General features: G+C 52.3%; 48 protein-coding genes and 1 riboswitch (2 of these 49 cut by a window edge). Of the genes, 34 read left to right on the forward strand and 14 right to left on the reverse strand.

The window, feature by feature from the left end:
- From NYE74_RS13290 to NYE74_RS13310, 5 genes are all read left to right on the forward strand, one after another.
- Positions 1-1,010, forward strand: the 3' portion of a protein-coding gene (locus NYE74_RS13290; RefSeq protein ID WP_270619347.1) for a sensor histidine kinase. It extends 769 nt beyond the left edge of the window; only the last 1,010 of its 1,779 coding nucleotides appear in the window; its start codon lies beyond the left edge, outside the window; it ends in the stop codon at positions 1,008-1,010.
- A 129-nt stretch (positions 1,011-1,139) separates the two neighbouring features.
- Entirely contained in the window at positions 1,140-2,117 is a 978-nt protein-coding gene (locus tag NYE74_RS13295) for an ABC transporter permease (protein WP_270619346.1), read from the forward strand.
- A 15-nt stretch (positions 2,118-2,132) separates the two neighbouring features.
- Positions 2,133-3,035: a carbohydrate ABC transporter permease gene (locus NYE74_RS13300; RefSeq protein ID WP_270619345.1), complete on the forward strand. Its 903-nt coding sequence runs from the start codon at positions 2,133-2,135 to the stop codon at positions 3,033-3,035.
- A gap of 315 nt (positions 3,036-3,350) precedes the next feature.
- Complete coding sequence (locus NYE74_RS13305; protein WP_340928492.1) at positions 3,351-5,072, forward strand: ABC transporter substrate-binding protein; 1,722 nt, start codon at positions 3,351-3,353, stop codon at positions 5,070-5,072.
- 143 nt (positions 5,073-5,215) lie between these two features.
- The gene (locus NYE74_RS13310; RefSeq protein WP_341004853.1) at positions 5,216-7,837 is read left to right on the forward strand and encodes a glycoside hydrolase family 95 protein; all 2,622 of its coding nucleotides are present in this window, start codon (positions 5,216-5,218) and stop codon (positions 7,835-7,837) included.
- Positions 7,838-8,770: 933 nt separating this feature from the next.
- Here the strand turns inward: NYE74_RS13310 and NYE74_RS13315 are convergent.
- Positions 8,771-9,889 carry an IS110 family transposase gene (locus NYE74_RS13315; RefSeq protein WP_036623922.1) on the reverse strand — a complete coding sequence of 373 codons (1,119 nt, stop codon included), beginning with the start codon at positions 9,887-9,889 and terminating at the stop codon, positions 8,771-8,773.
- A 588-nt stretch (positions 9,890-10,477) separates the two neighbouring features.
- Positions 10,478-11,311: an AraC family transcriptional regulator gene (locus NYE74_RS13320; RefSeq protein ID WP_270619342.1), complete on the reverse strand. Its 834-nt coding sequence runs from the start codon at positions 11,309-11,311 to the stop codon at positions 10,478-10,480.
- Between the two features lie 126 nt (positions 11,312-11,437).
- Between NYE74_RS13320 and NYE74_RS13325 the strand changes: the two genes are divergently transcribed.
- Both NYE74_RS13325 and NYE74_RS13330 read left to right on the forward strand, forming a co-directional pair.
- Entirely contained in the window at positions 11,438-13,465 is a 2,028-nt protein-coding gene (locus tag NYE74_RS13325; protein ID WP_340928490.1) for a beta-galactosidase, read from the forward strand.
- A 69-nt stretch (positions 13,466-13,534) separates the two neighbouring features.
- Positions 13,535-14,494, forward strand: coding sequence for a phosphotransferase family protein (locus NYE74_RS13330; protein ID WP_340928489.1), 960 nt, complete (start codon positions 13,535-13,537; stop codon positions 14,492-14,494).
- Between the two features lie 649 nt (positions 14,495-15,143).
- On the opposite strand, the gene NYE74_RS13335 is transcribed toward NYE74_RS13330, so the two are convergent.
- The 6 genes from NYE74_RS13335 to NYE74_RS13360 all read right to left on the reverse strand — a co-directional run bounded on the left by NYE74_RS13335 (position 15,144) and on the right by NYE74_RS13360 (position 21,907).
- Entirely contained in the window at positions 15,144-16,133 is a 990-nt protein-coding gene (locus tag NYE74_RS13335) for a ketoacyl-ACP synthase III (protein WP_326045671.1), read from the reverse strand.
- Between the two features lie 12 nt (positions 16,134-16,145).
- On the reverse strand, positions 16,146-16,487 hold the full coding sequence (locus tag NYE74_RS13340) for a hypothetical protein (RefSeq protein WP_036621050.1): 342 nt from the start codon (positions 16,485-16,487) through the stop codon (positions 16,146-16,148).
- A 47-nt stretch (positions 16,488-16,534) separates the two neighbouring features.
- Positions 16,535-18,160 carry a thiamine pyrophosphate-binding protein gene (locus NYE74_RS13345; RefSeq protein WP_326045672.1) on the reverse strand — a complete coding sequence of 542 codons (1,626 nt, stop codon included), beginning with the start codon at positions 18,158-18,160 and terminating at the stop codon, positions 16,535-16,537.
- Positions 18,161-18,180: 20 nt separating this feature from the next.
- Complete coding sequence (locus tag NYE74_RS13350; protein ID WP_326047842.1) at positions 18,181-18,615, reverse strand: GAF domain-containing protein; 435 nt, start codon at positions 18,613-18,615, stop codon at positions 18,181-18,183.
- A gap of 18 nt (positions 18,616-18,633) precedes the next feature.
- Positions 18,634-19,899 carry a methyl-accepting chemotaxis protein gene (locus NYE74_RS13355; RefSeq protein WP_326047841.1) on the reverse strand — a complete coding sequence of 422 codons (1,266 nt, stop codon included), beginning with the start codon at positions 19,897-19,899 and terminating at the stop codon, positions 18,634-18,636.
- A gap of 208 nt (positions 19,900-20,107) precedes the next feature.
- A riboswitch (cyclic di-GMP riboswitch) is annotated at positions 20,108-20,197 on the reverse strand.
- A 636-nt stretch (positions 20,198-20,833) separates the two neighbouring features.
- The gene (locus tag NYE74_RS13360; protein ID WP_278739644.1) at positions 20,834-21,907 is read right to left on the reverse strand and encodes a M42 family metallopeptidase; all 1,074 of its coding nucleotides are present in this window, start codon (positions 21,905-21,907) and stop codon (positions 20,834-20,836) included.
- Positions 21,908-22,386: 479 nt separating this feature from the next.
- On the opposite strand from NYE74_RS13360, the gene spoVAC reads away from it, so the two are divergent.
- The 18 genes from spoVAC to NYE74_RS13450 all read left to right on the forward strand — a co-directional run bounded on the left by spoVAC (position 22,387) and on the right by NYE74_RS13450 (position 38,099).
- Complete coding sequence (gene spoVAC / locus NYE74_RS13365; protein ID WP_411828901.1) at positions 22,387-22,887, forward strand: stage V sporulation protein AC; 501 nt, start codon at positions 22,387-22,389, stop codon at positions 22,885-22,887.
- Complete coding sequence (gene spoVAD / locus NYE74_RS13370; RefSeq protein ID WP_341004854.1) at positions 22,887-23,909, forward strand: stage V sporulation protein AD; 1,023 nt, start codon at positions 22,887-22,889, stop codon at positions 23,907-23,909. Before spoVAC ends, spoVAD begins: the two co-directional genes overlap by 1 nt.
- Entirely contained in the window at positions 23,906-24,256 is a 351-nt protein-coding gene (spoVAE, locus tag NYE74_RS13375; protein WP_036621060.1) for a stage V sporulation protein AE, read from the forward strand. Before spoVAD ends, spoVAE begins: the two co-directional genes overlap by 4 nt.
- Before the next feature lie 108 nt (positions 24,257-24,364).
- Complete coding sequence (locus NYE74_RS13380) at positions 24,365-25,321, forward strand: AAA family ATPase (protein ID WP_213511041.1); 957 nt, start codon at positions 24,365-24,367, stop codon at positions 25,319-25,321.
- 2 nt (positions 25,322-25,323) lie between these two features.
- On the forward strand, positions 25,324-26,592 hold the full coding sequence (locus tag NYE74_RS13385) for a DUF58 domain-containing protein (protein ID WP_340928484.1): 1,269 nt from the start codon (positions 25,324-25,326) through the stop codon (positions 26,590-26,592).
- Positions 26,589-28,838 (forward strand): DUF4129 domain-containing transglutaminase family protein, encoded by a 2,250-nt coding sequence (locus NYE74_RS13390; protein ID WP_340928482.1) that lies wholly within the window; start codon positions 26,589-26,591, stop codon positions 28,836-28,838. Before NYE74_RS13385 ends, NYE74_RS13390 begins: the two co-directional genes overlap by 4 nt.
- A 152-nt stretch (positions 28,839-28,990) precedes the next feature.
- Positions 28,991-29,518: a YqeG family HAD IIIA-type phosphatase gene (locus tag NYE74_RS13395; protein ID WP_341004855.1), complete on the forward strand. Its 528-nt coding sequence runs from the start codon at positions 28,991-28,993 to the stop codon at positions 29,516-29,518.
- Positions 29,515-30,642 carry a ribosome biogenesis GTPase YqeH gene (gene yqeH, locus NYE74_RS13400; protein WP_340928478.1) on the forward strand — a complete coding sequence of 376 codons (1,128 nt, stop codon included), beginning with the start codon at positions 29,515-29,517 and terminating at the stop codon, positions 30,640-30,642. The genes NYE74_RS13395 and yqeH overlap by 4 nt, the downstream gene beginning before the upstream one ends.
- Positions 30,643-30,667: 25 nt before the next feature.
- Positions 30,668-31,558: a shikimate dehydrogenase gene (aroE, locus tag NYE74_RS13405; RefSeq protein WP_340928477.1), complete on the forward strand. Its 891-nt coding sequence runs from the start codon at positions 30,668-30,670 to the stop codon at positions 31,556-31,558.
- 7 nt (positions 31,559-31,565) lie between these two features.
- Positions 31,566-31,856: a ribosome assembly RNA-binding protein YhbY gene (yhbY, locus tag NYE74_RS13410; protein ID WP_278739633.1), complete on the forward strand. Its 291-nt coding sequence runs from the start codon at positions 31,566-31,568 to the stop codon at positions 31,854-31,856.
- A 22-nt stretch (positions 31,857-31,878) separates the two neighbouring features.
- On the forward strand, positions 31,879-32,472 hold the full coding sequence (locus NYE74_RS13415) for a nicotinate-nucleotide adenylyltransferase (protein WP_340928474.1): 594 nt from the start codon (positions 31,879-31,881) through the stop codon (positions 32,470-32,472).
- Positions 32,456-33,043, forward strand: coding sequence for a bis(5'-nucleosyl)-tetraphosphatase (symmetrical) YqeK (gene yqeK, locus NYE74_RS13420; protein WP_340928472.1), 588 nt, complete (start codon positions 32,456-32,458; stop codon positions 33,041-33,043). The genes NYE74_RS13415 and yqeK overlap by 17 nt, the downstream gene beginning before the upstream one ends.
- Positions 33,044-33,391: a ribosome silencing factor gene (rsfS, locus tag NYE74_RS13425; RefSeq protein ID WP_036621073.1), complete on the forward strand. Its 348-nt coding sequence runs from the start codon at positions 33,044-33,046 to the stop codon at positions 33,389-33,391.
- Positions 33,388-34,293: a CvfB family protein gene (locus NYE74_RS13430; protein WP_341004856.1), complete on the forward strand. Its 906-nt coding sequence runs from the start codon at positions 33,388-33,390 to the stop codon at positions 34,291-34,293. The genes rsfS and NYE74_RS13430 overlap by 4 nt, the downstream gene beginning before the upstream one ends.
- Before the next feature lie 28 nt (positions 34,294-34,321).
- Positions 34,322-35,095, forward strand: coding sequence for a class I SAM-dependent DNA methyltransferase (locus NYE74_RS13435; protein ID WP_270619335.1), 774 nt, complete (start codon positions 34,322-34,324; stop codon positions 35,093-35,095).
- An 803-nt stretch (positions 35,096-35,898) separates the two neighbouring features.
- A complete protein-coding gene (locus tag NYE74_RS13440; RefSeq protein ID WP_316561736.1) occupies positions 35,899-36,147 on the forward strand; it encodes a hypothetical protein in 249 nt (82 codons plus the stop codon).
- Positions 36,148-36,177: 30 nt separating this feature from the next.
- Complete coding sequence (locus NYE74_RS13445; RefSeq protein ID WP_155621372.1) at positions 36,178-37,071, forward strand: ABC transporter permease subunit; 894 nt, start codon at positions 36,178-36,180, stop codon at positions 37,069-37,071.
- Positions 37,072-37,448: 377 nt separating this feature from the next.
- Complete coding sequence (locus NYE74_RS13450) at positions 37,449-38,099, forward strand: SGNH/GDSL hydrolase family protein (protein WP_036621087.1); 651 nt, start codon at positions 37,449-37,451, stop codon at positions 38,097-38,099.
- A 150-nt stretch (positions 38,100-38,249) separates the two neighbouring features.
- On the opposite strand, the gene NYE74_RS13455 is transcribed toward NYE74_RS13450, so the two are convergent.
- The 3 genes from NYE74_RS13455 to NYE74_RS13465 form a co-directional block, all read right to left on the reverse strand.
- Entirely contained in the window at positions 38,250-40,082 is a 1,833-nt protein-coding gene (locus NYE74_RS13455; RefSeq protein ID WP_316561735.1) for an ABC transporter substrate-binding protein, read from the reverse strand.
- A gap of 42 nt (positions 40,083-40,124) precedes the next feature.
- On the reverse strand, positions 40,125-41,300 hold the full coding sequence (locus tag NYE74_RS13460; protein ID WP_341004857.1) for an ABC transporter permease: 1,176 nt from the start codon (positions 41,298-41,300) through the stop codon (positions 40,125-40,127).
- Positions 41,301-41,502: 202 nt separating this feature from the next.
- Positions 41,503-42,957, reverse strand: coding sequence for an ABC transporter permease (locus tag NYE74_RS13465; RefSeq protein WP_155621369.1), 1,455 nt, complete (start codon positions 42,955-42,957; stop codon positions 41,503-41,505).
- 119 nt (positions 42,958-43,076) lie between these two features.
- On the opposite strand from NYE74_RS13465, the gene NYE74_RS13470 reads away from it, so the two are divergent.
- The 9 genes from NYE74_RS13470 (at position 43,077) to NYE74_RS13510 (ending at position 52,798) form a co-directional block, all read left to right on the forward strand.
- On the forward strand, positions 43,077-44,813 hold the full coding sequence (locus tag NYE74_RS13470) for an ABC transporter ATP-binding protein (protein WP_341004858.1): 1,737 nt from the start codon (positions 43,077-43,079) through the stop codon (positions 44,811-44,813).
- Positions 44,814-45,662: 849 nt separating this feature from the next.
- Positions 45,663-46,166, forward strand: coding sequence for an Rpn family recombination-promoting nuclease/putative transposase (locus NYE74_RS13475; protein ID WP_155621367.1), 504 nt, complete (start codon positions 45,663-45,665; stop codon positions 46,164-46,166).
- A complete protein-coding gene (locus tag NYE74_RS13480) occupies positions 46,163-46,537 on the forward strand; it encodes a hypothetical protein (protein WP_155621366.1) in 375 nt (124 codons plus the stop codon). The genes NYE74_RS13475 and NYE74_RS13480 overlap by 4 nt, the downstream gene beginning before the upstream one ends.
- A 235-nt stretch (positions 46,538-46,772) precedes the next feature.
- Positions 46,773-48,476, forward strand: a complete 1,704-nt coding sequence (locus tag NYE74_RS13485) for a ribonuclease J (protein ID WP_316560717.1) — start codon at positions 46,773-46,775, stop codon at positions 48,474-48,476.
- Between the two features lie 379 nt (positions 48,477-48,855).
- A complete protein-coding gene (locus NYE74_RS13490) occupies positions 48,856-49,911 on the forward strand; it encodes a S8 family serine peptidase (RefSeq protein WP_051985349.1) in 1,056 nt (351 codons plus the stop codon).
- A gap of 19 nt (positions 49,912-49,930) precedes the next feature.
- Positions 49,931-50,734 (forward strand): zinc dependent phospholipase C family protein, encoded by an 804-nt coding sequence (locus tag NYE74_RS13495; RefSeq protein WP_036621091.1) that lies wholly within the window; start codon positions 49,931-49,933, stop codon positions 50,732-50,734.
- 172 nt (positions 50,735-50,906) lie between these two features.
- Complete coding sequence (locus tag NYE74_RS13500; protein WP_036621093.1) at positions 50,907-51,641, forward strand: LytR/AlgR family response regulator transcription factor; 735 nt, start codon at positions 50,907-50,909, stop codon at positions 51,639-51,641.
- Positions 51,642-51,692: 51 nt separating this feature from the next.
- Positions 51,693-52,544: a sensor histidine kinase gene (locus NYE74_RS13505; protein ID WP_082207718.1), complete on the forward strand. Its 852-nt coding sequence runs from the start codon at positions 51,693-51,695 to the stop codon at positions 52,542-52,544.
- A gap of 122 nt (positions 52,545-52,666) precedes the next feature.
- On the forward strand, positions 52,667-52,798 hold the full coding sequence (locus NYE74_RS13510; protein ID WP_255310298.1) for a hypothetical protein: 132 nt from the start codon (positions 52,667-52,669) through the stop codon (positions 52,796-52,798).
- Between the two features lie 82 nt (positions 52,799-52,880).
- Here the strand turns inward: NYE74_RS13510 and NYE74_RS13515 are convergent, their stop codons facing one another.
- The 3 genes from NYE74_RS13515 to NYE74_RS13525 all read right to left on the reverse strand — a co-directional run.
- Positions 52,881-55,391, reverse strand: coding sequence for an ABC transporter permease (locus NYE74_RS13515; protein WP_036627814.1), 2,511 nt, complete (start codon positions 55,389-55,391; stop codon positions 52,881-52,883).
- A gap of 162 nt (positions 55,392-55,553) precedes the next feature.
- Positions 55,554-56,600, reverse strand: coding sequence for a radical SAM/SPASM domain-containing protein (locus NYE74_RS13520; protein WP_036621095.1), 1,047 nt, complete (start codon positions 56,598-56,600; stop codon positions 55,554-55,556).
- A 25-nt stretch (positions 56,601-56,625) separates the two neighbouring features.
- On the reverse strand, positions 56,626-57,671 hold the 3' portion of the coding sequence (locus NYE74_RS13525; protein ID WP_036621097.1) for a radical SAM/SPASM domain-containing protein. It continues 187 nt past the right edge of the window; 1,046 of the gene's 1,233 nt are visible here — the last part of the coding sequence; its start codon lies off the right edge, out of view; its stop codon occupies positions 56,626-56,628.

Genomic DNA, 57,671 nt, shown 5'->3' on the forward strand with positions numbered 1-57,671 from the left:
GGGACGCGCCTTCCTATCTGGTGGTGGATACCTTGATTCCTGATTCCAGTATGAACGGGCTGAAGATCGTTTCCGTGTTCACGACGGAGTCGATCGTCAAAAGCGCCAATGCGGTCAGTCTTTTCGGGTTGGGCATTATTTTGCTCGTCCTGCTGATCGCTCTCGTATTCGTTTATATCGTTTCTTTTTTGACCACAAACCGGATGCTGCGGTTAAGCCGCCATTTAAACCGGCTGGCGCTCGGGGACCTAAATGTCGTATCCCCCATAGACGGGAACGATGAAATCGGGCAGCTGTCGCGCCAATTCAACTACATGGTCGGCAGCATCAACCGGCTGATGCATCAGGTGGTGGAAAAAACGGAGCAAAACAACGCTTTGGAGCTGGCGCAGCGGGAAATCAAGCTGAAAATGATGGCCAGCCAGATCAATCCGCATTTTCTGTTCAATGCGCTGGAATCGATCCGGATGAACGCGCATCTGAAAGGGGACAAAGAGATCGCCAACGTTGTGCGCCTGCTTGGGAAAATGATGCGGAAAAGCCTTGAAGTCGGCCGGGAAAGCGCGCCGCTTAAAGAGGAATTGGAGATGGTGCGCTCCTACCTGGAGGTCCAGAAATTCCGCTACGAGGACCGCTTGAAGTACGAGCTGCGGATCGATCCGGCGGCTGAGGACATCCGGGTGCCGCCGCTCATTATTCAGCCGCTGGTAGAGAATGCCGTCGTTCACGGCGTGGAGGGCAAGGAGGACGGCGTCAACGTGGAGGTTAAGGTGGAAGTGAAAGAAGCGCTGGTGCATGTGACCGTCAAAGACAACGGGATGGGAATGACGGCGGAGCGTCTTGCGGAAGTGAAGCGTTCCATTTCCGCCGCCGAGGAATCGCAGCGGACGCGGATCGGCCTGCGCAATGTCCACCAAAGATTGGTGTTGTCCTATGGAGAGGAGCACGGCCTGCATATCGCCAGCACGCCCGGCTCCGGAACGGAAATCGCTTTTACGATCCCGTCCTGACCGCGATCTTTGGATTTTCGCCGGACGATGTCTAATTTTTATATGGTTTTGTTTGAAATCTGTCGGGTATTACCGTTTTCCCCCTTCACTTATGATAGAACTATAGAAATGAAGGGGGGACTGGAACCTGTGGAAACGCTGTCATCAAAACCTGGAACTAATGTAAGCGTTGCCCCTGAGCCGTTGAAGAAGCGGAGAAAAGGTACCTGGCAGAGTTTAATGCAGCAAAAGTATTTATATTTGATGTCCATGCCGTTTGTCATATGGTTGTTCGTATTTAACTATGTTCCGATCTGGGGCTGGACGATGGCTTTTCAGAACTATAAACCGGCCAAGTCTTTTACTGAACAGAAATGGGTAGGGTTCGATAATTTCGTGGACCTGTTCCAGGACGAAAGGTTCTATCTCGTGCTTAGAAACACGCTGGCCATGAGCGTCATGGGACTGATCGCCAATTTTATTTTCCCGATCGCTTTTGCGGTGCTGCTCAATGAACTGCGGGGCAAACTTTTCAAGCGTACGGTGCAGACGGTTTCCTATTTGCCGCACTTCGTATCCTGGGTCGTCGTGGCCGGGATCATCACGAAAATGCTCTCCATTGACGGAGGGGTTGTCAACGAGCTGCTGATGGCGCTTCATATTACCAACGAGCCGATCCAGTTCATGGCGCAAGGGAAATGGTTTTGGGGGATTGTAACCGCTTCCGACGTATGGAAGGAAACCGGCTGGAACGCCATTATTTATTTGGCGGCGATTACCGGGATCGACAAGGAGCTTTACGAAGCCGCCCGCGTTGACGGGGCCGGGCGTTTCCGGCAAATCTGGAACATCACCCTGCCGGGGATCCGGACGACGATTTCGGTATTGCTGATCATGTCGATCGGCCATCTCATCGGCATCGGCTTTGAAAAGCAGTTTCAGCTCAGCAACTCGCTGGTTACCGATTACTCGGAAGTGCTCGATATATACGCCTTAGAGTACGGCATCAATATCAGCCGCTTCTCGTACGGTACGGCGATCAGCATGTTCACTTCGGTCGTAGGCATCATCCTGCTGCTCGTGGCCAACGGCATTATGAAGAAAACGACGAAAGAAAGCATTATGTAGGGGGAGGGAACATAGATGGCGAGCAGCAAAGCGTTTAACCTCACCAGAGGCGAAAAAGCATTCAATGTATTCAATATCATTCTAATGTCGGTCATTTTGGTCATTACGTTGTACCCTTTCCTGAACGTGCTGGCGATTTCGCTGAACGATTCCACGGATACCGTTCGGGGCGGCATACATATTTGGCCGCGCGAATTTACCTGGAAAAACTACGCAACGATTTTCGGCTATACCAGCTTGATTCAGGGCTTCAAAATTACGATATACCGGACGGTGCTCGGCACCGTGCTAGGGCTGATCAGTTCCTCGATGCTGGCCTACACGCTCAGCCGGCCCGATTTCAAATCGCGTAAATTCGTGTCCACGTTCCTGGCCCTGACGATGTACTTTACCGGCGGCCTGGTGCCGACGTACATGCTGATGCGCCATCTCGAGCTGATCGGGACGTTTTGGATTTATATTTTGCCCACGTTAGTCAGCGCCTTTAACGTATTCGTCATCCGCTCGTTTATCGACGGACTGCCGTACGCGCTGCAGGAATCGGCGAAGCTCGACGGGGCCAACGATTTCACGATTTACTACAAAGTCATCCTGCCGCTGTGCAAGCCTGTTTTGGCGACGATCGCCCTGTTCCTGGCGGTTGGCCAGTGGAACTCGTGGTTTGATACGTATTTGTACAACGGCAGCAAACCGCATTTGACGACGCTGCAATTCGAGCTGATGAAAATACTGCAAAGCACCAACCAAGGCGCGAATATGGCCAACGCCAACGATTTGGCGAATCAAATGGCCCAGGTGTCGCCGGAATCGATTAAAATGGCGATCACCATCGTCGTCACGGTTCCGATTCTGGTGGTCTATCCGTTCCTGCAGCGCTATTTTGTGGACGGGATGACACTGGGAGCGGTTAAAGCCTAAGATGATTGGCTCTCAGCCGGTAGACACAGGTCTATATAGGTTGAACAGAAATACGGAAGCTAGGCAAGAGTGTGAAATGATTCTGAAGAAACTAACAGCTTTCTGGAAGAAAGCTGCATCGGAAGCATATGCTTGGTCGCCTTTGTGACCGGATTTCTACCTTGTATGAATCTACTTAATCAAAGAAATCTGGGGCGGGCAGCGATTGTAAGAACATTTCACACTTCTGCCCTGATCCGTACAATCAATAGTTCAACTAATATAGCCTGTTATACAATATATTTTTTTGAATAAGAATACGGGGGGAAAGAAGATATGAAATGGAAAAGCCCTAAAACCTTCGCGGCGATTTTGCTGGCCGGCACCTTGCTGGTCGGGGGCTGCGGCAGCAACAACGGCGCGTCCGGCAATACGAAGGGCTCCGGGGGAGAAACGGGCAATGATACGAGCCCGGTCACCTTTACCTTCTTCGGCGCTGACGCCAGCCCGAACTGGAACAATATGCAGGACGAAGTGGGGAAAGCGATTACGGAAAAAACCGGCGTGACGATCGAAGCCGAGTTTGACGTGGGCAGCGGCGGCGGCGACAACAAAATCGCTTTGATGGCGGCCAGCGGCGATGTGCCGGACCTGATTTTCGCCAAAGGGAATCTGTCCAAACTGGTGGATGCCGGCTATATTGTGGATATGACCGAACTGATCGATAAACATGCGCCGAACATTAAAAAGATATTCAGCGAAAACATGAACCGTCTGAAATACAGCAACGAAGATCCGGCGATTTATTCGATCCCGACCAACGTGGGCGTGGACCAGCAGTATTTTGACGCCGGCGGCGGGTTTGAAATCCAGCAGCGCGTTCTGAAAGAGCTCGGATACCCGAAGGTGCGCACGGTACAAGACTTTGAAAACGTCCTCAAGCAATATGTGGAAAAAAATCCGACCACGGACGGACAGCCGACGATTCCGCTGACGCTGAACGCCGACGACTGGAGAATCATGATCACCGTGACGAACCCGGCGTTTATCGCCACCGGTGCTCCGGACGACGGCGAGTACTACGTGGATCCGCAAACTTACGAAGCGAAGCTGCACTATAAACGTCCGGAAGAGAAAGAATACTTCCGTTGGCTGAACCATATGTACAACGAAGGTCTGCTCGATAAAGACACGTTTGTGCAAAAAGACGACCAATACAAAGCGAAAATCGCCAGCGGCCGCGTGCTTGGCCTGATCGACCAGGAATGGGGTTACATGGATGCCGAAAACGCGCTGAAATCGGCCGGCAAAGACGAATACACGTACGCCCATTTCCCGGTTACGCTGAGCGAAGAATATAAGGATCACTCCTTCCAATCCGCCGGCGTTGACGGTTACGGCATCAGCATCACGACCGCCTGCAAAGATCCGGTGCGGGCGATTAAATTCATCGACTGGCTGTCTTCCGATGAAGGCCAGGTTCTTGTAAACTGGGGGATTGAAGGCAAACATTACACGGTCGACGAGAATGGCAAACGCGTTATACCGGAAGAGATTACAGATCGTAGAGTAAATGATACGACGAATTTTACAAAACAAACCGGTCTCGGCAATCCGGACGGCTTGTACAAAATTTTTGGCGCCCGCTACGGCGACGGTGTTAAAGATCCTTCCGGCAATTATTATACGACCAACTTCCCGGAACAAATCGTAGAAAACTACACCAAAGCCGAGAAGGAAACGCTGAAAGCTTACAACGCAACCACCTGGAAAGACTTATTCCCGCAAGAGGACGATTTCCCGGCTAAAGAATGGGGCGCTCTGTACAACATGCCGGTTCCGACCGACGGGGATTATCAGGTTATTTTCCAGAAAACGCAGGACATTGTCCGCAAACGGATTCCGGAAGCCATCTTGGCCAAGGAAGCGGACTTCGACAAGGTGTACGACGCATTCCTCGCCGAGTTGGACAAAGCCGGCGCTCAAAAGATGGAAGCCGAATATACCGAACTCGTTAAGAAGAGAGTGGAACTGTTCACCGGCAAAGATTTGCAATAAATTAGGATCACCGGAATTGCCGCAAATATGAAAATTAACGTAAAGGCCCGTATTTTCATCGGGCCTTTTCTGCGGATTTATCGTAGAATTTAGAAGTATACACGTATAGTCAATAATTCAACTTATTATAAAATTGAGAGAAGGTGGCCAAACTGGAACGTTCGGCGGAAGCAGAATGGAAGTTATGGTATAAGCAGCCCGCATCGCGTTGGGAGGAAGCGCTTCCCGTAGGCAACGGGCGAATCGGCGGCATGATCTACGGCGGAGTGAAGCAGGAGCTTATCGCTTTAAACGAAGACACGCTCTGGTCGGGTTTTCCGCGCGACACGCAAAACTACGACGCGCTGCGGCACTTAAAAAAGGCTCGGGAGCTGATATTTTCCGGGAAATATAAAGAGGCCGAGCAGTTGGTTGAAGCCAAAATGGTCGGCACGGGGACCGAAGCGTATCAGCCGCTTGGCAACTTAAAGCTGGACCTGCTGGAGGACGTTCCGGCGGTTTCGGATTACCGGCGGGATTTGGATTTGGACGCGGGGGTGGCGACCGTTTCGTACCGGCTTGGCGGGACGGTCTACACTCGCGAGGTGCTGGTCAGCGCGGAGGACCAAGTGCTTGCGGTACATATTCGCGCCGAAGGAGAGGGGACTATCGACCTTTCGGCATCGCTTGATTCCCCGCAGGTGTTCCAAACGAAAGCGCTCCCGGGGGAAGCGGGAATCGTCATGACAGGGCGCTGCCCCAGCCATATTGCCGACAATTACCGCGGCGACCACCCGCAATCCGTCTTGTATGAAGAGGGATTGGGGATATCCTTTGAAGCGCATGTGCAAGCGCTGACGGAAGGCGGGACCGTCTGGACGGACGAATCCGGCCGGCTGATCGTCCGCGGAGCGCGGGCGGCGACGTTTTTGCTGGCCGCGGCGACTGATTTTGCCGGTTATAAGGTCATGCCCGGAACGGGGATGGAGGAAGGCGAACTTGTCAAAAAATGCGGCACCGTTTTGAAAGCAGCAGCTTCGCTGGGCTATGAGCGGCTGCGGGAAAGACATATCGCGGATCACCGCGGTTTGTTCCGCCGCGTCGAGCTGCGGCTTGGGGACACGGTACCACCGGTGTTGCCTGCCCATGGGCGGCTTGGGAGCGGTGAGCCTTCGAAGCTGTCTGCCGGCGAACGGTCTGGGAGCGGGAAGCCTTCGGAGTTTCCTGCCGGCGAACAGCTTGGGAGCACGGCGCTTTCGGAGTCTCCTGCCGCTGAACGGCTTGGGAGCACGGCGCCTTCGGAGTTTCCTGCGGCTGAACGGCTTGGGAGCACGGCGCCTTCGGAGTTTCCTGCGGCTGAACGGCTTGGGAGCACGGCGCCTTCGCAACTGCCCACCGACGAGCGGCTCGAAGCTTATCGCGATGGAGCGCAGGATCCGGGGCTGGAGGCGCTGTATTTTCAGTACGGCCGTTACTTGCTGATGGCTTGCTCCAGGCCGGGGACGGAGCCGGCCAATTTGCAGGGGATCTGGAATCCGCATATTCAGCCGCCCTGGAACAGCGGGTATACGACCAATATCAACGCGCAAATGAATTATTGGCCGGCGGAGGTGGCCAATTTAAGTGAGTGCCATGAGCCGCTGTTCCGGCTGATCCGGGAGCTGAGCGATACGGGGGCAAGGACAGCGCGGATTCATTACGGCTGCCGGGGATGGACCGCTCACCACAACGTCGACCTGTGGCGCCAATCGACGCCGACGGACGGCCAGGCCAATTGGGCGTTTTGGCCGATGGGCGGCGTATGGCTGTGCCGGCATCTTTGGGAGCATTACGAATTCACGATGGATGATAAGTTTCTGCGGGAGACCGCCTATTCGCTGATGAAAGGTGCGGCGGAATTTTGCCGGGACTGGCTGGTCCCCGGCCCTGACGGGCTGCTGACGACGGCGCCGTCGACCTCACCGGAAAATCAGTTTTTAACGCCGGAGGGCGAAAAGTGCAGTGTATCGGCGGGAACGACGATGGACTTGACGCTAATACGCGAGCTGTTTGCGCATACGGTTCGGGCGGCGGAAATTTTGGGCGTGGATGAGACGTGGCGCCGCGAACTGGTGGAAACGGCGGAGCGCATGGTCGGGCCGCAGGTAGGCCCTGACGGGAGGCTGCAGGAATGGAGCGAAAACTTCGCCGAACCGGAGCCGGGACACCGCCATGTCTCGCATTTGTACGGGCTTTATCCCGGCGATTCGATTACGGTGCGGGATACGCCCGAAATAGCGGAAGCCGTGCGGAAATCGCTTCAGCACCGGATTCAAAACGGCGGCGGCCATACCGGCTGGAGCTGCGCTTGGCTGATCAATCTGTACGCGCGTCTGGGGGACGGAGAAACGGCGCACCGGTTCGTGGAAACGCTGCTGTCCCGTTCGACGTATCCGAACTTGTTTGACGACCATCCGCCGTTCCAGATCGACGGCAATTTCGGCGGGGCGGCGGGAATCGCCGAAATGCTGCTGCAAAGCCATATGAACGGCATCGATTTGCTGCCGGCGCTGCCCAAGGCCTGGGCGTCCGGCCAGGTCCGCGGCTTGCGGGCGCGCGGCGGATTTACCGTCGATATCGTCTGGGAGAGCGGTGGGGTCGCATCGGCCTGCATCACATCGGCTGTCGGCGGATGGTGTACGGTGCGCGGCCTAAACGGGCGGCGCGTTCATCTGCCGGACGGAAGCACGGCCGGGGACGGGGAGCGCTTTTGGACCGAAGCGAATACGCCGTATTTGATTCAATAGGCAGATCCGACTGGTGAAGGCTAGCGGACCTGTACGGCCTTATTTGCCTGAAAAGCCGCCCTTTTTATTTCTAACGGGGGGAGCTTGTTATTTGTGCGAAAAAGACCGCAACCTTACGTATTTGTGCCAAATAAGATCGATGGTGTCCGTTACACTTTGAAAACTGTTGATTTCGCCGAAATAAGGTCACTGCCGTTCGTTAGGATTAGGCTCATCAGAGTAACTTACCAGAGTAAACCATTAGGCTAGTATGAACCGAACTACTGCAAGACTGCAGTTGCTCGGAAAGATCGGAGTATCGTGTCGGAGCATCGTGCGGGAGTATCGTGTCGGAGCATCGTGCGGGAGCATCATGCCGGAGGATCGTGCGGGGGAGACCAGCATTTTTGCAGCATTGCGACTGGCGGAATTCTAACGGTTGTAACAGCCGCTATTTTAACAAAAAAGTCCCCTTCTAAATTCTAACGGTTGTCAGCGCCGTTATTTACTCTAATTCAGGTGAAATTAGCCTAATTTAAGTGGAATAAGCGCTATGACAACCGTTGCTATGAACGTTTTTGTCAAGCCCTCCGTGTGAGAGGTGCCTGAGCACGTGGCGCGAGAGCAAAAATGCGAGCGACGGTCGGCACGCTGCTATCCGTGGGTTGGTACCACATGTTATGCCTTCGTCAAGGAGAGCTCTTGCAAGCTAGAAGCGCACGTTCAGTTACTCACCTAGTGCAAACGGTTGACGCAAATTCTCTCCCGGAACCTTCGTTTGCTCCCGGGCCTCGTGCTCAGGCGTGAGCTTGTCAAGCGCTTTTCTTGACAAGCGGTTAGGTTCAAATCAACACTTTTCCTATTCCTCATTGGAAATGAGGAACGCCTCACGGCGAGTGTGGGGGTGCAGGGGGCAACGCTCCCTGCGTCTCCCCAAAGGGGACGGAAGGGGCGTTAGTTAGCCACCGGTTGTTCCACCGTTCGAGCAACAGCCCATATGAACCCGGTTAGCTCCCTGGCCACCGCGCCTACGGCCACATTTTTGTGTTTGTTCTTTCCAAAAATGAGATGACGGTATTTGTAATGCAATCTTTCTTGCGCTTTCCACGACAACAGTTGTATATCGGCCGGCATGCCATCCAAACGCTTGGCGAGATCTCCTTTCACCGCAGGCCGATGACGGTAGCTCCAGGCGGATTCCACCAAGGATCGGCGCAAGCGCCCGTTACCGGCTTTGGTCATACTTCCGCGCCGAGTACTCAGGCCGGTTGAACTCTCACGAGGAACCAACCCTAAATACGCCATGAGTTGGGCCGGGGAGCGGAAGCGAGTAAATGAACCGATCTCAGCAGCTAGAGTGACGGCCGTCAGTAGTCCAATCCCACGCAGGGACTGAAGCACCCGAATCAGAGTTGCCTTGGAGCCGACCGTGGCTTGCTGAACCAAGGCTTTTTCCAAACGCCCCATCCGCTGCTCGATCTCATTTAAGGTATGGAGCATCTCGTCGAAGGCTACTTGCATGGGCTCATAAGGGAATGTCAGTTGCTCCAGCCAGGAACGGTACTTCCGGGTCCAACGACGCTTTATCGTAGCCGGCGGTTCGATTTGATGGCGGAGCAGGAACTTCAATATCCGCTGGCGTGCCCGATGCGCGTCCTCTTTGGCGGCCTCCCGGGCGCGAACCAACTCCCGCAAAGCCTCGTCTTCCCGCTCCGGGACGTAGACAGGAGTCAATTCTCCTGCACGAAACAGACGGGCAAGCTGCTCGGCGTCCCGTCGATCCGTCTTCACGTGATCACCAGGGCGTTTGGGAATAAGCGACGGAGCAATGACAACGCAATGGGCTCCCATGGAGGTGATCCAGCGATAGGTTTCGTAACCTGTCGGACCTGCCTCATAACAAAACGATAGCGTTTCGGCCGGTCCCAGTTCTTTGATCAGCTTGCGCAGCGCCGCCGGAGTGTGAGGAATGCTCCCGTAATAGCGAGGAGTTTCACCGCTTGCATCTGCAATAGCAACCGAAATTTTTTCTTTGGATACATCTAAACCGACGAATTTTGTGGTAGACTGCATAGTATCAGCTCTCCTTTGCTATGTAGCTCTGAAATGGTTTGGTTTTCACTATCCATTTTAACCTACGAGATGTAGCAATATGGAGGGCTGTCTTTTGTTTACGTTCATCATAGCTAGAATTTGAAATCGGCGTTTTGGGATCAATTAGCGGCTGTGGCAACCGTTAGAGTTTGTTTTGGGGTCAGAAATGATCTGTCGCAACATCACTGGCCGCCGGAATTGCTTGCACTGCTTGGGCATCGTGCCGGGCCGAAATGGCGGTCGGCGGAGCTAGGTGTCCCGTACGCACGGTCAAGCTGTATTGCAAACAGCGTTACTTGAGACGTTTACGCCGGGCCGGGCTATACGGCAAGCAGCCAAACTTGGTCCGTTTGCGGCCAGTCAGCGCTTTATGCAACCGCCGGCCACAACCAGTGCGACCACGGCCACAAACTAGTGCAACCGCCGGCCACAACCAGTGCAACCACGGCCACAAACTAGTGCAACCACGGCCACAAACTAGTGCAACCGCCGGCCACAACCAGTGCAACCACCGGCCGCATCTAATACAGCCACCGGCAACAACCAATGCAACCACCGGGGCCGCATCTAATGCAGCCGGCGGAACTGCTGCGGTGTCATGCCGGTATGCTTGCGAAAGGTGGCGACAAAATGGCTGGCATCGCGGAACCCGGTTTTGCCGGCGATGGCGGCTACGGTAACTCCTGGTTCGCCGGCCAGATGCTCCTTGGCTTTATGGATGCGCATTTGGGTGAGATAAGCGTAGGGAGATACGCCGAGCGTCTGCTGGAACAGCTTGCTTAAATGGCGGCCGGACATGCCGATCTCTTGGGCAAGCTTATCCAGGCCAATGTCGGGGTTGCCGTACTCCTGCTCCATCCAATGCAGCAGCGGCGCCAGCTTCTCCATATTGCGGGAGACGGACATGTTGCTGGCTTGCCCGAATTTGCTGAGCATGCCCAAAAAACGGTAAGTGCCGGCTGACGTCTCCAGGCCGAACAGGTCGGTGCCGCTGCCGACCTTGTTCAGCATTTCGCCGAGCATCGGGGCCAGAGGGGCCTCCGGGTCCCAGCGGAACAAGGCGGAGTCGCGGATCCCGAAAGCCGACAGAATCGCCGCGGCAGCCACGCCGCCGAAGGTTAGGTAATACGTTGCCCAGCCAGCGCCCCGCTTCGCCTCATAGGCGTGGGGCATCCCGGGAGGCAGCAATACGCCGCAGCCGGACGACAACACGACACTTTCGCTGCCGTAGGTAAGCAGGCCTTGGCCTTCCTCGGTTTGTAGCCAATGATAATAAGGATATCCGTTCGGGCGGGTGATTTTTTCCTGGTTCGGGTTGTAGCCGATGCTCTCCACGAGAAGCGGAAGATCGGGATTGGCGGCGGGAGAAAAAACAAAACGGGTAAACGCGCGCGCGCTCATATTTTTCCCTCCTGGGATGAGTTCCACATTATTATATATCAAAACAATAATATTATATATAAAGCGGATAAGAAACTTCCTACAATGGAGATATAATTATATTATTCTCAAAAGGATGTGTGTGCAGTGATCAACGAAAAACTGCCGAAAATATGGTACGGCGGTGACTATAATCCGGAGCAGTGGGGACCTGAAACTTGGCAAGAGGATGAACGGATGTTCAAACTGGCGGGCATCGACGTGGCAACCGTAAACGTGTTCTCCTGGGCGATGCTGCAGCAGGACGAGGATACTTACGATTTCAGTTTCCTCGACGCAACGATCGACCGTTTATATAAAAGCGGCGTGCACGTGTGCCTGGCGACCAGCACTGGCGCTCATCCCGCCTGGATGGCCCGGAAATATCCGGACGTGCTGCGCGTCGACGTGCAAGGGCGGAAACGCCGGTTCGGCGGCCGTCACAATTCGTGCCCGAACTCGCCGGCTTACCGGAAGTATTCGGAAAAGCTCGCCGGGCTCTTGGCCGAGCGGTACAAGGATCACCCGGGCCTTCTGATTTGGCATGTATCCAACGAATACGGCGGATATTGCTACTGCGACAACTGCGCCGCGGCGTTCCGCACCTGGCTCAAGGAGCGTTACGGCACGTTGGATGAAGTAAACCGCGCCTGGAATACCCGCTTCTGGGGGCATACGTTTTACGATTGGGAAGATATCGTCGTTCCGAACGAACTGAGTGAAGAATGGAATGGAAACCGCACCAATTTCCAAGGGATTTCCCTGGACTATCGCCGCTTTCAGTCCCAGTCGCTGCTCGACTGCTATAAGCTGGAATATGAGGCCATCAAAAAGTATACGCCGGACATACCGGTAACGACGAACCTGATGGGTTTCTATCCGGAGCTTGATTACTTCGAGTGGGCCAAATACATGGATATCGTGTCCTGGGACAACTATCCTTCCCTCGATACGCCGGTCAGCCATACGGCGATGACGCACGACCTGATGCGCGGGCTGAAAAGCGGAGCGCCGTTTATGCTGATGGAGCAGACGCCAAGCCAGCAAAACTGGCAGCCGTACAACTCGCTCAAACGGCCGGGCGTGATGCGGCTGTGGAGCTACCAGGCGGTCGCCCATGGGGCCGACACGGTGCTGTTCTTCCAGCTGCGCCGGTCCATCGGAGCGTGTGAGAAATACCACGGCGCCGTGATCGAGCACGTCGGCCACGAGCATACCCGGGTGTTCCGCGAAGTTGCCGAACTCGGCCGGGAGCTCCAGCAACTGGGCGGCACGCTGCTCGATGCCCGCACGGAAGCCAAGGTGGCGATAGTTTATGATTGGGAAAACCGGTGGGCGACGGAGCTCTCCAGCGGACCGACCGTCGCGCTGAATTACGTTAATGAGGTTCACAAATATTATGATGCGCTCTTCCGGATGCATGTGGAATGCGATATGGTGTCGGTGGAAGAGGACTTCGGCAAATACGAGATCGTGATCGCGCCGGTCATGTATATGGTGAAGCCGGGTTTTGCGAAAAAGGTGGAGGAATTTACCCAAAACGGCGGGACGTTCGTTACGACGTTCTTCAGCGGGATCGTCAACGAGAACGATCTGGTTACGACGGGCGGGTACCCGGGGGAATTGCGTCCGGTGCTGGGCATTTGGGCGGAAGAGATCGACGCGTTGTTCCCGGACCAGAAAAACCAAATCGTCATGAAGCAGCCGTGGGGTGAACTTACAGGACCTTACGAATGCGGCTTGCTCTGCGACCTCATTCATGCGGAAGGCGCCGAAGTGCTGGCGGAATACGACGCGGATTTCTATAAAGGCATGCCGGTGCTGACGGTAAACCGCTTCGGAAACGGCCGGGCGTATTATGTCGCCAGCAGTCCGGAGGCTTCATTCCTGCAAGGGTTCCTCAAAAATCTGTGCGAGGAAAAAGGAATCAAGCCTCTGCTCGAAGCTCCCGCAGGCGTTGAGACGGCGCGCCGGGTGAAAGACGGCAAAGCTTATCTGTTCCTGCTTAACCACAACGCGGAAGACACCCAAGTGGATATCGGCGCCAATACCAAAAAGGAACTGCTTAGCGGGGAGACACTAGCTGGAACCGTAACCGTGTCCGGCCGCGGCGTGCTCATCTTGGAAGATAAATAGAATTACGTTCATCAAGCACCCTGCAAGCGGTTTTGTGTGCAGGGTGCTTTTACATAAGGAGGCAACAGTATGGAAAGCGCAATCAAGCGGCGGTTGTCCGGCGAGGAACTCACGGCCTTAGTGGAGCGGGCATTTCAAGGTCAGAGACGATTGGACGGTTATGAGGAATTAAAGGACGGCTGGTTCAACTCCGCGTACGCCTTGACCCTGGATAACGGCATGAAGACGGTGCTGAAGCTTGCTCCCGGTTCGGAGGAAGGGATGCTGCGGTATGAGCGGAATGTGATGACCGCGGAAGTGAAGGTGCTTCGTCTGCTCGCCGCGGCGGACGGCATCCCGGTGCCCGGGATTCTGTACGAGGAGCGAGGCGTAGAGGGGAGCGAGTGGTTCCTGATGGAGTTCGTTCCGGGCGATCCTTACAACAAGGTGAAGGAGCAGATGGGGCCGGAGGAACGGCGGGACATTGAAGTTGAACTTGGACGGGTGAACCGGCGGATTAACGAAATTCAAGGAAAAAGATTCGGGTATTACGTACGGGAAGACAGTCAAGGGGATAGCTGGCCGGCCGTATTTACGGACATGATCGGCGGCGTTTTGGCCGATGCCGCGGATCAAGCCGTTGCCCTCCCGATGGATGCGGAGGAGGTATTCGGCCTGCTTCGTGAGCGGCAGGCCAGCTTGGGGGAGGTCACGGTTCCGCGGCTGGTCCATTGGGACTTGTGGGATGGGAACGTATTCGTCAAAGACCGGCGTCTTATCGCCATCATCGACTGCGAAAGGGCGCTCTGGGGCGATCCGCTGATGGAATACTACTTCCGCTCGTTTGTGGAAAACGGGGCGTTCCTGGACGGCTACGGCAAGCAGGATTTTACGGTGGCGGAATGCGAGCGGATGGCCTTGTACGACCTGTACATCGCGTTGATTCTTCACATTGAATGCAGGTTCCGCCAGTACATCGACGCGAATCATATCCGCTGGGCGGAGGAGCATTTAGCCCGTACTTGGAGTGGCTTAAATAGGGATGTTTAATGTTGGCACGCATTCTGGCCGACTACCTGAATGAAGTATATTTTAGCGAGAAGAGGGAAGCGCAGGGCCGATGGCATGAATGACGCACGAGAATGGCTCGTATAGGCATAAGTATGACTCACGAGATACGCACGAGATGACGCACGAGATGACGCACGAGCAATATGCATGATCGTTGTATAACAACGGGGGGGCCGCTCCATGCTGTAACGGTGGGAGCAACAAAAGCGCGGGCTGCAGGGAGATTCTCCTCGGCAACCCGCGTTTTTTTAGGAATAAGATGTAAGTTTCAGCGTTGGCATAACCAACTGCAAAAAGTGCATTTGATTTTCCGTACTTCCCCTATTCGAGGCAAGTGAGATGCAAAAGTGCAGTTGTTTTGTGCCTATTTCGGCAAAAAGTGGCTATTGGCCACAAATGAACTGCACTTTTGCATTTGAACCAAGAGTTTCGAGGAATCTCGACAAAAACCGCCTGCACTTTTGCATTTCGCATAATTCCTCGTCGAGGAACCGGTAAACCCGCGCAATGCTGCATCTACGGAATATGCACCATAGAGATGTAAACCATAGAGATGTGCACCATAGAGATGTGCACCATATAGAATATGCATAACATAGAATGCAACAACCCGCAATGTCACCTCTTCTTAATATTGCATCAGCAGACTGACATTTTGCCAACCGGCGCCAACCGTCCAGAAGACGAGGTAATCGCCGCGCTGTACTTTACCGGCTTGCACGGCCTCGTGAAGGGCGAGCAGCGGGCTGGTCGAAGCGGTGTATCCGAATCGGTCGCCGATGTAGACGACTTTGTCTTGATCGATCCCCAGGCCTTCGGTAACCCGTTTAATATTGCCGATGGTAAACTGGGAGAACAGGAAGCCGCCGATTTGCTCCTTGTTCAGATTGTTGCGTTCGAGCAAAATGCGGATGGAGTTCACCGCGGATTCCGCGCAAACCGAATCGTCAAACGGCGTAAACTGCACCTGCGCGTCTTTGGCCGTAAACTCCTCGCGGTACAAATTGGACAAACCGTGGGCCGGGAACAGGGAGTTGTCGATCACGGACGTATCGGTTTGATAAACGGAGTCGATCAGCCCGCGGGTTCCTTCCGCCTGCTCCAAAATGACGGCAACCGCCGACTCGGCAAAGTTGGAGTAATAGACGGGCTGCTCCGGACTGTGAATCGACAAATAATCCGCCCCGACGACAAGCGCCCGCTCTACCCGCGGGTTGGCCGTCATATACCGGCAGGCTTGCTCGATCGCCACGAGCATGCCCGCGCAGTTGGCGTTGATATCAAAACAGGCTGTAGAGAGGTCGCCGCCCAGTGCATGGTGCAGCTTCAGCGCATTGCTGGGGAGCAGATACTCCGGTGTTTGCGATGTAAAAATAATCAGGTCTACATCCTTGGCCTCAAGACCGCTTTTCTTCAGCACCAGCTTTGAGGCTTCCGCCGCCATCGTCAGCGTATTTTCTTCCGGGTTGTCGATGATAAAACGCTTGTTACGCCCGAGCGCGGTTACGAGACCGGTCACATCCGTCCCTTTTTCCGCAAAATAGTTGATGTAGTATTCGTTATCCACTTCATTTGCCGGATGGTACATGGCAATCTCGCGAATTTGCACGCCTCTCATAGCCATCTCTCCTTACACTTCGATGATTTCGTAGCTGTCCAGCTTAACGGTTCGGGCCACGCGCGAAAGCTGCATTTTCAGAATCGGGTTTTTGACAATGCGCAGCGTCACTTTTTTGAAGCCGTCTTTTTTGTAGAGGGCAAAGCATCCTTCCAGAAGCGGCAGTGAATCCGGCGCGGAGACGTTCAGTTTGGTGCAGTCGATGTCGATTTCATACTCCGGTACGGAAATGGTTGAAATCGCTTTGCTATAAGCCTCGATGGACGCTTGTCCGTCTTCGGGCGAAAAGGTTCCTTCTACATCGGCGTGAAATACTTTGGCGGATTGATCGATTTTAATATTAAAGCTTCCCATTGGATGTGGTTCCTCCTGTAATCGTTGATAGTTAAAAATTAAAAAAATTACTTTTTCAGCGCCTTCAGACGATCGAGAATCGGCGCCGGCTCGCTGCCATCGGTATTCACCTCGATCAGGCAAGGGCCTGCCATTTCCCGGACGAATCCCGGGATTTCGTCCATATCCTCCAGCCGGTCCACGGACATCGTCCGGATTCCGGCCGTCCGCATCATGTCGGCGATGGATATCCGCTCCTGCTTATAGTCCGGCATCGTGCGGTTGTACAGAAATTTTTGCCCGCGTTCGACATAGGAAAGCATAGCGTTATTGATGATGATATAGGTGATAGGCAGCTTGTACTCCTTGGCCGTAAGCACTTCGGAACCGTTCATGAAAAACGAACCGTCGCCGGCGATCACCGCGACCGGACGGCTTGAATCGGCCAGATAGAGTCCCGGTCCGCCGGCCATCGCCGAGCCCATCGCTCCGTAGTTTAGATTGATTTCAAAGTCTCCGCCCGCGGGGACTTCCAGATACTTCAGCACGAAGTTGGTGAATTCCCCGATATCGCACACATAACGCGTATCCCGCGGCATGACCTTGGACAGCTTCTCCAAAAACAGCCGCAGCGACAAGCCGGTATGATTGAGTTCATAAGGTTCGTTAAGCGGCAGCGGCTTTTTGAAAGCTCCTGGCGCAGGCTGAGCCTGCCGGAGAAGATAGGGGACCGCGTCCTGGAGATCGGCGACCACCGCCGCGTCCGTTTTGAAGACCTTCCCCGGCTCTTTGCCGTCGCGGTCGATATGGATCACTTTGCGTCCGGCCACAAGCGCTTCGTTGAAATTGCAGGTAGAGGCTTCCCCAAGGCTTGTTCCCAAGATGAGCAGGCACGAAGCCGGGGAAGCGTTGACGTATTCAAACGCCGCGTCGGTGCTGGAAAACCCGTAATTCCCCAGGTTAAGGGGGAAGTCGGCGGGGATGATTCCTTTTGCCGACGGCGTCGTAATGATGGGCCACTGCAGCCGCTCGCTAAGGCGCATAATCTCTTCGGCTGCGGCCCGCCCGCCGCGTCCGACCATGATGAGACCATGCTCTGCTTCGTTCAGCAGGGCGGCCGCCCGGTCCAACTCCGCCGGATCGAACGGAATCCGCTGAAGCAGCGCGGGATCCGGGGCGGCGGGAAGGCTGGGGGGCGCTTCCATCCGCTGCACATCGATCGGCACGGAAATATGTACTGGCCCGAAAGGAGGTGTAAGGGCGATCCTTACCGCCTTGTCCAGCTCGGCCATGACTTCCGCTTCGTTCATGACCGTGTTGCTGTATTTGGTGATCGGTCTGACGATATGCTGGGCGTCCATCTCCTGGATGGCACCTTTGCCGATCTGCCATCGGTTTACGTAGCCGGTAATCACGAGCAGCGGAGCTTTGGCCCGCATGGCGTCGGCGATCCCGTTCATCATGTTCGCTACGCCTACCGCCCCGGCGCCGGCGCAAACGGCCAGCTTCCCGGAGGTGCTGGCATATCTCGCCGCCATATAAGCCGCTCCAGCTTCATTTTTCGTAATGATCGGCTTCATATCGACATCGATCAACGCATCGTAAATCGGACCGATGATTCCTGCCGGAATCCCAAAAATACAATCCACTCCGGTTTCCTTCAAATACTTGAGTATGGCTTCGGCTATGTTCATATTCCGGATATCTCCTTATCCTAGTGTTGAAACGCATCTCTGTATTCGTTCACCAGTGCTTCCGCACGTTCGATCTCCTCGGCGGAGAAAAAATGCAGCTTGCCTATCGAGGCGACAACGACAATACCCTGAACCGCGCCGTCGTGCATGACGGGAATAACCATGATGCTGTCGATCCCGAACAGAAAAAACTCATCGGCCGATCTGGGATCGTTTTTGACGTCCTGAACCACTGCCGCCGTTTGGGGATGGGCCATCAGTTCGCGAAGCAGGCGGTCATGTTCGATATAGACCGGATTTTGCGCATGTACGCTTTTCCACCGCTCCACGCCAAGGTGATCCGTTTTCGTTTTCAACACCGGGTTCAAGCGGCCTTCCCTGATTTCGTGATAGGCGATATCGGCCACGCCGGTCAGGCGTTCCAGCGCTTCAAACAGCAAAGCTAATCGTTCCATGTCCATCCTCCTCGCTTGCTAGATTGAGTATCTGTTTAATAGGGACTTCAGTTTTTCGGCTTCCGTCTCAAGCTGCTTGGAAGATTCGAGCGTTTCTTCCATGGCGGTCAACTGTTCTTCCGAGCAAGCCATGATCTCCTTGGTCCCGGCCAGATTGACCTCGGTAATCTCGAGCGTCTGTCTTACGGAGTCCATGATTTGTTCCGTGCTTGCGCTGATCTGCTGCGTCACCGCGGAAACTTCCTGAACCCGGGTGGACACCTGCTCGGCCAAATGCACGATTTGCTGGAACGAATCGCCGGCGGAGGTAACGAGGACGCTTCCGGTCTCGACCTCGGTCATGACCCGTTTCATCGCTTCGATCGATTGATCGGAGCCTGTGCGGATATGGCCGGCCATCTCGGCGATATCCTTGGCCGATGCCGCCGATTGCTCGGCAAGCTTGCGGATTTCGCCCGCGACCACTGCGAACCCTTTGCCGTATTCGCCCGCTCTTGCGGCCTCGATAGCCGCGTTTAATGCCAGCAAATTGATTTGACTGGAAATTTCCGAGATCAGCAGAGTGACCTTGTCGATTTCTTCCGTCCGCTCGCCGAGTTGGTTTACGGTTTGCGACGAAGCGACCGTGGTTTCGTAAATTTTGCTCATTTGGTCAACCAGGCGGTCGATGCCTTCGTTGCCCGCATTCGCCTGAGCCGCGGCCTCGGTCGCTTCCTCCGCCACACCTTGCGCTGACAGGGCGATGTGCTCCATGCCTTTTCCGACTTCTTCAAGCATCAAATGGTTGTTCCGTGCACTTTCGACGAGCTGCTCACTACCTTCGGAAATCATTTTGATCGATTCCGTGACCCCTACAACGAGGTCGTTGCAAAACTCCATATTGCCCGTCAAGTCCCGCGACGTATCGGCTACCTTGGCCGACATGTCCTGCATATGCCCGGCCGCTTCCCTTAATTGGGCGCCGATCAGCTTCAGGTGGCCGGCCAGTTCGCTGAATTCGTCCATCACCTGGACGTCGCCGTCGAAGGCTAAATCGCCTTCCGTCATGGCTTTGGTCCGCTCGGCCATTTTTTGGAACGATTTGTCGAGCAGCCCGGCAATCAGCACGGCCTCCCCCGCGCCGATCAAGGCAAACAGGACGATCATCAGCGCGGCGGCCCAGCCGTTCATCAGTCCAAGCAGATAGAAGATCAGAACGAGCACGATCGCCAGCACCGCAAGCGGTCCGGCAACCAGCAACAACAACTTGCGGGCTAAGCCTTTACCGAAATGTGATAATTTCAAGTTACTTACTCCTTTGCTGTCACTCTAATACCCTTAGCAGCTGCCGTTTTCCGTTTTTCGCCGTTTTAACTTTTTAGAAGCAGGTCCCCTCCTTCCTTGTCCGAAGCTTCGCCGCGACGTTTTAACCTGGCCCCAAGCCCTAATTGAAACCAAAAAAAGACTTTCGCGAAGAAAGTCCGGCGGCCAACAAGCCATGATTCGGCATAAGGTTGGCATCCCGGCGGTCATGATTCCGTTAAGAATTTTAGATCCGTGGCTTTGCGTCCCTGCCTTTCGGCCAGGTTTGCGATTTACATCCTATTCCTTGTATTTGGTTGTGAATGATGGGAGAGTGAAGTCGCGGCGCTCCCACAGATTAGGAATATACTACTTATATCGGAAGGCGGGTCCTGATATTTCATAAAATTTTCGGCAAATTCAAAAAATTTTCAATAATAGGGGACTATAAGAGGATGACTTTGGTTCTAGAAAAAGAAGGGAAAATATAGGTCGAATAGGAAGGATGTACTATATATCCCATTTTAGATTCAAGGTATTGATGGCTGACCTATCGCATACGGCTGGGTTCAGTTTTCCTGGAAAGGCTTAGGTGTTCGAAGCAAAATTGGGTTCGCAGAAAATCTAACGGTTGTAATAGCGGCTATTTGACGAAAAAAGCCCTGTTCAAAATTTTAACGGTTGTGAGAAGCGTTATTTGCCTGAAACTAAGCAAAATGAGCCGGATTTCAGTGAAATAAGCGCTATGGCAACCGTTACAATTTGAAATCAACGTTTTTTAAGCGAATAGCGGTTGTGGCAACCGTTAGATTAGTTGTGGCCAGCGTGAGAGCTCACCGGGCTTGCTTAAGCGAAAATAAAACCGCCGGACGGTCAAGCTAAACAAGGAGTTAGCTTGCCATCCAGGCGTTAATTAAGCAGCGCACCCGCCGTTTGGTCAGCTCCGCTCCAGAATGGTAGCCAGCGTTGTGCGGTCGAGTCCTTTGACGAGCCGGATCAGCAGCTCCTTGGCGGCCGCGTAGTCGTCGGTATGGATGATGGACGACGAGGTGTGGATATAACGCGAGCAGATGCCGATCACGCCCGAAGGCACGCCGATGCCGCTCAAATGAACCGGACCGGCGTCGGTTCCGCCTGTGGATACAAAATATTGGTATTTGATGCGGTGCGTATCGGCCGTGTCCCGGATATACTCGACCAGCCCCCGATGCGTCAGCATCGTCGGGTCGTACACCCGCAGCAAAGCGCCTTCGCCCAGCTTGCCGAAGGCCCGTTTGTCGCCGGTCATATCGTTTGCCGCGCTGGCGTCCAGCGCAAAGAAGATGTCCGGCTGGATCAAATTGGCCGCCGTGCGCGCTCCCCGCGTACCCAGTTCCTCCTGCACATTGGCTCCGCAGTACAACACGTTGGGCAGTTTTTCCCCATGCAAAGCTTCCAGCAGCTCGATCGCCAAACCGACGCCGTACCGGTTGTCCCAGGCTTTGGCCATGATTTTTTTCGGGTTGACGAGCGGAGTAAATTCACAGATCGGCAAAATCTGCTGCCCGATCTGCACGCCGGCCGCTTCCGCTTCCTCGCGGCTGTCGGCGCCGATATCCAGGTACATCGCTTTCAGGTCGACCGGTTTGCCGCGCTGCGCTTCATCCAGCAGATGGGGAGGCGTCGATCCGACCACGCCGACGATTTTCCCTTTCGGTGTAACGATCTGCAGGCGCTGCGCCAATACCGCCTGGCTCCACCAGCCCCCGAGCGGCTGAAAAGACACCATACCGTTATCGCTAATGCCGGTCGTGATGAAGCCTACCTCGTCAAAATGCCCGGCGACCATGACCCGCGGTCCCTGCTCATCGCCGCGCAGTACCCCAAACAAACTGCCGAGCCGGTCTTGAACGAACTCCTGCGTAAAAGCGGACATTTTCTCCTTAACCAAGGCGCGCAGCTCCCGCTCAAACCCGGGGGCCGCCGGAAATTCGGTCAGCTGTTTAAACAGCTGCTGCGTTTTTTCATTCATCTTGTTTCTCTCCTTTTTTTCCTGCAAATGGCAAGGCCATACGCTCTTTACATTAGTATGAACCACCTTGTTCCGATTGTCCATGCGCCTGAAAAGTCCTGTTCTTTTGCCGCCGGGCCAAGCACCAAATTCGCGGCGGCGCATATACTTTAACAAGCAAGGGGCCAAATAAGGGAGGCAAAAAAATGGAACTCCGCTCCACGGATTGGCTGTTGATCTGTCTTCTCTTTATTCTGCTGGTCATTATTCTTCTATACCTTTAAAAACAAATAGGACGCCTTGGACGCCAGTTCCGTTGTTTGACGCTAATTGTTTTACCCAAAACCCGGTGTCCCGAACCCGCCAGAGCGATCTTGGCGGGTTTTGTTTTGTTCGCTGCTTGCCGCTATGGATGATTTACCAAACATAACAAGCCAGTCGCTGACAAATAATGAATATACCGTGCTTATAAGGCATGAGCAGAAAAAGGAGGGATACCGTTGCCAACAAAAAGTAAACCGGGCGCCCGGGTGAAGCTGAACCATCTGCTGCTGACGGAAGAGGAATACAAGCAGGTTGCCGACCAGCACAAGCCGAAGACAAGCATCTTTGCCAATTGCCTCAAAGCTTTTCTGGTCGGCGGTTTCATTTGTCTGATCGGACAAGGTATCCAGCAGTTGTTCATGACGTTTGCCGGGATGACGTCAAGGGAGGCGAGCAGCCCGACCGTCGCCATGCTGATTTTGATTTCCGTCATTCTCACCTCGCTTGGGGTATACGATAAAATCGCGCAATGGGCCGGAGCGGGCACCGCCGTGCCCGTCACGGGCTTCGCCAACTCGATGTGCTCCTCCGCGCTCGAATCCCGGGCGGAAGGGCTGGTGCTTGGCGTTGGGGCCAACATGTTCAGGCTGGCGGGATCGGTGGTCGTGTTTGGCGTGGTGGCCGCTTTTATCGTAGGGATGATTTATGCGATTTTCGGTTTGGAGGGGGGCCACTGATGCTTATTGGCGCACAAACTTGGGAGTTCCGGTCCAGACCGGCGATCGTCGGGGCGGCCACGGTCGTCGGTCCCGAGGAAGGGGGCGGACCGCTCGGCGGGACTTTTGATTTCGTGTACGACAATCTGGAAATCGACGAAAAGACGTGGGAAAAGGCCGAGCGCAAGCTGCTCGAGCATGCCTCCGCCCTCGCCCTGGTCAACGCGGGGATCGCCCGGGAGGAGTTGTCCTGCTTTGTCGGCGGCGATTTAATGAATCAGATCATCTCCGCCACGTTCGCGGCCAGGACCATCGCCGCTCCGTACCTCGGTGTCTTTGGGGCCTGCTCCACTTCCATGGAGGGCCTGGCGCTGGCCGCGCTGATTGCGGATAGCGGAGCCGGACGGTTCGTGATGGCCGGCACGGCAAGCCATAACTGCACGGCGGAGAAGCAGTTCCGTTATCCGACGGAATACGGCTCGCAGAAACCGGGGACGGCTCAATATACGATAACCGGGTCAGGATGCGCCGTCGTGTCTTCGCAAGGCCGGGGGCCGCGGATCACACATGCCACGATCGGGCGAATCCAGGACCTCGGCGTGAAGGACCCGTTCAACATGGGGGCGGCGATGGCGCCCGCGGCCGCGGATACGCTGGTCTCCCATTTCCGCGACACCGGGCGGGGGCCGGAAGATTACGATTTAATCGTCACGGGGGACCTCGCCTCGGTCGGACATGCCATCGTCAAAGATATTTTGGCCAAAGACGGCGTACCGATGGATAAGACGGAATTTAACGATTGCGGGCTGATGATCTACGACCGCGGCAAACAGCCCTTCGTTATGGCCGGAGGCAGCGGCTGCGGCTGTTCAGCCGTGGTCGCTTACGGTTCGATTTTGCAAAAATTAAAAAACAAAGAGCTCGGCCGCGTGCTGGTCGTTGCCACCGGAGCGCTTTTGTCCCCGCTGTCCTATCAGCAGGGGGAAAGCATTCCCTGCATCGCCCATGCGGTTGCTCTGGAAAAGGAGGAAAGCGAATCATGATTTATGTTTGGGCGTTTGTAATCGGCGGGTTGATTTGCGTTGTCGGGCAGTTGATGTTCGACGTGCTTAAATTGACGCCGGCGCACACGATGAGCACGCTGGTCGTTGTGGGGGCGATCATGGACGGTTTGGGCTGGTACGATCCGCTTGTCAAATTCGCCGGAGCGGGGGCTTCCGTGCCGATCACCAGCTTCGGGAACTCGCTTGTTCACGGGGCGCTGACCGAACTTCAGCAACAGGGCTGGATCGGGGTCATTACCGGTATTTTCGAAGTCACCAGCGCGGGGATTTCTTCAGCGATCATCTTCTCCTTCCTGGCGGCCTTGGTCGTCCGGCCCAAAGGCTAGGAAATAAATAACAATCAGGCTTTTTGCGGGCCGGCGAGTGTACTCCCAATCTATCTTCATGTAAAATAGGTAGATATATACAGGGTTCTATTTGGGAGGGAAAAATACGTGCCCGTACAACAGCAATCGATTCGAACTTTAACCGCCGTAAAAAACAATTTGGAATCGTGCATTTTAGGAAAATCTTTTGAAATCCATCTCCTGCTCTCCGCGCTGCTTGCCGGCGGACATGTATTAATCGAGGATGTCCCGGGTACGGGGAAAACGCAGCTGATCAAAGCCCTGGCCAAGTCCATGCGCGGCGATTACCGGCGGATTCAATGCAATCCCGACATTTTGCCCAGCGACATTACGGGCGTATCGGTGTTTCATCCCCATGAGGAACGGTTCGTGTTCCGGCCCGGGCCGGTGATGACCAATATTTTGCTGGCCGACGAAATCAACCGGGCGACCACGAAAACGCAGTCCGCGCTGCTGGAAGTGATGGAGGAGCGGAGCGTGACCGCCGACGGCATCACTTATGAGCTGCCGCGGCCTTTTATGCTGTGCGCGACCCAGAATCCGATCGATTTTGAAGGAACATACATGCTTCCGGAGGCTCAATTGGACCGGTTTATGCTGAAGATCGGGCTCGGTTACCCCGATGCGGCCACCGAAAAATCGCTGCTCCGTTCCCACAGCCAGGGGCAGCCGGCCGATCAGCTGCAGCCGGTGACGACGATGGAAGAAATCGCGGCCATTCAGCAAGAAATCCGCGATGTGTATATCAGTGAAGCGCTGGCCGATTACCTGCTGGACATCGTCCGCCGTACGCGCGAGCATCAAGACGTGTTGCTCGGAGCTTCGCCGCGCGCTTCGCTGGCTTTCGTGGCGGCCGCCAAAGCGTACGCTTTTTTGCAGGAGCGGGATTATGTACTGCCGGATGACATCAAGACGCTCGCGCCGTACGTACTTGGCCACCGGATTTTGCTCCGTCCGGAATCTCGGCTAGGGCAAGTCCATGCCGCCCAGGTTCTGGAGCAAATCATGCGGCAGGTCCAGGTGCCGCTATCCGTAGGGCGGTAACTATGCGGGAGTTTCTCGAAGGAGTTAAAGCGGGCCTTGCCAGCCGGAAATTTTGGAGAGTGGCCGCCGTATGGCTGATCTGTCTCCTGTACGTTTTGTTTCAGGGCGGCAAGACTTCGTTTATGTTGTTGATGATGGTATCGGTGCTGGCCGCTTATTGGGCGATCGGCGGGCTTGGCGGCGTGAAGCGGATCCGTGGCACGCGGAATTTATCGCTCGAAGAACGCGGCGGAGTGCTGCAAGCGGGCCAGCAGGTGCTCGTCAGGCTTAGGCTGCAGCTCCCGGCGTTTATGCCGCTGCCTTACCTCGTCATCCGCGAGACGCTAAAGCGCCACAACGGCGACACCTGGGCGTTTGAAGACAGCGTGGTCCCGTACTTTCGCGGACGCGCGGAACTGGTGTACAAGACGCCCCCGCTTGAGCGGGGGAAATACGTATTTGCCGGCACGACCTGCAGCGCCGAGGATATTTTCGGTTTGATGGAGCATACGGGCACGGTGCAGTCCGGTGGGGAGTTCCGCATCTTGCCGCGCACCGTGTTCATCCCGCACTGGGAGCTGTACAGCCGCAATTCGCGTCTGGCCGGGCCGGAGACGGCCATCTCTCTTTCGCGGCGGGAAACGACCCAGATTAACGGGGTTCGCGACTACGTCTACGGCGACCGGATTTCCCGGATTCATTGGAACGCGACGGCCAAAACCGGTTCGTGGAAGTCCAAGGAGTTCGAGCATGAGTCGCTGCCGAAGACGATTTTGCTGCTCGACGCTCATACGTCCAGTTATGCGGGCGCAGCCCAGTTTGAGCTGGCCGTGTCGGCGGCCGCCTCTTTGCTGGAGTATGGAGCTAGGGCGCGGATCAGCATGGGCATGGGCACGATGGGCAAAACGTTTCGCCTCTTTGCGCCCGCCGAAGCTTCTCTGGAACGCGAGCAGATGATCCATCATCTCGTGGACATCGACGCGGACGGTTACGGCAACCCTCTCGACAAGCTGGAATCGCATAAAGAATGGTTTCCGCCGGGGGCGTTTTTTATTCTCATCAGCCCGCTGGCCGATGAGAAGGCGCTGGGCATGTTGCGTTGGGCTAAAACGCGGCAAATGGTGCCGTATCATATCCAAATCGGCCGGGGGAACCCGGCGGGAGCCCAGCCGCGGGCCAATCGAAGCCAGCCTTCCGCCTGGCAGCGGACGCTTCGCGAGCAGGGGCTGGGGGGCGTCCAAATCGCTGCCCTCGGCGAGCTGCCGGCAGCCATGGGAGGTGCGAAGCTATGATGACCACGGCGCCGCACTGGAAATGGTTTTCGTACCGGCTGCTCGTGATGCTCTGGCTTACGGTCATCGCCATGCAGTGGATCGATTTTACCGAGCCGATCTGGTTTTCGGCAACGACCACGCTGGTCACGGCCACCGTCATTACCATAGCGCTTATCGAAGTGCTGCTGCCGATCAAGGCCGCTTGGAGATGGACGGTCAAAATCGCGCTTGTTCTTGCCGGATGGAGGATCGTCTTGACCGGCTGCGGTGTTTACGTCCCTTACGGACCGCTGTTTCCCGACCAGATCCGCGGCATGGCGCTGTCCTTTGTTCCGTATATCTGGTTTTCGCTGGCGGCCTGGGCGCTCTTGGAACTGGCGGTTCGGCTGGTCGTCGGCCGCAAACGCATCCTGTTGTTTCTGGCGGTTCATCTGCTGGTGTTCACGATTTTGGACTCCTTTACTTCCTATTATCTATGGTCCAATGTCGCCTGGCTTGTTTTTGCCGCGCTGGGATGGCTGGCCAGCTGGCATTTTTACGAATACAGGCTGAAATATCCGCAAGGGTGGCAGCGGCTGCGGCGGCAGCCGATCAAAGTCGCTATAAACATCGCCCTGGTGTTTGCCTGCGTCCTGCTGATCGGCATCAGCATGCCGGCGGTTTCGCCGACGCTGACCGATCCCTACACGGCCTGGATCAAGCGCAGCGGCGGAGCGGGGGGAGACGCGGGAACAACGCTTGCGAGCGCTGTAGAAACTACGGGAACGGCCCTATCCCAGGAGCAAATTATGTCCGGATACAGCCGCGACGACAAGGACCTGGGCGACGGCTTCGAATTCAGTTACACGCCGGTCATGTCCGTATCCACGCCCGTCAGGTCATACTGGCGCGGGGAAACCCGCCGGATCTACTCGGGCAAGGGCTGGGCCGATCTGGAGGATGAGCCGCGGCAAACCGAGCGGTATCGGGGCGCCCCGTCCGACGGGCCGCTCGCCGCGGATCGTCCCGGGAAAGTCGAGACAAGACAGGTCGAGCAAATCATTACGATGAATACCGACCAGGAATATCCGGTGCTGTTCGGGGGCTACGCAATGGAGAGCGTCGAGCTGCTGGACGACCGGCAGCAGTCTGCCGATATGCGTTGGGCCCGGCGGGAAGGCGAACTGTTTTGGCACGGGTACCGCGATCCCGGCGACCTCCCGGATTATCCGCGCAAATACAAGGTTGTGGCAAATGTTCCGCTCATCCCGTTGCGGGAGCTGAAGCAGGCTGACTATGACGAGCTGTATCCGGAGCCCCCGGACGGGGAGTACTTGCAGCTTCCGGACAGCCTTCCGCAGCGGGTGAAGGATCTGGCGCGGGAGATCACGGCGGAAGGGTCCACGCCGTATGAGAAAATGGAGCTGCTGCAGGCTTATTTGCGGCAAAACTTCGAATATACGAACAAGCCGGACTTGTCCCGGCGGGAAAGCGGCGACTTCGTGGACAGCTTTCTGTTCGAAATCAAGCAGGGCTACTGCGATTATTATTCGACGGCGATGGTGATCATGGCCCGGTCGCTGGGGGTTCCGGCCAGGTGGGTGAAGGGCTACGCGCCGGGAACCCAGCCGAGCGAGGAAATGATGATGCGGAGTCCGGGGATCAGCGGGAATTACACGGTAAGCAACGCCGACGCCCACTCTTGGGCGGAGCTGTATTTTGGCGATTACGGCTGGATTCCGTTCGAGGCGACACCAGGCTTTGACGCGCCGATTTTGCTCGCCGAGGAGGACAGCGTGGAGACGCTGGCGCCGGAGCCGGCTCAAGAGACGGAGACCGCAGCCATAGAAGAAAGTTTCCTGGATAAGATCGATCCTGCCGTACTTCGCCGCGTATCCCTAATCGCGCTGGCCGTGCTGCTGGCTTGGGGACTGTATCAGGTTCGGAACGAGCTTTACTTCACTTGGCTGCGGCTGCGGTTGGGCCGGCCTTTAACGCCCGGCGAGAAGACGGTGTTCGAGACGCTGCGGGTGGTCAAAAGGCTGCGGCTCAGAGGGCTTACGCGCGGCGACCAGGAAACGCTGCGGGAAACGTTCGCCCGCTGGAAGCGGGAGAAGCCGCATTTGTCCGGCGCGCTCGACCCGCTGCTGGCCAGCTTCGAAAAAGCGAATTACAGCTCCGCCTCCGTCTCGGAGGAAGAATGGCAAGCGGCCCGTCGTCTTGCCCGCGATCTGCTCAAGCGTACGAGCGGTCGCCGCGGCCGCGGACTGCCCATGCAGCCTTAAGTCGGCGAAACGGCATTTGAATTTGCGTTCCCCCGCGCCCCGCGCGCGAGGGGCGTTTTCTTTTTAAATTACGAGTTACAATCCCTTAAAATATAGGCAGTTGGCGGCAGATTATGGTATAGTTTGTCGTATGGAAACTGAGGTGAACATCATTGTTTGAGATATTTATTCCGAAAAAACGTGTCGACACCGTGTTCGAAATCGAACTGGAGGAGCTGTACGCGGGCGGCTACCGGGGCATTATCACCGATTTGGACAACACCCTGGTCGGGGCCAAGGCGCCGCTCGCTACGCCCGAACTGATCGAATGGTTCGGGAAAGTGAAGCAATGCGGATTTAAACTGGTCATTGTGTCGAACAATAATTGGGACAGAGTGTCGGCGTTTGCCAACCCTTTAAATATCGAGTTTGTGCATGCGGCCAAAAAACCGTCCGCCGCGGCGTTCCGCCGGGCGATGGAGATGATGGGACTGGCTCCGCGGGAAACGGTGGTGGTCGGCGACCAGTTGATGACCGACGTGTTCGGCGGCAACCGCCTGGATTTGTACACGATCCTGGTTCTGCCGATTTCCGTTCAGGATGAAGGGCTGGGAACGCGCATCAACCGGCTGCTGGAGCGCATCGTCAAACGGCGGCTGGGCAAAGTTGGATTATGGCTGGAGGAGGAAAAAAAGCGATGACGGAGGTACGGGGAACAGCAGGCGGACTTCGCTGCAGCGGGTGCGGCATCGCGCTGCAAAGCGAGGCGCAGGATAAGCCGGGATATGTCCCGAGCGGGGCGCTCGCCAAAGAGCCGGTGATCTGCCAGCGCTGTTTTCGCATTAAAAATTACAACGAATCGTCTTCGGTGACGGTGGAGCAGGATGAATTCCTGCGGCTGCTGGCGCAAATCGGCGGCAAAAAGGCGCTTGTCATCCATATCGTCGACCTGTTTGACTTCCAGGGCAGCGTCATCTCCGGGCTGCAGCGGTTTATCGGCAACAACCCGGTGCTGCTCGCCGTGAACAAGATCGACCTGCTGCCGAAGGTGACGAACTGGAACAAGGTGCGGAACTGGGTGCAAAAGGAAGCAAAGGATATGGGGCTGAAGGTGGAGGACGTCGTGCTGTGCAGCGCCAAACAAAGCAGCGGCTTTGACCGCCTGCTGGAGGCGGTGGCGGCCCACCGCGGCGATCTCGACGTATACGTGGTCGGGGCGACCAATGTCGGCAAATCGTCGCTCATCAACCGGCTGATCCGCGATTACAGCGATTTGGAGCAGGAGCTCACCGTTTCGCGTTATCCGGGCACGACGCTCGATATGGTCCATATTCCGCTCGATGACGGGCGCGAGATCATCGATACGCCGGGCATCGTGTATCCTTCGCGGTACAGCGAGATGGTGGCCCCCGGCGATCTGGGCGTCATTTTGCCGGAGAAGCCGCTGAAGCCGGCGGTTTATCAGTTGAATGAAGGGCAGACGTTATTTTTCGGCGGCTTCGGGCGTTTTGATTTCGTACAAGGGGGTCGGCAATCGTTCACCTGTTTTGTCAGCGGGCGCGTGCCGATTCACCGGACGAAGCTGGCGCGGGCCGACGAGCTGTTCGCGGACCATGCGGGCGAGATACTGGCGCCGCCAAGCCGGGAAAACATAGACAAGCTTCCGGAATGGACGCGGCACGAGTTCCGGATCAACAAGGGAAGCAGAAGCGATCTGTTCATTTCCGGCCTGGGCTGGATTAAAATCAACAGCGACGCCGGGGCCGTCGTGGCCGCCCAAGTTCCGAAAGGAATCAAGGTGCTGGTGCGCCGCTCCTTAATTTGATCTTGAGGGGGCCGAGGGGGAAGTTATGAACGGTCAGGAACAAATGGAGAAGAACAAGCTGCCGCTGCTGCTTGGCGTGATCGGCGATCCGATCGGGCATTCGAAATCGCCGGCCATGCACGAAGCGGCGCTGAAGGCTTGCGGCCTCGCCGGGGCCTACTTGCCTTTTCACGTGAAGGGCGAGCGGTTGAAGGAGGCCGTGCAAGGGGTCGCGGCGCTTGGCTTTCGCGGCATCAATGTCACCGTCCCGCATAAATTGGATGTAATGAAATATTTGGACCGGATCGATGAAGGGGCGCGTTATATCGGCGCCGTCAACACGGTGGTCAACGATGGCGGCACGCTGACGGGGTACAATACCGACGGCATCGGCTACATCCGTTCTCTGAAAGAAGAGGCGGTGCCTGATCTGACGGGCAAAACCGCAGTCGTACTGGGCGCGGGCGGCGCGGCGCGCGGCATCATTTACGCGCTGCTCCTGGAACGTCCCGCCCACGTCATAGTGGCCAACCGGACGGCGGACAAAGCAAGCGAACTGGCTGCGGAATGGGCCCATCTCGGCCGCATAAGCGGCTGCGGCTTGGAGGAAGCGACGGAATATCTGCAAGCGGCGGATATTGTGATCAATACGACATCGGCAGGGATGTACCCGCATGTGCAGGAAACCCCGATCGATCCCGATCTCCTTCCGGGGGGAATTGTCGTCAGCGATCTGATTTACAATCCGCTGAAAACGGAGCTGCTGCAAAGAGCCGAGATGAAAGGCTGCACGATCCACAGCGGATTCGGAATGTTTATTTACCAGGGCGCGTACGCGTTTGAACATTGGACCGGCCTGCCCGCTCCGATCGAAGCGATGCGCGCGGCGGTTATGGCCAGTATGGGCATCGCACATTTGAATGTTAAGGGGTCTTGAATATACAATGCTAACAGGAAAACAAAAACGTTATTTGCGCAGTCTGGCGCATGGGCTGCAGCCGATTTTTCAAGTAGGCAAAGGCGGGACGAACGAGCATATGATCCGCCAGATCGCGGAAGCGCTGGAGCGTCGCGAGCTGATCAAAATCTCCGTGCTGAACAACAATTTGGACGATCCGCGGGAGATTGCCGAAACCTTGGCGGAAGGGGCCGGCGCAGAGCTGGTGCAGCTTATCGGCCGCACGATCGTCCTGTACAAGGAATCGCGCGAATACAAACAAATCGAGCTTCCTTAGGACGGCCCGGGGGGAAACCAACATGAAAAAAGTCGGGATTATGGGCGGGGCGTTCGATCCGATCCACCTCGGCCATTTGCTTGCGGCGGAATCCGCCAGAGAACAGCATCATCTTGAAGAGGTTTGGTTTATGCCTTCGCATATTCCGCCCCATAAACACCGGGCCGGAGTCAGCGGCAAGCAGCGGCTGGAAATGGTCGAGGCGGCCATTCAGGGCCATCCCGCCTTTAAGCCGCTCGACATTGAGCTGAAGCGGGGCGGCGTCTCCTATACGGTGGATACGATCCGGGAAATCCGGGGACAACATCCCGATCTGGACTTGTATTTTATTATCGGCGCGGATATGGTGAATTACCTGCCCAAATGGGAAGGGATCGAGGATTTGGCCGGAATGCTTACGTTCATTGGGCTGCAGCGGCCGGGCAGTTTTCTGGAACTGGATGCGCTGCCTCCGTTTATTCAGGAGGCGGTGCGGCTGGCGGAAATGCCGCTGATCGACATCTCTTCCAGCCTGATCCGCAGCCGTTTGGCGCAGGGGCGTTCGGTCAGGTATATGGTGCCGGATTCCGTGCATGATTATATGACAAGGAGCGGATTGTATGGGATACAGTCGTGATGAGCTGATTGCGGCGGTTTCGTCGGGGATGCCGGCGAAACGCTGGAAGCATGTCGAGGGCGTGATGGAAACCGCCGTCATCCTCGCGGGGCGTTACGGGGCCGACCCGGTCAAAGCGGATCTGGCGGCCTTGCTGCATGATTTGGCCAAGTTTTGGCCGATCGACCGGCAGGAAGCGATCATCCGCGAGAACGCCCTGAACGCCGAGCTGCTGGAACATGACAAGCAATTGCTGCACGCCGAGGTCGGCGCGTTTATCGCCCGCAGGGATTACGGCGTGGAGGACCGGGAGGTGCTTGACGCGATCCGCTACCACACCTCCGGCCGGGTCGGCATGACCCTGCTGGACAAAATCGTCTGCCTGGCCGATTACATGGAGCCGGGGCGGGAGTTTCCCGGGGTGGAGAAGATTCGCGATCTGGCCGAGACGAATTTGGAAGACGCGCTGATCGCGGGCTTCGATTCGACCATTTCTTTTTTGCTGGAGAAGGGTAAACCGATTTTTCCGCTGACGCTGCTGGCGCGCAACGATTTGATCAAACAAAGAGCAAAAACCAAGGAGGCTGAATGAATGGCGGTAACATCAAATGAATTGTTAAACCTGGCGGTTCAGGCCGCTGACGATAAAAAAGCGATGAACATCGTGGCCCTCGATTTGAAAGGCATTTCCCTGATTGCCGATTATTTCGTCATTTGCCACGGCAACTCGGATACGCAGGTACAGGCAATCGCCACCGAGGTGCGCAAACGGGCCCAGGAGGCCGGAGCGCAAATCCGCGGCATCGAAGGCATGGATTCCGCCCGTTGGGTGCTGATGGATCTGGGGGATGTCGTCGTGCACGTGTTCCATCGCGATGAGCGCGAATATTACAACATCGAACGGCTTTGGTCGGACGCCAAAGTTGTGGAGACGGTATGAGTCTCGTCGCGGGCACTATCGTTTCTTTGCCGATCGACCGGGAGGTTTCGCCTTACGGATATTTTCTCAGCGCGGGCGGGCAGGACGTTCTGCTGCATTATTCCGAGCTGACCCGGCAGGTGAAGCCGGGCGAAACGGTGGACGTGTTTTTGTTTTACGATACGGAGGACCGGCTGGCGGCGACGATGAAAAAACCGCTGCTTACGCTCGGTGAGCTCGCTTTGCTGGAGGTGGCGGACGTGCATCCCCGGCTGGGCTGCTTTCTGGAAATGGGACTCGGGCGGCAGCTGCTGCTTCCGATCCGCGAGCTGCCGGAGCTAAAGGAACTGCATCCGCAGGTGGGCGACCATGTTTACGTGATCATGGAGCATGACAAGCAGGGGCGGCTGAAGGCTAAGCTCGCCGGCGAGCAGGAGTTGGCTCCGCATACGTTTCATGCCCCGCAGTCGTGGAAAAACACTTGGGTGGACGCGATTGTATACAAGCCGCTGCAAATGGGCACGTTCGTGATCGTGCAGGGCGGCGTGCTCGGCTTCGGCGCGATCGGCATGATCCACGCCACAGAGCGAAGCCGCCTATTGCGGCTGGGCGAAAGCGTCAGCGTGCGGGTCGCCCATGTCCGCGAGGACGGGCGCGTCAACCTGTCGATGGCCCCGCGCAAGGAAGTCGGCATGGGCGAGGACGCCGAACGCATCTTGGCGTATTTGCGCAGCCGGCAAGGCGGGGGAATGCCGTATTCGGACGCGACGTCGCCGGACTTAATCAAACAGCGCTTCGGCATCAGCAAAGCGGCGTTTAAGCGCGCGCTCGGCAAGCTGATGAAAGAGGGCAAGGTCGTGCAGAAGGAGAACTGGACCTATTTGACGCAGCCCGAGGCCGGGGAAGGAAATGCCGGGGAATAGGCTAAATCACAGAAAGCGCGGTGACGAAATGGCTTCGTATCGAAAATTTGCCTACGTATATGACGAACTGATGGAGGATATGCCGTATCCGGACTGGATTCGCTTTGCCCGCACCGCCTGGGAACGGCACGGAATGCCGAAGTCGGTCGTCGATCTCGGCTGCGGCACGGGCAGCATCACGATTCCGCTCGTGAATTCCGGCTTCGAGGTGACGGGCATCGATTTATCCGTCGATATGCTGGCGGTGGCCCGGCGCAAAATGGAAGGCACGCCCCAGGGCGTTCGCCTGTTCCGGGAAGGCAGTGTGCGCTGGGTGCAGCAGGACATGACGGAATGGGCCATGCCGGAACCGGTGGATTCGGTGATTTCCTTTTGCGACTGCCTGAACTATTTGCTGGAAGAGGACGATATCGTCCGCACCTTCCGCCGTACATATGAAGGGCTAAAACCCGGCGGGACATTCCTGTTCGACGTGCATCACCCGAATACCTTGATCCGGTATGAGGAGGAGCAGCCGTTTATTTGGGACGAATCGCGGGTGGCGTATATTTGGACGTGCGAGCGCGACCCGTTCCGGAATGAGATCGAACATCATTTGACGATTTTCGCCCGCGAAGAGGAAAACGGGCCGGGCTTGTACCGCCGTTTTGAAGAGACGCATACACAGCGCGCCTACGATCCAGCATGGATGAAAAGCGAGCTGCTGAAATGCGGCTTCCGCGAAGTGAACTGCTACGCCGACTTCGAGTGGGTTGAAGCGATGGATGACGCCGCCCGGCTGTTTTATGTGGCCGTGAAATAAGGCAGCTGCGACGGTAGAATAAGGGCCGGCGATAAGGCTAACAGTATAAAACGACATATGGTTCACTTCATACGGCGAACCGCAAGCCGGGGGAGGCCGCTTTTGGGCGGCCTATTTTTGGCTAAAAACCGAGATCAGTGCTTGACAAAATAAATTATGATAGCGTTCGTGTCCTGGTATCCCTCATGCTTCTTTGCACGATTATCCCTCTTGTTCAGGGGTAGAGGGGGGCTAATCAGGGCCCTTTCATTTTTCCCGGTGTCTTGCCCCTCCTTCCTCCCGTCAGGTCTGCTTCACGTCTCCTAAACTTCCTTCTCACAAATCTGTCTAACGATCTCGAACATGTCTGCTTCTCCCAAACTTATTTTCCTCTCCTGAATTTATCTTCCTCTCTGCTGCCGGATCAAACGGGATAATCGTGCAAAGCGTCCGGACAGCGAATATTGATCTGCCGATATTTTTCGCCTCTCCTCAGCGAGTTTTTAACTTTTATCGGTGTACTGAAACTTGGGCGTGGGTTACTATCCGGAAGAGGGAGGCTAACGGTAGTATCAAATTGATGGTTTCCGACTTCCATTTTTCAGATGACCGCCGTATTTTACAGTTACTCTTCTAATATTTGTTAGAATCGAACAGGGTAATAGGCAGGCAAATTCATATGAAATTTCTGTTTGAAACTTCACAAAAAAGACACATACTATTTCATTTTTTTGTTCACCTAAAACAGTTATACATGATGGAGAGGGGGGACGAGGTTGGACGAGAGTGAACGGATTAGGCGTATCCAGCAGGGGGAAACCCACATGAAGATGGATATCAGAATCATTCTGCTCTATTTGCTTGTGCCCTTCAATTTAACCTGTCTTGGTTGCTTATGGCTTTTGAATAGGGTTCGCACCCCGAGCTGCGGGTATTACTGTTTGATTTATTGCGGTCTTGTGGCACTAGTACAAACGATACTGGCACTTAATCCCTCCCTCGGAATGTTTGAAACATCGGCAATCGGAGTATGGCTGGCATTGCTGCTGCTTACGGTCACAGCTTATGCTTAATATGAAGTTAAAAATAATCAGATTTATTCCTTGATTAGTTTTGCTTTTAATCCTTCGGGTGAGTACGGTTATGATATTATCGACAGATTGAAGCCAAGTGACGCAAAGGCGTTTTATCAGAAGCGGATGGAAAAGGTTAATCAGTATTTAAATGATGACTATTCCTATGGCAATTATTCAGCGGAGGAGAAAGCCTTTTTTATAGAGATGAATAATAGTATTCCTGTTCCCTTTCAAATGGAATATGTTACCGGTTGGGAAAATGTGTTTGAAAATCTGTCGAACCTATTCTTAATCATTGCTTTTGTGATCGCAATCTGTCTCGCTCCCGTCTTTGCGGGTGAATACCAGAGCGGGGCTGTCTCGATCATTCTATCCTCACGTTATGGCCGCAGTAAGGTGATTACCGCCAAATTAAAAGCAAGTTTACTGGTATCCTTGGGACTGCTTGTTTTAGCGGTGGCGGCCTATACGCTCTTGCTATTGGGGATCTATGGATTTGATGGCGGGAGCGCAAGTATACAGATGATAGAGCTCTTGGCGCCTGTGCCCTATACGGTTTTTCAATCGTATTTATGGACGGTTCTTATGGGCAGTCTGGCCTGCCTGCTCGTGGGTGCGGTAACGCTGTGGTTGTCCAGCCGGATGAGAGGCTCCTTTCCCGTTATCATTGTTATCGGAATTTTTCTAATCGGTCCATTGTTCATTCCGGCCAGCAAAAGCAGCCGTCTGTTTAATCATTTAATGGATTTGTTTCCGGGAAATATGATGGACGGTTTTAAAAAAGTAACCGATTATGAAGTGTACCATATTTTTGGTCAAATGATTTTGGAGTATAAAGTCATGACAGGGTTTGCAGTAATCGTTATAGCGTTGCTGGTGCTTCTTTCTTATCGGGCATTCCAAAAGCATCAGGTGGTTTGACGGCGAGTTATGGTGCCGCTATTATGCAAAACATCAAAAAGATCATCCTCCACGTGTTAGTTATCGCTTAGGCTCAGAAATCACTCCTTGAGGTATCTGTGCAATTTTTTGGGAGTGGGATTGGATTTCCCTCTGAAAAAGCCGTATTATGAGGGAGAAGTGGACAGTGCCGAGTACAACGGAGAGCAGATTGAGTTATCACATTGAGTACAATCGCCAGAAACTACTTTGAAAGCACGCCGATATACGTTTGTCTACGATTTTACGGATGAAGACACCCCGGATGGAAAAGGGTGTATACTATTGGGGCGGCTTGACGGCAAATTTTGCGCTTGTTTCGTATCGAACAGGAGAACAAAAAGGGAGAGAGATTTAAGATGAAAAAAGGGTTGGTTGTTTTGTTTCAAGGGGATTCCATCACCGACGGCAATCGGGACCGCGGAACCGACCTCAACCATATTTTGGGGCACGGCTACGCCTACATCATCGCCGCCAAGCTGGGGAATGAGTACGCCCATCTTCGGCCATCCTTCATCAACCGGGGGATTAGCGGAAACCGGGTATCCGACTTATACGCGAGATGGAACGAGGATGCGATCAGCCTGAAGCCGGACGTCATCAGCTTGCTGATTGGGGTCAATGACGCCTGGTTCACCGTGAACGATCAGCCGGGCGGGTTTACGGACCGGTTTGAACGCGCTTACCGCCATCTGTTGCAGGAGACGAAAGAGGTTTTGCCGGACGCCAAGCTTGTTCTCTGCGAGCCTTTCATCTTGAAAACGAGCGCAACGGCGGAGAAGTGGGAGTTGTGGTGGGAGATCGTTTCCCGCTACCAGCAAACCGTGCTCCGTTTGGCGGAAGAGTTCGGCGCCGTGCATGTTCCGCTTCAGGCGGCATTTGAGGAAGCCGCCCAAAAGGCAGATGCGGAATACTGGCTATGGGACGGCATGCACCCGACCGCAGCCGGCCACGATCTGCTGGCGAAGCAATGGCTTGCGGCCGCGGAAAGCGGCAGGGTGTGGGAGTAGGCATTTATTAGTATCATATAGGGTTCTATTAGCGGAGGAGTATCCGTTTATGGAACCTTTTCTTGTGCTCTGATCTTATTCCGTGTGAAACAGCCCCTGTGCTTCCCGGGGAGCGCAGAGGCTGTTTTTGCGTGTAGCTGCAGAGCTCTATTACTTGGATGCTTTATATTTCTCCAAATACTCCTTGACCTTTGCCGCATCGGCGACGAGCTCGTTGCCGGTTTTGACCAGCGGGCTGACGGTGGAGACGGCTTTGAGCTTGTTGTTGTTGTAGAAGGCGAGAATTTCGTCCTGGTTGATGGAATACAGCACCGCTTTGCGCAGGTCCTCGCTTTTGGCTACGTCCCGGCCCTTCGTATTAAAGAGCAGATAGCTTACGGCGTTGCTTTCGATCGTTTGCAGCTTCAGCTTGCCGTCGCCTTTCACGATATCGTATTTCGTTTCCGGTACACCGTAATAGAGGTGGATTTCGCTGTTGCGCAGCGCGGAAAGCGCACTGTCCGTATCGGCGATGAAGCGCACTTTCACCGTAGAAATTTTAGGCTCGTCTTTGGAGCCTTTGCGGTAACCGGGATTTTTGTAAAAGATCGCTTCGTAATCATTTTTGGATGACAAAATATAAGGGCCGCTGGCATACAAAGTGTTGTTGTATTGGCTGCCTTCCGTGACCGTGTTTTGGTCGCCGTACGGAATGTCCTTGTTGACATCGAAGGTGGCCACGTCATACGTATTAATGCTTTCCACCTGTTTCTTCGACACGATGCCGGCGGATTGATGGGCCAGATAATTCAGTACCTGCGGGAAAGGCTCGGTTGTGGTCAATTTGACCACCTGGTATTTGCCCGCTTTGTTGTCGGCTTGGGTTTTATCGGCGACGAGCTCTTTAATTTTCTTATCCACCCCCGCTTCCAAAGCCTCCTTGACGGTTCCGCCGCCGCCGGCTTGCTTGATTCCCTCCAGGGAGGCGATGTTCGTGACGATTTCCACGCTTTTAATATGCTCATGCAGGCTGTACGTCCGATGATCCGGCACCGAGTTTTTGTCCTTGGCCCGGTTCAGGGAGAAAACGACGTCGCCGGCGCCCACGCGTTCGCCCGTATCTACGGCTTGTTTATTTTCAATCTTGGCGAAATGGATATCGTCCCGGAGCAGGAAGTAGTATTCCGAGTTGCCTTCGGCGATGCTGTGGTTGTAGGACAACGAGCCGTCCGAGGTGATTTTGTCGTCATCCGTAAGATTGATTAAGCGGACGTACATATTGGTATTGAGCTGATTGATCGAGCCATCGTTGCCTTTGATCGGATCGAGCGAAGTCAGCACCGAAGCCGATTGGGTAAGCAGCAGCGGCTCTTTGTCCCGCTTGGACGTGTCGTTGAAGTCGATGCTTTCCCAGGCCAAAGCGCGGGATTTGGACAATCTGACGGTATCGGGATTCAGGATGTCTTTGTTGACCGCTTGGCTTTTCAACGAGATGTAAAGCGGTGCGATATAGGCTTTGTCGAACACGAGGCGCTGCTCCAGTTGCTTGTACGTTTCCTTGTATTGCTCCGGCGTTTCCGTCGCGGCCTGATCGATCAGCTTATCGATTTCCGGATCGGCCAAAATGCTGTAATCTCCGCCCGTCTTGAACAGCGATCTGACCGCGTAATCGGGATTGCCCGTCACCGTCGTCCAGCTGGAATGAGCGATATCAAAATTCCCCGCGTCCTCCTGGGCCTTAAAGCTGCCGTAGTCCGGCTGAATGTTCAGCTTAACGTTGAATCCGTTTTTGGTAAGCTGGTCGCGGATGATGTTCAGATCCGATTCATTGATGCTCATCCCCAGAAGTTCGATATCGACGGGCGTCTGGTCCGTTACTTTCTCCGTTTCGGTTTCCGTCTTCGGCTCGGTGTTCGTGGCCACGTCCGATTTGGTTTTGACCGTGCAGCCGCCGGCGATAAGGACAAAAGCAAGCGGCAGGATAAACCATGCGTGTTTTTTCATAATGACTCCTCCCATAAATAAAAAATGTTTCAGCAGTTAAGGTTAGCCAAGCTTTGGATCCAGGGCGTCCCTGAGGCCGTCGCCGAGAAAGTTAAAAGACAACACGAGCAGGATGATCGCCAGTCCGGGAAATACGGCCAGGTAAGAATGGGTTTCCAAGTAGGCGCTGCCCAGCTTTAAAATATTGCCCCATTCCGGAATATGCGGCTCCACCCCGAGACCGAGAAAGCTGAGGCTGCTCGTGGAAATGACCGCGCTGCCGATCATTAAGGTGGATTTGACGATCATCGGCGCGAGCGATCCCGGCACGATATGCCTGAAAATGATAGCGGCGTTCGAAGTCCCCAAGGCCCGGGCGGCATCGACAAATTCAAAGGTGGACACCAGCAGTACGTTGGCCCGCATCGTTCTGGCGTAAGTGGGGATCGCGCCCACACTCAGCGCCAGGATCAAATTCACCGTATTGGCGCCGAACGCGGCGATAATCGCAATCGCCAGCAGAATTCCGGGGATGGCGTAAAGAATATCCAGCGCCCGCATGATGATATTGTCGGTGTGCCGTCCGTAATATCCCGATATCGCCCCCAGCGCGCCGCCGATCAAAACCGGAATCGCGGTGGAGAGGAAGCCGACCGCCAGGGAAATCCGGGCGCCGAACACAATGCGCGAGAACAAGCATCTGCCGAAGTTATCCGTCCCAAGCGGGTAGGCAAGGCTTGGCGGCTGAAGAATCGCCTCGTAATTGTTTTCCGTGGCCATCGCGTAATCAAACGTAAAGTAGCTGCAAACGGACAGCGAAAACAAAAAAATGATAAAAAACAGGCCAAGCATGGAGGCGGCGCTTGCGGTCAGCTTCTCCCACACGTCCTCCCATCTGGAGGCCGAAGGAATGTCGCGGTTAAGGATTTTAACCAGCAGATTCACGCCCAGCAGCAAAGCGAACAGGTTGCCGGTAACGGAGGTCAAAATCAGCAGACACGCTACCCAAGCCAGCCATGGAGCCGGCTTTCGGCCGCCGGCATACTTGGCGACAAGCAGCAGGGCGGCGAGGTGAAACAGGGCGATGAGCAGCAAACCGGACATTGCCGGCAGAAACGTGTCCGAGACATAGGGCTTGAACAGATTTAACGCCGACAGCGCCATCACGAACAAACCGGTCAGCAAAGCGTATACCGCCAGCGTGTACTCGGGGCTGCGCCGTTGTTTGTTTTTGTTCATATCTTAATTGCACCCGCTTTTAGAGGTAGTTCAAAAAGTCATCTTTTGATCACGAAGCAGGTCAAGAAGCGGATTCGGCATCGAATCTTGAATTCAGCCGGGCCTTCCGTTGCTCACGTACCCAAAACGTACGCTCCGCTACTCAGTCCCTAGCTTCATCCAACCTTCTCGGTGCTGAAAAGTCGACTTTTTGAACGATTTATCAATAGTGTTTCATCTTCGTCCGGATACGAGGATCGAAGAAAGCGTAAAAAATATCGACGACCATGTTCACCAGGGATATGGCAATCGCGGTATAGACGACCCCGCCGATGATGCTGGGGATGTCGGGGATAAATTGCTTGTCCACGACGTAGCTCCCGATCCCGCTGATGTTGAACACCTTTTCCGTGACGGCCGAACCGCCCAGCATCCCGCCAAATTGCAGGCCGATGACGGTAATGATCGGAATCATCGCGTTGCGCACCGCATGTTTCAGCAATACCTGGCGTTTGCTGAGCCCCTTGGCCTTGGCGGTAAGAATATAGTCTTCATGGATGACCTCCAAGGTGGACGACCTGGTCATTCTGGCCACGGCCGCCGTCAGCCCGGTCCCCAAAACGACGGTCGGCATGATGAAGGACAGCGCATTCTGCGGATTAAAGGTGGCGGGCAGCCAATGCAGCTTGATCGAAAAGTTCAGGATGAAGATGAGCCCCTGCCAAAAGTTTGGTATCGACAAGCCGATCAACGCGATGAACATAAACGTATAATCCCACAGCGAATTTCGTTTGACGGCGGATATGATCCCTACCGGAATGGCAATCAGGATCGCCAGCAGCAGCGAAATAACGGTTAATACCAGCGTAATCGGGAACTTGCGGGCGATGGTGGCCGTGACTTGTTCATTGCCCGAAAACGATTTGCCCAGATCGAACGAGGCGATGCCTTTGATCGTGTTCCACAATTGGACGAAATAGGACTGGTCGAGCCCGTATATTTTGTTGAATTGGGCGATTTGCTCTTCCGTCGCGGTTTCGCCGAGAATGTTGGCGGCGGGATTCATCGGCGAGAGATACAGGATTGTAAATACGAGGATGGACACGCCCATGATCACGAACAGGCTCATCACCAATCGCTCAAACACGTACTTCAGGTAAGGATGGGTATAAAGGAAGATCAAAGCATACATCGGCAATCCGGGAAGGAACGTCAGCGCCAAAAACAGCGGCTGTTGAACCAGGGCTTGAAAAGTGCCGGCGAAGCTGGTTTTTTGCAGCCCGTCTTGCGCCAGCTTTCGTTCGGCTTCATCTACGGCCGCCTCATGGAAGCGGACTTCGGCTTCTTTTTCCGTTTGGCGCTTTTGTTTCCCGTCCGCAACCGGTTGTCCGAAAAATAACTGCTTGCGCCGCAATTCCTCGGCAATTTCCGCTTTCAGCTTCTCTTTATAGCCGGATTCCAGAAGCTCCTTCCTGGCAGCGGCCAGCAGTGAGCCGTAAGCGTCTTTCCTTTTGCGAAATATGTATATCAACAGAACAACGAGATGGACCGGGGCCCCTAATAACCAGTTGAAGTAACGATAAGCGGGATTTATGACCATTTTGCCGTAAGTGATGCTGACCGTTTTTCTGATGGACAGGGTCTCCAGTTGCTCTCTTGACGCCGGTGCGGCTTGCATGGTTACACCTCCTTACATTTAAATTGAATTATTCCGATTGATATAGTATATATTAGGTAAGCTTGTATTTGATGTCAATGATTGATTTTCATGAGTTAAACTGGAAGGTGTTGCGAAAAATGGAACCCATACTGCGGGTCAACAATCTCTCGGTTACTTTTAGGACGCGCGATCAGGAGGTGCAAGCCGTACGCGGGGTCAGCTTTGAGGTGGGAAAAGGAGAGACGCTGGGCATTGTCGGCGAATCCGGCAGCGGGAAAAGCGTCACCGCCCGTTCCATCATGCGGCTGCTGGCTTCCCCTCCTTCATACGTACAAGAAGGGGATGTTATTTTTCTGGGGAATAATCTGGCCGATTACTCGGAAAAAGAGATGGAAAGCATTCGCGGCCGCGACATGGGCATGATCTTTCAGGACCCGATGACCTCGTTGAATCCGACGCTCAAAATCGGCGAGCAAATTTCCGAAAGCCTGATCAAGCACCGGAAATTGTCCCGCAAGGAAGCGAAGGAAGAAGCGATCGAATTGCTGAAGCTGGCAGGCATACGTCATAGCGAGCTGCGGTATGAACAGTATCCCCATGAGTTCTCCGGCGGGATGCGCCAGCGCGTGATGATCGCCATCGCCCTCGCCTGCCGTCCCGCGCTGCTTATCGCCGATGAGCCTACGACGGCGCTGGATGTCGCTATTCAGGCGCAAATTTTAAGTTTGATGAAAACGATGCAGGAGCGGTTCGGGACCTCGATTATTATGATCACGCATGATTTGGGCGTTGTGGCCGGGATGTGCGATCGGGTCGTGGTGATGAAGGACGGCGAGATTGTGGAAAGCGGAACGGTGGAAGAAATTTTCGCCCAGCCGCGCCATCCGTATACCCTGAAGCTGCTGAACGCGCTGCCGCGCCTTGACGAGAAGAAGAAGCCGAAGCCGGCCCCGCTCGTATCCGCGGGGGCGGGCAGCGCTCGGCCTTTGCTTGAGGTTAAATCTTTGAAGCAATATTTTGACTTGGGCAAAGGGACGATTTTAAAAGCGGTTGACGACATTAGCTTTCAGATCCAGGAAGGGGAAACGCTTGGCGTGGTCGGGGAATCGGGGAGCGGCAAGTCGACGACCGGACGGGCCATCCTGCGCTTGCATCAGCCGACGGGCGGGAATGTGTACTACCAGGGAATTCCGGTTAACCGGTTGTCTCCCGCCGAAATGAAAATAATGCGCCGTTATATGCAAATGATTTTTCAGGACCCTTATGCCTCGCTCAGTCCCCGGCTGAAAGTAGAAGATATTATCGGGGAGGCCCTCGATGTTCACCGGCTGGCGGGCAGCCGGGCCGAACGGAGGAAAAGGGTGGAGGAACTGCTGGATATGGTTGGGCTTGATCCCGCTTTTGCCCGGCGTTATCCTCATGAGTTCTCCGGGGGGCAGCGGCAAAGAATCGGGATTGCCCGCGCCTTGGCGGTGGAACCCAAGTTTATCGTTTGCGATGAGCCGCTTTCCGCGCTTGACGTGTCTATTCAAGCCCAGGTGGTCAAGCTGTTGGAGGAGCTACAGCAGCGGTTGGGCCTGACTTATTTATTTATCGCTCACGATCTTTCGATGGTCAAGCATATCAGCGACCGCGTGGCGGTGATGTATATGGGCAAAATCGTGGAGCTGGCCGAAAGCGAGGAGCTGTATGCCAATCCGCAGCACGAATATACGAAATCGCTTTTGGCCGCCATTCCGGTGCCGGACCCGAAGCTCGAAGCCCGCAAAAAGCGGGAGCTTGCCGATGACCCTGCGGAAACGGTTAAATACGATGTCGAGCATTCCAAGCTCGTTGAGGTGTCCGAGGGGCATTGGGTGGCGTTGTCCGGCTAAAGGAACTAACTAACAAATGAGCCTGCGCAATCGCAGGCTCGTATGATATAATTCAGCTTGTACAACTGAACTTGGGTTGGGAAAGTATTGCCTCCAGATCGGAGGTGATGCGTATGAAATTTCGTTTTCGGAAGTGCTCATGCTTGGAATGTTTATCCTCGCATTGCTCACCTATCTGAACAAACGAAAATAACCCGCCCAGGTTAGCGCCAGGAGAACGGGTCATTTTCAGCTTGAACTGGAGGTTTCCCACCCAAGTGTTTGTACCGGGGAGGCTGTGGCTTAGCCTCCTTGTTTCTAGTGTTATCTTAGCATATCGAATCTTATACCTCAATTGCACTTCACAAATTTGTTCAAACCCTAATGAGCTTTAACTTATTAATCGCCAATGCTATTCCATTGATAACCAAGAATATAGCCAAAATAATGAATAGCTTCATGTCCGTTGCAAAATGGGCATATAACTTTCGTTCCGCAACCTCGGCTGTGGAGGGACAGATCGTCGACTTGAAAGGGAGCGCCGCTCCCTGAAGAGCCTGGGCAACCGGGCACACCGGGCAAACCGAACAAGCCGGGAGATTCGGATAATTCAAGCAAGCCGAGCACATCGGGGCAAACAACGCCTCCGGCAACGACGCCGGGATCTGAAACGGCAACACTGGCCGAGCCGGGCAAAGTAAAGGTGAAGGTTCAGGTGGAACGAGGCGAAGCCAGCGGCACGGTGGCGGGGGGCTGCCATGAAGGATGCTTTGAAGCAGCCTTCGGGCGGGAGGGACACGATTGAGGCCGCAAGCACAGAGCCGGTTCAGTCCGTTTCCATTACCATTACTGGGAAAGGAAGGATTACACATGAGTGCTTTTATCGAACTGTTCTTTCCTGAACTCGACAAGCTGCTCGATCATCGCCATACTCGCTTTTTGATGCAGGAGCTGCTTGTGGATATCGTTGGCGGGGAAAAGCGGACGCTGGATCTGCTGCTGGAAACGAGATATTTGGAGCTGGATGCCTACATATTGATACACATTGAGCCGCAATCCTACCAGGAGAACGACTTCCACGAGCGAATGTTCATCTATTTCAGCCGTTTGTTTGAGCGGCATCGGAAGGAATATAAACTCATTATTCCCATTGCCGTCTTTACGGCGGACGAGGCTAAGGAGGAGAAAAATACGCTGGAGATGAGCACGCCGCAGCAGCCGATTTTGCGGTTTGAATTTATGAAGGTGGTGCTGCGGAAGCAACCCTGGCGGCAATTTATCGATTCCGGCAATCCGGTGGCTGCTGCGCTGCTGGCAAAAATGGGCTATACTAAGGGGAAGAGCGAGAAATACGCCTGGCGTATTTACGGATGATTTTACAGCTGCAAGGAAAGCTGGATGATGCGCGAATGGCCCTGATCATGTCGATGGCGGATCTGTATTTCAATACCGATCCCGAGCAGGACAAGCGGTTGCTGGAAGAGTTGAAGGAACAATACCCGGAGGAAGGTGAATCCATTATGAAGCTGATGCCCGCGTGGAGTCGTTTGGGATACGAGGAAGGTTTGAAAGAAGGTATGGAGGAGGGTATAGAGAAAGGGATAGAACAAGGTATAGCCGTGGGCATGGAAAAGGCGGCGCTTAATATGCTTCGCGAGGGAATGGATATGTCGCTGGTGGTTAAGGTTACGGGGCTGTCTGAAGAGCAGGTAGTGAAGTTGGAGAAAACAAGCCATCTAAAATGAACTAAACGGAAATAGACCGTTCCGCTCAAGGTAACGGTCTATTTCTGTTTGCAATCAAGGGTTCTGATGACCGAAAGGCAAGCTGCTGGTGTATTAATTCCATTGACAATGGAACAACTCCAAACCGTCTTTACCGCCACAAGAAAAATTTAAATAGTTATTATGCCCATTATTCAGTATAATTTTGTATGAATGCTTACGAAGAATGAACCCTTCAGAGAGGATTAACGATCTAATGAATGTAGCAGCAAATAAACCAGCAAAAACAAACCGGCGTTCCAAATCGTCTCCGCCGCCCGTCCGCATCTTTTCGCTTGGCGGCATCGGCGAAATCGGCAAAAACATGTACGGCATCGAATATAGGGATGAAATCGTCCTGATTGACGCCGGCCTTAAATTTCCGGATTCCCGGCTTTCGGGCATCGACTGCATTATTCCGGATATTCGTTATTTGATTGATAACAAACATAAAATGAAAGGGCTTTTTTTGACGCATGGTCATGAAGACCATATCGGGGCCATTCCCTTTGTGCTTCGCCAGCTGCAGATTCCGATTTACGGCGGGCCGCTGACGATTGGCCTAGTCAAGGCGAAATTGGAAGAGTACCGGCTGCAGGGCGAGGCGGAGTTGCATGTTTTTCATGAGGATGATCGCTTTAAGTTTAACCATTTGGCCGTGCATTTTTTCCGGACGACGCACAGTATTCCCGATGCGTTTGGCATCGTGGTCGATACGCCTTACGGCTCCGTCGTGCACACGGGGGATTTTAAGTTCGACTTTACGCCGGAGGACCGTCCGGCCGATCTGTTTAAAATGGCCAGCGTCGGCGGGGAAGGCGTGCTGGCGCTGCTGGCCGACAGCACCAACAGCGAGAAGGAAGGGTTCACTCCTTCCGAACGCCGCGTCGGCGACGCGATTCTGGATTCGTTCCGCGGCTGCAAAGGGCGGATTTTGTTCGCCACGTTTGCGTCCAACGTCCATCGGCTTCAGCAGGTCGTGGAGGCGGCGGCGCTGTGCAACCGGAAGATTGTCGTCATCGGCCGCAGCATGGAGAAAGTATTTGCCATCGGACAGGAGCTGGGGTATATTCGCGTACCGGAAGGCATGCTGGTTGATGTGAAGCATATCGACCGGTTTGAGGACCGGCAGATTTTGATCGTTTGCACGGGCAGCCAAGGCGAACCCAATGCTGCCTTAAGCCGGATCGCCTCGGGCGCTCATCGCCATGTGCAGGTTTATCCCGGGGACACGGTGATTTATTCTTCATCCCCAATTCCGGGTAATGCGCCGAACATCAACCGGAGCATCGACGCGCTGCTGCGGGCCGGGGCGCATGTCATTTACGGCTCGATTTTCGATATCCATACGTCCGGTCATGGCAACCGGGAAGATTTAAAGCTGATGCTTAGCTTTATCCGGCCGAAATATTTCATTCCGATTCACGGCGAATACCGCATGCTGCTGAACCATCGCAATTTGGCGCTGCAGACGGGCATTCCCGAGGACCGCGTGTTTATCCTGAACATCGGCGACACGCTGTCGGTGTTCCGCAACCGGGCCAAACGGGGCAAAACGATCCCGTCCGGCGAAGTGTTCATCAGCAACGGAGAGATGCGCACCTTCGAAGATGAGCTGCTGGTCGAGCGGATGGAATTGGCTCAGGAAGGTATCGTGATCGTGGTCATGACGGTGGACCGGAACACAAGGCAGATTTTGGCGGGACCCGACATCGTGACGCGCGGTTTCGTCTATATGCAGGATGCCAGACCGCTGTTGCGGCGGGCTGAGGCACAGCTGAAGCGGAGCCTGAACCGGATGCGCGACAAGGAATATGACCGCAAAGCCTGGCTGCGTGCGACTCAGCAGGTGATGCGGAGGTATTTTATGAAAGAGGTTGGCCGAACGCCGCATATTATGCCTTCCATTTTGGAGGTGTAAAGCCAGGTTGACAAGGAGCTTCCCGAATCAGGGAGGTTCTTTTTTTAAATCGCCCCCTGATTCATAGTTTCATATAATGTGTAAAAATATGGGGCGGGATTACGCGTCCATTCGGCGGATCAAGGGCTTGGGAGAACGGGGTAGGGGGGAATTTTCCCTTAGAAACATAACTGGTTATAGAATATGTTAAAGCCGATCCATCCGGGGTTAAAAGCCCTGGCATGGTTCGGCTTTTTTTATTGGATTTTTAAGCTGGAAGTGGAACTGCGGTGTTATTTGTATCACGTAAGTATGTTTTTATGACATATAAAAAATATTTTGGACGAAAGTGGTAATTTAGTTATAGGTTATCTATATTTAATACGTCAGGTGTGAATCCATGTACGATATGAAACAGGTAGTAGTCATTGATACGGGAATTGATATGAAGAATTGTAATTTAAGCAAGCATGTCATAGGAGGAACCGAGTTTCGTTGTCTAAATGATCAAATCCTCGAAGATCATCTCTATCAAGACGATAATGGTCATGGTACGATGTGCGCGGATACGATCTTGCAAGTTTACGATGAAGCTCTGTTTTATGTGATTAAAATAGCGAATTCGGAAGGGAAAACCAGTACTTCTCTTTTACGGAAAGCATTATTTAAATGTCTTTCACTAAATATTAAGTATATTTGTATAAGTTTGGCAGTAACCGCTGCGGCGTACCAGCAGGAACTGTTTGATATCACGAAACGGTTAGTGGACCAAAATAAACTCATTTTTGTGTCTATCAAAAATAATAGTCAAAGCAGTTATCCCGCTAATTTGCCTACTGTAATCGGTGTAGCGGGACAACCCTTCCTCTCCAACGAATTATTTTCTTTCTCTGCCAGAAAAGAAATTCAAGCGATATTTGATGATTCTCCTTTATTTGTATATACGCTTGCCAACAGGTTTGCTTTTTTTAAAGGGACTTCCAAAGCAAACGCACTCTGTGTCGGAATGAGCTTAAAGTTAATACACAGCGTAAAAGGTAACTGCGAACGGATGACATTTTCAGAATTCAATCGATGGTTTGAAGATTATTCTTTACGACATCAAGAAGATCGTCCCCACGTTCCAATTATATCAAATGGGGATACCCATTATAATTTGCTAGAAGTATTTGGGGGAAAAATAAAAAAGGCCATAAGCAAAACAACTAATCATCATATTGACTTGGATTCAATTCATGACGGCCCCTTTATTTCCCGGTTAACCGGAATCAACTTTAATAATTTTTATGATTTTTGGCTTCACTTGGAAAATGAGTTGAATTTTAGTTTAACGGACCATCACAGAATCAATATACAAAATGTTTGCAGCCTCCCTGCATTATTGAATTTTCTACAGGAGGTGGTGGACTGCCGGAATGTCTGCAAAATAGCAAATCACACTAAAGTGCAAAATTAAAGAAAAGGAGAGATTACAGATGAAAATGTTTCAAAAGATGGCCAAGCTACTCTTTCTTATTGCGGCGGTAACTGTCTTTTTCGTAAGTAACAGTACCGTAGGTAACGCTGAAGAAGCAACTGAGCCCTCGAATGGATTGCCGGAATTCGCCAATGAGGTTGTTCACCCTAATTTCTCCAGCGGCGGGGCGGACCATACGCATCAATATATTGTTGCTCAGGCCATTGCGATTTTAAACCATGATCTAGGTCCTACAGTGATTAGCACTTACAGGTCCACCTTGTTATACTATACGGATTGGCCGGATAAATATGAAAACGACTTGGGTACCTTTGCTAGACATTTCTATGATCCGGATACAGGAAAAAACTGGTTAGGGCAAACTTCACCTACGGCAAAAACCAGGGCAGAACAATATTATCAGAATGCCCTTGAAGCCTATCGTATGGGAGATGTCGAAGAGGCCTTTATCCATTTAGGAAAAGGAACGCATTATGTATCTGACATCAACGTACCTCATCATGCTGCAAATCTGACCGCACTAAATAGTAATCATACTCAATTTGAGAAATATATTGATAAAAGCAGACTGAATTATACAATACCCGGTAACACGCTTCCTGAAGCTGTATATAAAGAAGCTCTAAATACCTCAGTCTCCGATTCCTTTCAAGATACAGCCGTATATTCCAAATCACTGGCTAAACTGGCGCAACAATCCGAACATTATGATGAAATAGGACAAAAGGTAGTTCCTCATGCTATTGTGGATAATGTTCAATATATTTACAAGTTCTGTAAAGAGGTTGGTATTCTGAAGTAAGAACTGTCGATGAAACTAATTAGTTAAAATAAAAGCAGCTCTCCGTAATGGAGAACTGCTTTTATTTTATCAAAAAACCTTAATATGACAAAAATTATATTATTTATAATGATTTTGATATAAAATGTAGAAAAGTGCTATTTAGTGAAAAAACTTTTGAGGTGTGATTTAGGTGCTGCATATCGCTTTATGTGATGATATGAAGGTAGAACTAAGCCACATTGAAAATCTGGTTTTACAGTATCCATTTTCCCAGGTTGAAGTTGATGCCTTTGGAAGCGGACAGAAGTTGCTTCAATATGTAATAAAAAATAAGATGGAATACAACATTTATCTTCTAGATATTGATATGCCAGAAATGGATGGAATCAGCTTGGCCCAGAAAATAAGAGAATTTGATAGAAAGGCGGTCATCATATTTATAACGGGTTACAATGAATACATGAAGGATGTTTTCAAAGTTCAAACATTCGATTATCTGCTGAAGCCGGTCAGCAAAGACGCCTTTTTTGAAGTTCTGCAGAGAGCAGATAGTTATTTGAATAGTAATCATAGTTATTTTGAATTCAATTACGAACGAAATAAATTGATTTTCAATACGGATGAAATCCTCTATTTTGAAAAAAGCGGGAGAACCGCGTACATTCATACAACAACTGGAGTATTAAAATGTAATCAGACCATTACCCAGATCCTTTCTCAACTCGATCCGCTGACGTTTATTCAAATTCATGCATCATACATTATAAACCTAAGATATGTTTATGGAATCAAATATGAAAGCGTTTTGATAAATTATGATATTAACATGAAGCATCCGGAAACGCTTAAAAAATTACCGATCAGTAGAAAATACAAAAAAGATTTTAAAGAAAAAATGATAAAATACATGAGGAAAGCTTTTTAAAAAAGTTGTTTAAATCCAAAAAAAGTATTCTTGTAAGAAGGTAAGAGGTTTATGAAGAAAAAATATACATCTTCCTGCATACAAGTTTTTTTTATTTTAAACTGTTTCCTCTCTTCGATTATTTTGTGTATACATATCGCTTTGTTCTCCAATTTTCATGAAACTATTGTCCAAGTGGAGTGTTTACTTTCAATAGGGGGAATTTTATTGGTGAATTTCCTCTTATTCATTTTTGTAAAGTATTCAAATCATATTTATAAAGAATTACTGGATCAACAATCACTAAATTGCGCCACTAAATCCGCAATGCGATATTATGATTATTTAGATAAATCCCAGAACGATATCCGTAAAATCAAGCATGATATGAGAAATACATTGTTAACTTTGCAGGGGTTGTTAATAGATCGCCGACTTGATGAAGCAGAGAAAGTTACCGCAGAGATTCTCGCAGAAATAAAAAATACCGAAACACAGAAATATACACCTGACAACGTACTTAATTACTTGCTGAGTGAAAAAATAAGACTGGCTGCCGCAAAAAATATCAAAGTAAGTGTTCATTGTTTGCTGCCCGAGGCGATTTCTCTAAACAACAAGATTATATCGGTGATATTTGGTAATTTATTGGATAATGCCATTGAAGCATGCGATAAGGTTACTGAAGGTGAAAAAGAAATAAATTTGAATATAAAATATTGTCAAGCGCAGCTTTATATTGAAATATCAAACTCTTTTAATCCGAAAGTGACAGGAAGAAGATTGGCTACCAATAAATTAAATCGAAGAGAGCATGGTTTTGGTTTAAAAAGTATTAAGCAGATCGTCCAGAGGAACTCAGGAATATTGGATATAAAAACCAATGAAAACAAATTTTATGTTAGCATTCTATTACAGGTTTAAACAATCGGCTGGAAAGAGGCTTGGAACTGTCTTTTATATCAGTAGAAATGCCGTTTTTTACAGTATAAAAATGTAAGGGGAGTTTTGATGTAAAGTAAAAATAGAAAAGGAGGTGAGAGACGATGGAAAAACTCGAAACTCTTGCGGTGGAAGACTTCGATATGGAAGTACAGGCTGTTTGTGATGGTTCGTGCAAAAGGGATTGTATCGAAGGACCCAACAATTGTAGTTCTCATTTTCTTACCCAATGGTAAGTAAAGACTTGGGAAATCAATTTTACAATTGACGGCAAAAAGAAGAAGTAGGAATACTTCTTCTTTTTGCTATGGTAATTTATTATTCAATGGAACGAAGCCGTTCAACAATACTTTGTTTGCCGCTCCAAGCGTAGATAGCAATGGGAAGACAACCCCCCATTACCAGAAGAATCGGCAGCATGGCAATCTGCGGCCAGAGAATAAAATGATAATTCATAAACCACATCAAATTGCTTAACGGTTTCGCAACCAAGACGGAAAAGAGACTTCCTAATAAGACGGAACATAAACTAGTTCCCGCTACATAGTACAATCCTTCATAAACGAGCATGGTCCTTAATTGCTTCATTGTCATTCCGATACTTTGCAATATGGCGAATTCCTGCCGCCGGGTTAAAATTCCGGTAAGAATTGCGTTCGCAAAATTAAGCATACCGATCAAACCAATGATTAAGCTGAGCGTACCGCCAATCATATTAACCGTATCCTGAAGCCCCTTAAATTCATTCATAACTATAAATTTGGATCTGTAGTGCATCATAGGCTCGGTTGTTTCCGTATAATTCTTTAAAAAAGCCTCCATCGCTGTTTCCTGATCCGTGGAAATATTAAAAGCATAGCTCATTACAGCAGGCTGTTTAACAAGAGACTTGAAGATTTCCGCTGGAAGGTAAAAGCTGGCGTAACCCGCGGCGTCCGTACCCGAATTGGTACTTGTTAAGCCTACATGACCAAGAACCGTAAATTCACGACTTGTATTCATTTGATCCGAATGAAGGGTCACCTTTTGACCTATCTGATATCTGGCATATTGCATCTCCGGGTTGTTATTATCGTCCAGAGGAACTCCTTCCAAAATATAATTTCCTGAAGCGAGCTTGTTAAAATCAGATTTACCGTCAATCCATTGAAGCCGGTGAAGAGGCAGTTTTTCCAACCCATACGCGGTTACGGGCAAGTGCCCACGAGCATCGGGTTCGTATCCCTCTTCATTCTTAATATAATCAACAGAGAATATATTTGTCCCGCTGTATATACGCCCTCCTTCTTCAAAACCAGGTTGTTGCTGTACGGCTTGGACAAAGCTTTCCGATGTCTCGTTGTCGAGGCCGGTGAAATTTTCTTTAAAATAATCGGCATGCGCAATGAGAAAGTCGCTATCGATATAACTGGCCAAATATTTATCCATATCCATACTTTGGGATAACGTAAACGTTGTGTTTAAAAGCACTAGGCTCAAAGCAAGGCTGATTACGACCAGGACGGTACGCTTTTTATGGCGGCCCAGATTAGCGTAGGCCATCAGCGGCATTTTTGCACCGTTGGCCGATTTCTTTGGTTTGCCGATCCGCCTGGTAGTTCCTCGATCCACATACCTTGCAGCTTCAACCGGCGACACCGCCGCAGCCATTCTGCCGGGTTTAAAAGTGCTGATCATAACAGTCATGACAGCGAATAGAGCGGAGCCGATAAAAATCCAAGGGCTTGGAGATACTTTCACTTCGCCGCTCACGAATGAAGAGTTGCTCATCAGTAATGGGACAAACGATTTACCTACAAAATAACCGCCCAGCAGCCCGATAGGGACTCCGATTGCCGAAAGAAACAGCGCTTGTCTGCGAATAATTCGGCGGATTTGCCGGCTGCTTGTGCCGATCGTTTTTAGAAGACCGTAGAAGCGAATATCCCGCATCACCGAGATTTGAAAAATATTGTAGATGATTAAGTATCCGGTGAGCATAATAAGCAGCAGCCCGGCAGATAGCGCAACAATTGTTCCCCCGTCAAAAGAGAAATTGGTGGAGAGGTACGACCAGTTAACATTACCTTCAATATAGTTGGAAGCATTTTTATCAAGGGAAAAGCCGCTTTCATTAATCACTTGATTAAGTTTTCCTTGCAAGTCCAAGCTATTATCAAACATGAGATATGCGCTGATTACTCCGGTGGTATCACAATCCTGCTTATAGGTGCTGTGCAATTCTTCCGCATGAGCATCCACATAGGCTTTGGAAGCAAAGATTTGACCTACGTTGAACACGGGGTCGCTTTTCCACCAACCGGAAAGAATAAAGTCACGCTGCACTTCTTTGTCGTGGATCAGAAGATTAAGGGTTAAGGGGGTACCTACCTTTAATGGTACGTCGAGTAACTTTAGGGTTTCCGAATCAGCAATGACTTCATTTTCCGCTACCGGTTGGCGCCCCTCTTCAAGCTCAATAAAACCGAGTTTAAGCCCGACCTCGTCATAATACCAAAATTCCGCATGGCGCTTTAAAAGTTCTCGATTTGTTATCTTACTGCTTAACAAGCGTTCATAAGCGATTTCTTTGATAAGCGGGTGGCTTTTGACTTTGTTAAATTCATCATCGGTAAGATATTTAAGTACGGCATGACCATCGCTGCCTGCCTGCCTCATCGTAGCTTGCTGTAAGCTTTCCACTGTGCCAAGTCCCATAGTAAACAAAGTTGTAAACAATAAAGCGGTTAAGGCAATCGCAATAATCGCAATAATATTGCGGGTTTTATTCGCTTGTAAACTTTTGTCCGCTAAATAATGAACGATTTTACTGTTCTTTACTTTGATCATTGGGACGCATATTTTCATTTCGGTTCCTCCAAAAAAAAATCTTTGTACGATAATCGCTTATAGTACAAAGATTAACATAAGAATCTTTCCATGATCTTTCTGGAATCTAACAGTGTTGAAAGAACTTATATTTTAAATTAAGGAGAAAATATTCGCTGAAGTTCAATGGTTTGCTATGAAATTTTCCAATATGTAGTCATATTTTTTGACTGTAGAGTAGTGGATTTTTTGAGCTGTACACAATACAGGTGACGCCTTGTAGAAATTTTCGGTTTGAATTTTATTGATAATCTTGCAGACTTTACTCCGACAATTATTGTACATAGCGCATTTCGTGCAGTTACCTTCATCTTTTTGATTAATTTTATCCAAATAGGATAAGCGCGCTGCATCCAACCCGGTAAATACGCTGCCCATGGCGAATTCCTCATGACCTACAGCAAAAATACAAGGATAAATTTTTCCTTCACTGGAGAAATGAAAACTTGTATGACAACCGTCACAGGTACCTCTGGGCCTGAAATATTCGTTTTTGAAATTAAACAGATAATACTGGGCATCAGTAAAATTCTTTTTCACCAAATATGAAAAAATCTCATTTAAATTTCGCTGATAGATTTCCATAAGCTGTTTGTTCCAATGAAGATTGCTGTCATCCAGAGCAAATGCAACCACCGGGCAGCCTCTTTCATAAAGGTCAATAAAGTTATCGGTCAGATAAGCGACATTGTTGGGGGTGATTGTCATTCTTACCCGGTAAATGATGGACTGACTGTTTAAATAGTCAAGGGTTTGAATCACCCGTTTATAGCTGCCTTGTCCATTTTTATAGAGGCGGTTGATATCGTGGCTTTCTTGTTTTCCGTCTATACTTACGGATAATTCCACCTGATTCGCAACGTAATCAAGTATCTCATACTGCTGAATTGTTCCGTTTGTGGTCATTGAAAAAGTAACGTTTCCGGTAATTTTGGCTTTTAATTCTTCGATAAGGTAACGGACGATTGAAAAATTAAGCAATGGTTCACCGCCATGCAACCCAATGTGGATTTTATCGTTACGTTTTACCGGATTTGCGGCAAGTATTTTTTCAGTGAATTGCACGGACTTGGCTGCTGTTTCCTGATCCATCTTTTGTGGAGCTTTATTGACATAACAATAACTGCATCGTAAATTACAATCTTCTGTCACCCAATACGTAAAATTCATCTTCCAACCTCCCCTTATTTTATTTCTAATCCTTCCAGATAGCTTGCGTTAATTCCGCCTTGTGTTGTTGGCATACGGCAGCAAACAACGGCTTATTCAGCCGCAGGTAATAAATATTGCTGATGCAATGGTGGCAAAATAAGTTGACATCGCAGCTCTTGCAAGGTTCGAGATTCCAAGGTCTTGCCCGATCGACGGGAGAAAAGTCAACTTGTGAGTTTCCGATAGTTAATAATTCCAGTAAATCATTATTAAAGATATTGCCTAATATAAAATGATCCGACTCCATCAATCCGCCGCACGGATAAATATTTCCATTTGCGCCAATAAACAACTCCCTTTTACCGGGAGAACATAACCTACAGTTTAAGTCTTTAGGGACATTTTTTGCTGCAAGGGGCTGAGAAGGGAAAAGCTCCTCACTATTTACCCCCGCTCTGCCTTCCGATGTTAAAGTGCGAACAATTGGCTCCACCTCTAGTTGCTCACATAAATGAAGGAAGCGCTCTCTACCTCCATCATAAGTATAATTTGTTATGGTCATGGATAAAGAAATTTTCTTGAACCCTAGACTTTTTAACAGATGGATATTTCGGATAACTCTGCCAAATATGCCTCTGCCTCTGATCTTGGCACAGGTCTCTTCATCATATCCGTCGACACTAAAAGAGATATGATCGATATATTTCAATAGCTGTCCGGCATTTTTTTCGTTTATAAATAGACCGTTTGTGGCTAATAAAACCGCCCCGTCGTACTTGGCTCTTAGATAAGCCAGTACCTCCATGAAGTCAACGCGCATCATTGGTTCTCCACCCGTTAAATTGACGGCTTCAGGCCGGAGTTTGACGATCCGGTCAATAGTTTCCTTAATCTTGTCTGTTGTTAGTGCATCGGTGAAACGGATATCGGCGGAAGCGCTGCAGTGCTTGCATTTCAGATTGCATTTATTGGTCAAGGCCAGGTAAACGACATCCAGGCGTTCCCGATAGATATCTGCTAATTGATCTTCCGTTAGAATGCATTCGATATTCACCAGGGCATCAAACAGTTTCTTTAAATTCTGAACAA

The organism is Paenibacillus sp. FSL P4-0127, from assembly GCF_038007325.1.
Lineage (GTDB): Bacteria > Bacillota > Bacilli > Paenibacillales > Paenibacillaceae > Fontibacillus > Fontibacillus macerans.

Excerpts from the sequence above, each read along its gene's own strand:
- NYE74_RS13495 (WP_036621091.1), top strand. The coding sequence starts at position 49,931 with ATGAAAATGTTTCAAAAGATGGCCAAGCTACTCTTTCTTATTGCGGCG.
- NYE74_RS13510 (WP_255310298.1), top strand. The coding sequence starts at position 52,667 with ATGGAAAAACTCGAAACTCTTGCGGTGGAAGACTTCGATATGGAAGTA.
- NYE74_RS13515 (WP_036627814.1), bottom strand. The coding sequence starts at position 55,391 with ATGATCAAAGTAAAGAACAGTAAAATCGTTCATTATTTAGCGGACAAA.
- NYE74_RS13485 (WP_316560717.1), top strand. The coding sequence starts at position 46,773 with ATGAATGTAGCAGCAAATAAACCAGCAAAAACAAACCGGCGTTCCAAA.
- NYE74_RS13490 (WP_051985349.1), top strand. The coding sequence starts at position 48,856 with ATGTACGATATGAAACAGGTAGTAGTCATTGATACGGGAATTGATATG.
- NYE74_RS13440 (WP_316561736.1), top strand. The coding sequence starts at position 35,899 with ATGAAGATGGATATCAGAATCATTCTGCTCTATTTGCTTGTGCCCTTC.
- NYE74_RS13505 (WP_082207718.1), top strand. The coding sequence starts at position 51,693 with ATGAAGAAAAAATATACATCTTCCTGCATACAAGTTTTTTTTATTTTA.
- spoVAD (WP_341004854.1), top strand. The coding sequence starts at position 22,887 with ATGCTTATTGGCGCACAAACTTGGGAGTTCCGGTCCAGACCGGCGATC.
- yhbY (WP_278739633.1), top strand. The coding sequence starts at position 31,566 with ATGCTAACAGGAAAACAAAAACGTTATTTGCGCAGTCTGGCGCATGGG.
- NYE74_RS13475 (WP_155621367.1), top strand. The coding sequence starts at position 45,663 with ATGAGTGCTTTTATCGAACTGTTCTTTCCTGAACTCGACAAGCTGCTC.
- NYE74_RS13335 (WP_326045671.1), bottom strand. The coding sequence starts at position 16,133 with ATGAGAGGCGTGCAAATTCGCGAGATTGCCATGTACCATCCGGCAAAT.
- rsfS (WP_036621073.1), top strand. The coding sequence starts at position 33,044 with ATGGCGGTAACATCAAATGAATTGTTAAACCTGGCGGTTCAGGCCGCT.
- NYE74_RS13360 (WP_278739644.1), bottom strand. The coding sequence starts at position 21,907 with ATGAATGAAAAAACGCAGCAGCTGTTTAAACAGCTGACCGAATTTCCG.
- NYE74_RS13470 (WP_341004858.1), top strand. The coding sequence starts at position 43,077 with ATGGAACCCATACTGCGGGTCAACAATCTCTCGGTTACTTTTAGGACG.
- NYE74_RS13320 (WP_270619342.1), bottom strand. The coding sequence starts at position 11,311 with ATGAGCGCGCGCGCGTTTACCCGTTTTGTTTTTTCTCCCGCCGCCAAT.
- NYE74_RS13450 (WP_036621087.1), top strand. The coding sequence starts at position 37,449 with ATGAAAAAAGGGTTGGTTGTTTTGTTTCAAGGGGATTCCATCACCGAC.
- NYE74_RS13350 (WP_326047842.1), bottom strand. The coding sequence starts at position 18,615 with ATGGAACGATTAGCTTTGCTGTTTGAAGCGCTGGAACGCCTGACCGGC.
- spoVAE (WP_036621060.1), top strand. The coding sequence starts at position 23,906 with ATGATTTATGTTTGGGCGTTTGTAATCGGCGGGTTGATTTGCGTTGTC.
- NYE74_RS13385 (WP_340928484.1), top strand. The coding sequence starts at position 25,324 with ATGCGGGAGTTTCTCGAAGGAGTTAAAGCGGGCCTTGCCAGCCGGAAA.
- NYE74_RS13430 (WP_341004856.1), top strand. The coding sequence starts at position 33,388 with ATGAGTCTCGTCGCGGGCACTATCGTTTCTTTGCCGATCGACCGGGAG.
- yqeH (WP_340928478.1), top strand. The coding sequence starts at position 29,515 with ATGACGGAGGTACGGGGAACAGCAGGCGGACTTCGCTGCAGCGGGTGC.
- NYE74_RS13520 (WP_036621095.1), bottom strand. The coding sequence starts at position 56,600 with ATGAATTTTACGTATTGGGTGACAGAAGATTGTAATTTACGATGCAGT.
- NYE74_RS13390 (WP_340928482.1), top strand. The coding sequence starts at position 26,589 with ATGATGACCACGGCGCCGCACTGGAAATGGTTTTCGTACCGGCTGCTC.
- NYE74_RS13415 (WP_340928474.1), top strand. The coding sequence starts at position 31,879 with ATGAAAAAAGTCGGGATTATGGGCGGGGCGTTCGATCCGATCCACCTC.
- NYE74_RS13345 (WP_326045672.1), bottom strand. The coding sequence starts at position 18,160 with ATGAACATAGCCGAAGCCATACTCAAGTATTTGAAGGAAACCGGAGTG.
- aroE (WP_340928477.1), top strand. The coding sequence starts at position 30,668 with ATGAACGGTCAGGAACAAATGGAGAAGAACAAGCTGCCGCTGCTGCTT.
- NYE74_RS13465 (WP_155621369.1), bottom strand. The coding sequence starts at position 42,957 with ATGCAAGCCGCACCGGCGTCAAGAGAGCAACTGGAGACCCTGTCCATC.
- NYE74_RS13460 (WP_341004857.1), bottom strand. The coding sequence starts at position 41,300 with ATGAACAAAAACAAACAACGGCGCAGCCCCGAGTACACGCTGGCGGTA.
- yqeK (WP_340928472.1), top strand. The coding sequence starts at position 32,456 with ATGGGATACAGTCGTGATGAGCTGATTGCGGCGGTTTCGTCGGGGATG.
- NYE74_RS13455 (WP_316561735.1), bottom strand. The coding sequence starts at position 40,082 with ATGAAAAAACACGCATGGTTTATCCTGCCGCTTGCTTTTGTCCTTATC.
- NYE74_RS13340 (WP_036621050.1), bottom strand. The coding sequence starts at position 16,487 with ATGGGAAGCTTTAATATTAAAATCGATCAATCCGCCAAAGTATTTCAC.
- NYE74_RS13330 (WP_340928489.1), top strand. The coding sequence starts at position 13,535 with ATGGAAAGCGCAATCAAGCGGCGGTTGTCCGGCGAGGAACTCACGGCC.
- NYE74_RS13480 (WP_155621366.1), top strand. The coding sequence starts at position 46,163 with ATGATTTTACAGCTGCAAGGAAAGCTGGATGATGCGCGAATGGCCCTG.
- NYE74_RS13315 (WP_036623922.1), bottom strand. The coding sequence starts at position 9,889 with ATGCAGTCTACCACAAAATTCGTCGGTTTAGATGTATCCAAAGAAAAA.
- NYE74_RS13435 (WP_270619335.1), top strand. The coding sequence starts at position 34,322 with ATGGCTTCGTATCGAAAATTTGCCTACGTATATGACGAACTGATGGAG.
- NYE74_RS13300 (WP_270619345.1), top strand. The coding sequence starts at position 2,133 with ATGGCGAGCAGCAAAGCGTTTAACCTCACCAGAGGCGAAAAAGCATTC.
- NYE74_RS13305 (WP_340928492.1), top strand. The coding sequence starts at position 3,351 with ATGAAATGGAAAAGCCCTAAAACCTTCGCGGCGATTTTGCTGGCCGGC.